Origin of the sequence: Rhodococcus sp. DMU2021 (assembly GCF_019641445.1) — a bacterium.
Classification (GTDB): Bacteria; Actinomycetota; Actinomycetes; order Mycobacteriales; family Mycobacteriaceae; genus Rhodococcus; species Rhodococcus pyridinivorans.
Genome location: NZ_JAIFKB010000013.1, coordinates 115,343 through 157,663, shown reverse-complemented (window position 1 = coordinate 157,663; position 42,321 = coordinate 115,343). Strand labels below are relative to the sequence as shown.

Annotated in this window: 41 protein-coding genes and 1 tRNA gene (1 of these 42 running past the window's edge); 9 read left to right on the top strand and 33 right to left on the bottom strand. The window is 67.8% G+C overall.

The features are described 5' to 3' along the window. Window positions 1–460 precede the first annotated feature (460 nt). Window positions 461–1,741 carry a UDP-N-acetylglucosamine 1-carboxyvinyltransferase gene (gene murA, locus K3M35_RS18195; RefSeq protein ID WP_019288974.1) on the bottom strand — a complete coding sequence of 427 codons (1,281 nt, stop codon included), beginning with the start codon at window positions 1,739–1,741 and terminating at the stop codon, window positions 461–463. Between the two features lie 58 nt (window positions 1,742–1,799). On the opposite strand from murA, the gene K3M35_RS18190 reads away from it, so the two are divergent. Further along, entirely contained in the window at window positions 1,800–2,372 is a 573-nt protein-coding gene (locus tag K3M35_RS18190) for a cob(I)yrinic acid a,c-diamide adenosyltransferase (RefSeq protein ID WP_064062109.1), read from the top strand. 10 nt (window positions 2,373–2,382) lie between these two features. On the opposite strand, the gene K3M35_RS18185 is transcribed toward K3M35_RS18190, so the two are convergent. The 13 genes from K3M35_RS18185 to prmC all read right to left on the bottom strand — a co-directional run bounded on the left by K3M35_RS18185 (window position 2,383) and on the right by prmC (window position 13,621). Next, window positions 2,383–2,781 carry a DUF2550 domain-containing protein gene (locus K3M35_RS18185; RefSeq protein ID WP_371683106.1) on the bottom strand — a complete coding sequence of 133 codons (399 nt, stop codon included), beginning with the start codon at window positions 2,779–2,781 and terminating at the stop codon, window positions 2,383–2,385. Between the two features lie 75 nt (window positions 2,782–2,856). Next, window positions 2,857–3,225 (bottom strand): F0F1 ATP synthase subunit epsilon, encoded by a 369-nt coding sequence (locus K3M35_RS18180; RefSeq protein WP_006552597.1) that lies wholly within the window; start codon window positions 3,223–3,225, stop codon window positions 2,857–2,859. Window positions 3,226–3,231: 6 nt separating this feature from the next. Further along, window positions 3,232–4,680 (bottom strand): F0F1 ATP synthase subunit beta, encoded by a 1,449-nt coding sequence (atpD, locus tag K3M35_RS18175; protein ID WP_016692470.1) that lies wholly within the window; start codon window positions 4,678–4,680, stop codon window positions 3,232–3,234. A 6-nt stretch (window positions 4,681–4,686) separates the two neighbouring features. Then, the gene (locus K3M35_RS18170) at window positions 4,687–5,670 is read right to left on the bottom strand and encodes a F0F1 ATP synthase subunit gamma (RefSeq protein WP_006552595.1); all 984 of its coding nucleotides are present in this window, start codon (window positions 5,668–5,670) and stop codon (window positions 4,687–4,689) included. A gap of 48 nt (window positions 5,671–5,718) precedes the next feature. Continuing rightward, on the bottom strand, window positions 5,719–7,362 hold the full coding sequence (gene atpA, locus K3M35_RS18165) for a F0F1 ATP synthase subunit alpha (protein ID WP_006552594.1): 1,644 nt from the start codon (window positions 7,360–7,362) through the stop codon (window positions 5,719–5,721). A gap of 60 nt (window positions 7,363–7,422) precedes the next feature. Next, window positions 7,423–8,238, bottom strand: coding sequence for a F0F1 ATP synthase subunit delta (locus K3M35_RS18160; RefSeq protein ID WP_024103705.1), 816 nt, complete (start codon window positions 8,236–8,238; stop codon window positions 7,423–7,425). Between the two features lie 5 nt (window positions 8,239–8,243). Further along, on the bottom strand, window positions 8,244–8,807 hold the full coding sequence (locus tag K3M35_RS18155) for a F0F1 ATP synthase subunit B (protein WP_006552592.1): 564 nt from the start codon (window positions 8,805–8,807) through the stop codon (window positions 8,244–8,246). A gap of 13 nt (window positions 8,808–8,820) precedes the next feature. Next, window positions 8,821–9,069 (bottom strand): ATP synthase F0 subunit C, encoded by a 249-nt coding sequence (locus K3M35_RS18150; protein WP_006552591.1) that lies wholly within the window; start codon window positions 9,067–9,069, stop codon window positions 8,821–8,823. 90 nt (window positions 9,070–9,159) lie between these two features. Then, entirely contained in the window at window positions 9,160–9,858 is a 699-nt protein-coding gene (gene atpB / locus K3M35_RS18145) for a F0F1 ATP synthase subunit A (RefSeq protein WP_006552590.1), read from the bottom strand. A gap of 409 nt (window positions 9,859–10,267) precedes the next feature. After that, the gene (locus K3M35_RS18140; RefSeq protein ID WP_006552589.1) at window positions 10,268–10,747 is read right to left on the bottom strand and encodes a hypothetical protein; all 480 of its coding nucleotides are present in this window, start codon (window positions 10,745–10,747) and stop codon (window positions 10,268–10,270) included. 11 nt (window positions 10,748–10,758) lie between these two features. Further along, entirely contained in the window at window positions 10,759–11,964 is a 1,206-nt protein-coding gene (locus K3M35_RS18135) for an MraY family glycosyltransferase (RefSeq protein WP_006552588.1), read from the bottom strand. A 19-nt stretch (window positions 11,965–11,983) separates the two neighbouring features. Continuing rightward, window positions 11,984–12,646 (bottom strand): L-threonylcarbamoyladenylate synthase, encoded by a 663-nt coding sequence (locus K3M35_RS18130; RefSeq protein ID WP_024103704.1) that lies wholly within the window; start codon window positions 12,644–12,646, stop codon window positions 11,984–11,986. A 51-nt stretch (window positions 12,647–12,697) separates the two neighbouring features. Beyond that, window positions 12,698–13,621 (bottom strand): peptide chain release factor N(5)-glutamine methyltransferase, encoded by a 924-nt coding sequence (gene prmC, locus K3M35_RS18125; protein ID WP_006552586.1) that lies wholly within the window; start codon window positions 13,619–13,621, stop codon window positions 12,698–12,700. Between the two features lie 184 nt (window positions 13,622–13,805). Between prmC and K3M35_RS18120 the strand changes: the two genes are divergently transcribed. Next, entirely contained in the window at window positions 13,806–14,279 is a 474-nt protein-coding gene (locus K3M35_RS18120) for a hypothetical protein (RefSeq protein ID WP_006552585.1), read from the top strand. A gap of 27 nt (window positions 14,280–14,306) precedes the next feature. On the opposite strand, the gene prfA is transcribed toward K3M35_RS18120, so the two are convergent. From prfA to argS, 8 genes are all read right to left on the bottom strand, one after another. Continuing rightward, entirely contained in the window at window positions 14,307–15,386 is a 1,080-nt protein-coding gene (prfA, locus tag K3M35_RS18115) for a peptide chain release factor 1 (protein WP_006552584.1), read from the bottom strand. Between the two features lie 87 nt (window positions 15,387–15,473). Then, the gene (gene rpmE, locus K3M35_RS18110) at window positions 15,474–15,707 is read right to left on the bottom strand and encodes a 50S ribosomal protein L31 (RefSeq protein ID WP_006552583.1); all 234 of its coding nucleotides are present in this window, start codon (window positions 15,705–15,707) and stop codon (window positions 15,474–15,476) included. A gap of 122 nt (window positions 15,708–15,829) precedes the next feature. Next, on the bottom strand, window positions 15,830–17,854 hold the full coding sequence (rho, locus tag K3M35_RS18105; protein WP_220666839.1) for a transcription termination factor Rho: 2,025 nt from the start codon (window positions 17,852–17,854) through the stop codon (window positions 15,830–15,832). A 490-nt stretch (window positions 17,855–18,344) separates the two neighbouring features. After that, window positions 18,345–19,274: a homoserine kinase gene (thrB, locus tag K3M35_RS18100; protein WP_220666834.1), complete on the bottom strand. Its 930-nt coding sequence runs from the start codon at window positions 19,272–19,274 to the stop codon at window positions 18,345–18,347. Between the two features lie 37 nt (window positions 19,275–19,311). Continuing rightward, complete coding sequence (gene thrC, locus K3M35_RS18095; protein WP_006552580.1) at window positions 19,312–20,403, bottom strand: threonine synthase; 1,092 nt, start codon at window positions 20,401–20,403, stop codon at window positions 19,312–19,314. After that, entirely contained in the window at window positions 20,400–21,686 is a 1,287-nt protein-coding gene (locus K3M35_RS18090; RefSeq protein WP_016693794.1) for a homoserine dehydrogenase, read from the bottom strand. Before K3M35_RS18090 ends, thrC begins: the two co-directional genes overlap by 4 nt. 38 nt (window positions 21,687–21,724) lie before the next feature. Then, the gene (lysA, locus tag K3M35_RS18085) at window positions 21,725–23,146 is read right to left on the bottom strand and encodes a diaminopimelate decarboxylase (protein WP_024103697.1); all 1,422 of its coding nucleotides are present in this window, start codon (window positions 23,144–23,146) and stop codon (window positions 21,725–21,727) included. Next, on the bottom strand, window positions 23,143–24,795 hold the full coding sequence (gene argS / locus K3M35_RS18080) for an arginine--tRNA ligase (protein ID WP_006552577.1): 1,653 nt from the start codon (window positions 24,793–24,795) through the stop codon (window positions 23,143–23,145). Before argS ends, lysA begins: the two co-directional genes overlap by 4 nt. A 155-nt stretch (window positions 24,796–24,950) precedes the next feature. Here argS and K3M35_RS18075 point away from each other — a divergent pair, with 155 nt between their 5' ends. From K3M35_RS18075 to K3M35_RS18065, 3 genes are all read left to right on the top strand, one after another. Continuing rightward, complete coding sequence (locus K3M35_RS18075) at window positions 24,951–25,772, top strand: DUF3105 domain-containing protein (protein ID WP_138842516.1); 822 nt, start codon at window positions 24,951–24,953, stop codon at window positions 25,770–25,772. Between the two features lie 2 nt (window positions 25,773–25,774). Beyond that, window positions 25,775–26,488: a DUF305 domain-containing protein gene (locus tag K3M35_RS18070; protein WP_006552575.1), complete on the top strand. Its 714-nt coding sequence runs from the start codon at window positions 25,775–25,777 to the stop codon at window positions 26,486–26,488. A gap of 120 nt (window positions 26,489–26,608) precedes the next feature. Next, a tRNA-Arg gene (locus K3M35_RS18065) sits at window positions 26,609–26,684 on the top strand. 68 nt (window positions 26,685–26,752) lie between these two features. On the opposite strand, the gene K3M35_RS18060 is transcribed toward K3M35_RS18065, so the two are convergent. The 6 genes from K3M35_RS18060 to K3M35_RS18035 form a co-directional block, all read right to left on the bottom strand. Further along, entirely contained in the window at window positions 26,753–27,115 is a 363-nt protein-coding gene (locus tag K3M35_RS18060) for a nuclear transport factor 2 family protein (RefSeq protein WP_064061230.1), read from the bottom strand. Further along, window positions 27,112–28,110 carry an MBL fold metallo-hydrolase gene (locus K3M35_RS18055; protein WP_024103693.1) on the bottom strand — a complete coding sequence of 333 codons (999 nt, stop codon included), beginning with the start codon at window positions 28,108–28,110 and terminating at the stop codon, window positions 27,112–27,114. Before K3M35_RS18055 ends, K3M35_RS18060 begins: the two co-directional genes overlap by 4 nt. 52 nt (window positions 28,111–28,162) lie before the next feature. Then, window positions 28,163–29,290, bottom strand: a complete 1,128-nt coding sequence (locus K3M35_RS18050) for a 3'(2'),5'-bisphosphate nucleotidase CysQ (protein WP_094980664.1) — start codon at window positions 29,288–29,290, stop codon at window positions 28,163–28,165. After that, complete coding sequence (gene cysC, locus K3M35_RS18045; RefSeq protein WP_094980665.1) at window positions 29,287–31,122, bottom strand: adenylyl-sulfate kinase; 1,836 nt, start codon at window positions 31,120–31,122, stop codon at window positions 29,287–29,289. Before cysC ends, K3M35_RS18050 begins: the two co-directional genes overlap by 4 nt. Then, complete coding sequence (cysD, locus tag K3M35_RS18040) at window positions 31,122–32,054, bottom strand: sulfate adenylyltransferase subunit CysD (RefSeq protein ID WP_220666833.1); 933 nt, start codon at window positions 32,052–32,054, stop codon at window positions 31,122–31,124. Before cysD ends, cysC begins: the two co-directional genes overlap by 1 nt. 115 nt (window positions 32,055–32,169) lie before the next feature. Next, window positions 32,170–33,111, bottom strand: a complete 942-nt coding sequence (locus tag K3M35_RS18035; RefSeq protein ID WP_220666832.1) for an IclR family transcriptional regulator — start codon at window positions 33,109–33,111, stop codon at window positions 32,170–32,172. Between the two features lie 82 nt (window positions 33,112–33,193). Between K3M35_RS18035 and K3M35_RS18030 the strand changes: the two genes are divergently transcribed. From K3M35_RS18030 to K3M35_RS18015, 4 genes are all read left to right on the top strand, one after another. Then, window positions 33,194–34,360 carry a hypothetical protein gene (locus K3M35_RS18030; protein ID WP_220666831.1) on the top strand — a complete coding sequence of 389 codons (1,167 nt, stop codon included), beginning with the start codon at window positions 33,194–33,196 and terminating at the stop codon, window positions 34,358–34,360. After that, on the top strand, window positions 34,357–35,148 hold the full coding sequence (locus K3M35_RS18025; protein ID WP_006552566.1) for an SDR family oxidoreductase: 792 nt from the start codon (window positions 34,357–34,359) through the stop codon (window positions 35,146–35,148). Before K3M35_RS18030 ends, K3M35_RS18025 begins: the two co-directional genes overlap by 4 nt. A gap of 12 nt (window positions 35,149–35,160) precedes the next feature. Further along, complete coding sequence (locus tag K3M35_RS18020; protein WP_220666830.1) at window positions 35,161–36,309, top strand: sulfotransferase; 1,149 nt, start codon at window positions 35,161–35,163, stop codon at window positions 36,307–36,309. A 72-nt stretch (window positions 36,310–36,381) separates the two neighbouring features. Beyond that, entirely contained in the window at window positions 36,382–36,909 is a 528-nt protein-coding gene (locus K3M35_RS18015; protein ID WP_006552564.1) for a MarR family winged helix-turn-helix transcriptional regulator, read from the top strand. A gap of 76 nt (window positions 36,910–36,985) precedes the next feature. Here K3M35_RS18015 and K3M35_RS18010 read toward each other — a convergent pair whose 3' ends face one another. The 5 genes in view from K3M35_RS18010 to K3M35_RS17990 are tightly spaced (at most 11 nt apart) and all read right to left on the bottom strand, a layout consistent with a single transcriptional unit that may run on beyond the window. After that, window positions 36,986–37,762 carry an enoyl-CoA hydratase gene (locus tag K3M35_RS18010; RefSeq protein ID WP_006552563.1) on the bottom strand — a complete coding sequence of 259 codons (777 nt, stop codon included), beginning with the start codon at window positions 37,760–37,762 and terminating at the stop codon, window positions 36,986–36,988. Next, a complete protein-coding gene (gene mmsB / locus K3M35_RS18005) occupies window positions 37,759–38,667 on the bottom strand; it encodes a 3-hydroxyisobutyrate dehydrogenase (RefSeq protein WP_006552562.1) in 909 nt (302 codons plus the stop codon). Before mmsB ends, K3M35_RS18010 begins: the two co-directional genes overlap by 4 nt. Next, window positions 38,664–39,728, bottom strand: coding sequence for an enoyl-CoA hydratase/isomerase family protein (locus tag K3M35_RS18000; RefSeq protein WP_024103686.1), 1,065 nt, complete (start codon window positions 39,726–39,728; stop codon window positions 38,664–38,666). The genes mmsB and K3M35_RS18000 overlap by 4 nt, the downstream gene beginning before the upstream one ends. Then, a complete protein-coding gene (locus tag K3M35_RS17995; RefSeq protein WP_064061220.1) occupies window positions 39,725–40,879 on the bottom strand; it encodes an acyl-CoA dehydrogenase family protein in 1,155 nt (384 codons plus the stop codon). The genes K3M35_RS18000 and K3M35_RS17995 overlap by 4 nt, the downstream gene beginning before the upstream one ends. Window positions 40,880–40,890: 11 nt before the next feature. Continuing rightward, window positions 40,891–42,321: the 3' portion of a CoA-acylating methylmalonate-semialdehyde dehydrogenase gene (locus K3M35_RS17990; protein WP_220666829.1), read on the bottom strand. Its footprint extends 102 nt past the window's final position; 1,431 of the gene's 1,533 nt are visible here — the last part of the coding sequence; its start codon lies beyond the right edge, outside the window; it ends in the stop codon at window positions 40,891–40,893.

Genomic DNA, 42,321 nt, shown 5'->3' with positions numbered 1-42,321 from the left:
AGACGGAAGAATGCGATGTCCAGCAACAACCACCCACAAAAGTGAAGTGGCCGCACCAAATATTATTTGGCACTGACATTCATCGGCACACTGTTGAGTTCTCAAAGAACACGCACACACCATCGCTCCCGAACCTTCCGGTTCGTTCACTCCGGGGTGATTGTCCATCAGGAGGTCTCTTCGACCTCCGGGGCCACCGACCTTACCAGAAGAATCGCGGGCTCGTAACCAAGTTCAGGCGCCTTCGTCCAACCTCGTTGTCCCGTTCCTCTCGGCCCGGGTCGGTGTCCGTGTCGCTCTGACCTGGAATAAGTTACGCGAGGATCAACTCCCTGCCAAATCGCCTGGTCAGAGGTGGTAGTCCTCGAGAAAAGCCCAGGTGAATGTCTCCGAGAGGCGCCGACCGGACCGAAATCGCTTCCGGTGACGCCGGACACAGGGCCCGAACAGGGTTTCCTCCCTAGTGAGACAGGAGTCGGCCTTCCTCGACACCCACCCGCTCGATGGTTCCGCCGAGCTCCTGGAGGATCTCGACGAACCGCGGATAACCACGGTCGATGTGGTAGACGTCGTGCACTTCCGTGACCCCGTCCGCACACAGGCCGGCGAGCACCAGACCTGCGCCCGCACGAATGTCCGATGCCCACACGGGAGCACTCGACAACTGCTCCACTCCCCGCACGACCGCGTGGTGGCCGTCGGTGCGGGCGTCCGCTCCGAGACGCACCATCTCCTCGACGAACCGGAACCGTGCTTCGAAGACGTTCTCGGTGATCATCGACGTCCCGTCGGCGATGGCCGCGAGACCGATGGCCATGGGCTGCAGGTCGGTGGGGAATCCCGGATACGGCAGCGTCGCGAAGTTGACGGCACGGGGCCGCTCCTTCTGCACGACGTGGAATCCGTCTGCCAACGGCATGACTTCGGCGCCGGCACTGCGCAACTTGTCCAGCACCAACGCGAGATGCTTCGGATTGACGCCACGGACGGCGATATCGCCCCGCGTCATCACAGCTGCGATCCCCCACGTCGCCGCAACGATCCGGTCGCCGATGCACCGGTGCTCGGTGGGACGGAGGGACGAGACTCCCGAGACCCGCAGCGTCGTACTGCCCGCACCGGTGATCCGTGCCCCCATGCGGACGAGCATGTTGCACAGGTCGACGATCTCGGGTTCGCGGGCCGCGTTGTCGATTGTCGTGTCCCCCTTGGCGAGGACCGCGGCCATGAGGATGTTCTCTGTCGCTCCCACCGAAGGGAACGCCAGACGGATGGTGGCACCGTGCAGATCGTCCGCTTCCGCGACGACGCATCCGTGCTCGATCGACGAATGGGCGCCGAGCAGTCGCAGACCCGCCTGGTGCATGTCGAGCGGACGGGAGCCGATGGCGTCGCCGCCGGGCAGCGCCACGATCGCCTTGCGGCAGCGTGCAACCAGCGGGCCGAGTACGCAGACCGACGCCCGGAACTGCCGCACTGCCGCGAAGTCTGCGCGGTACTCGGGTTCGGCAGGCGTCGTGATGCGTACGGCGTCGCCTTCGAGTTCGACCTCGCAGCCGAGTCCACGCAGGACGTCGGCCATCAGGGGCACGTCGAGGATGTCGGGGCAGTTGGTGATCGTGGTGGTGCCCTCGGCGAGCAGCGCCGCAGCCATCAACTTGAGGACGCTGTTCTTGGCACCCCCGACGACGACGTCGCCGGAAAGGCGGTTCCCACCTGTGACAAGAAAGCGTTCACTCACAACGACACAGCGTAACGGGCGTGTCCGCGGGAAGAGCAGAGCCGGTACCGTGACGCGCATGGCAGTCCACCTGACACGGATCTATACGCGCACCGGAGACGACGGAACAACGGGGCTCAGCGACTTCTCGCGCGTCTCGAAGAACGATCCTCGTCTGGTCGCCTACGCCGATTGCGACGAGACCAACGCGGCGATCGGTGTGGCCCTCGCACTGGGAGCGCTCCCGGAACGGCTCATCCCGGTACTCCGACAGATTCAGAACGATCTCTTCGATGCCGGCGCGGATCTGTCGACGCCCGTGGTCGAGAACCCGAAGTACCCGCCGCTGCGGATCACCCAGCAGTACATCGACCGGCTCGAGGGCTGGTGCGACGAATTCAACGAGGAGCTGGAACCGCTCAACTCGTTCATTCTTCCGGGCGGCACGCCGGGGGCGGCTCTGTTGCACACCGCCAGGACGGTGGCACGACGTGCGGAACGGTCGGCGTGGGCGGCGGTGGACGCGGCTCCCGACGACACGAACGTCCTGCCCGCGAAGTACCTGAACCGGCTCTCGGATCTGCTGTTCATCCTGGGCCGGATCGCGAACCCGGACGGCGACGTGCTGTGGAAGCCGGGAGCGGGCGCGTGAGGAAGTCCCTCTAGAGGGGGCGGCGGCGCTGCGACCGGCCGTCGGGCCTGGATTCGACCCAGGACATGAAGGCCATCAAAGCGCCGCTGTCGAGCGCGATCTCGTACGAGTCGTCGCGGTCGATCACATCGAGGATCACGATGTCCTCGGTCATGATGTCGAATTCACTGCCTTCCGGCTTCCGTCGCGAACGCACATCGATGCCCTGACGGGTCAGTCGTACGTCGGGTCCGGGCCGAAGGCTCGAAAGCTTGTAGAACGCGAGTGTCTCGTCGCCGTACCGAACGATTCCGTGCCTCCAGCCGGAACCCTCGTTCTGAGGCATCACTCGCAGAATGGCGGCGGTACCCCCGCCGCGCAGGGCAAAGAGGCGGTACAACAAAGCCGCGACGGAGACCGCGAGCAGCACCACAAGGATACTGAGAATCAGAAATCCAGGTGACACTGCTCGTCGGCTCCGTCGCGGCTTCTCGTTGTTCGACGATCAGGCTCGTTCGACAGCCCGCAGGCGGCCGCGGGCCGCTGCGATCTCCGACTCGTCACGATCTGCATCGTTCAGAGTCGACTTGGCTGCCTCGACGTCGATGTCCTCCACGCGGTCGGCGGCTTCGGCGAGCACCGTCACCGTCGTCGCGGTCACCGAGAGGAATCCGCCATGGACGGCCATGACGATCCGCTCACCGTCCGCGGTCCTGACGGACACGACGCCACCCTCGACGAGCTGGCCGAGCACGGGCTCGTGACCGGGCATGATGCCGATCTCGCCCTCGGTGGTCTGGGCGGTGACGAGAGTCGCCGATCCGGACCACACACGCTCCTCGACGGCAACGATGTCCACGCTCATCTCAGCCACGGTGGCCTACTTTCCGGCGATCTTCTTGGCTGCAGCCTCGACGTCGTCGAGTCCACCGCAGCTGTTGAACGCCTGCTCGGGCAGGTGGTCGAACTCGCCCTTGCACACGCGGTCGAAGGCCTCGATGGTGTCGGCGAGCGGCACGACCGAACCCGGCTGACCCGTGAACTTCTCGGCGACGATGAAGTTCTGGCCGAGGAACTTCTGGAGACGACGGGCACGGGCGACCGTGACCTTGTCTTCTTCGGAGAGCTCGTCCATACCGAGGATGGCGATGATGTCCTGCAGTTCCTTGTACTTCTGCAGGATGCGCTTGACCTCGTTGGCCACCCGGAAGTGGTCGGCACCGACGATGCCCGGCTCGAGGATTCGCGAGGTCGACGTCAGCGGGTCCACAGCGGGGTAGATACCCATCTGCGAGATCGGACGCGAGAGCTCGGTGGTCGCATCGAGGTGAGCGAACGTCGTGGCCGGCGCGGGGTCGGTGTAGTCGTCGGCGGGCACGTAGATCGCCTGCAGCGAGGTGATCGAGCGGCCACGCGTCGAGGTGATGCGCTCCTGGAGCTCACCCATCTCGTCCGCGAGCGTGGGCTGGTAACCCACGGCCGACGGCATACGGCCGAGGAGGGTCGAAACCTCCGAGCCGGCCTGCGTGAAGCGGAAGATGTTGTCGATGAACAGGAGCACGTCCTGTCCCTGGACGTCGCGGAAGTACTCCGCCATCGTCAGGGCCGACAGGGCGACGCGCATACGCGTGCCCGGCGGCTCGTCCATCTGGCCGAAGACGAGGGCGGTGTCCTGGAGGACGCCCATCTCTTCCATCTCGAGGTGGAGGTCGGTGCCCTCACGGGTGCGCTCACCGACGCCGGCGAACACCGACGTACCGGAGAACTCACGCGCGATACGGGTGATCATCTCCTGGATCAGAACGGTCTTGCCGACACCGGCACCACCGAACAGACCGATCTTGCCGCCCTTCACGTACGGGGTCAGCAGGTCGATGACCTTGATGCCGGTCTCGAGGATCTCGGTCTTGCCCTCGAGTTGGTCGAAGGCCGGGGGCTTGCGGTGGATGCCCCACTGCTCGCCGTCGCGTCCGGTGCCCGGCGCGTCGAGGCAGTCGCCCAGCGCGTTGAACACGTGGCCCTTGACGACGTCGCCGACGGGAACCGAGATCGGCTTGCCGGTGTCGCTGACGGGGGCGCCACGCACCAGGCCGTCGGTGGGCTGCATCGAGATCGTGCGGACCAGGTTGTCACCCAGGTGCTGCGCGACTTCGAGGGTCAGGGTCTTCGCCACGGACGGCAGAGTGACCTCTGCGTGCAGGGCGTTGAACAGCTCGGGCACGGCGCCACGCGGGAATTCCACGTCGACGACGGCGCCGATGACGCGGACGACGCGCCCGGCAAGGGCCGACGCCGCACCGGCGTTGTTGTCGGTTACTGCTGCGGTCATTGTGGTTCAGTCACTTCCTGCACTCGAGGCGAGCGCACCGGCACCGCCGACGATCTCGCTGATTTCCTGGGTGATCTGGGCCTGCCGGGCCTGGTTCGCCTGACGGCTGAGGGTGTTCACCAATTCCGTGGCATTGTCCGTCGCGGCCTTCATGGCGGTACGACGGGCTGCCGACTCGGAGGCCGCCGCGTCCAGCAGCGACGCGTAGATGCGCGTGCTGATGTACTTCGGCAGGAGAGCCTCGAGCAGAACTCCGGCCTCCGGCTCGAAGTTGTACACGGCCTGCGGTCCCTCGTTGTCCGTGGCGCGGCGTCCGTCGGTGAGCATGTCCTCGCCGAGGTCGATCTCGTCCTCGGTGATGCTCACTTCGAGCGGAGCCATTCTGCGAACCTGGGGGGTCTGGGTCAGCATCGACACGAAGCGGGTGTAGACGATGTGCAGTTCGTCGACGCCCTCGATGGTGCCCTCGCCGTTCGGTGCGGGCACCTCGGTGCCCGAACCCGCCATGAACAGCTCGACCAGGTGACGGCTCGCCTTCGCGGCGTCCGTGTAACGGGGGTCCTGCGAGAAGCCCGTCCAGGCAGCGGCCACTTCACGCTCACGGAACGTGTAGTAGCCGAGGCCCTTACCGCCCATCACGTACAGCACAGGCTCCTTGCCCTCGCTGAGGAGCAGCTGACGCAGCTCCTCGGCTTCCTTGAGGACGTTGGAGTTGTAACCGCCGGCCATACCGCGGTCGCTGGTCACGACCAGCACTGCGGCACGCTTGGGGTTCTCGCGCTCGTTGAGCAGGGGGTGATCCAACGAGGCCGACGCACTCGCCAGCTCGGAGAGCACCTTGGTGATCTCCTCGGCGTACGGCTTGGACGCTGCCACTCGGGCCTGGGCCTTCGTGATACGCGACGTCGCGATCAGTTCCTGCGCCTTGGTGATCTTCTTGGTCGAGTTGACCGACTTGATCCGCGAGCGCAGTTCGCGCAAGTTCGCCATTCGTCGATCACACTCCCTTCACTGGACGCTGGGTCATGGACTCCCCGCTCACTTGCGAACGGTGGTGCGCTTGACGGAGACCTGCTCCTGCTGGATCTCGTCGGCACCGAGGGCCTCGGCCTCTGCCTCGTTCACGACACGGCTGCCGTCGGAGGCGATGAAGCCCTCCTTGAACTTGGCGGTCGCGGCGCGGAGGGCCTCGATCGACTCGTCGGACAGGGCCTTGCCACCGGCGATCTGCTCGTAGACGCCTGCGGCGTTGCGGTGCAGATCCTCGAGGAGCTCGGTCTCGAAGCGACGCACGTCCTCGACCGGAACCGAGTCGAAGACACCTTCGCCGGCGAGGTAGATCGACACGATCTGGTCCTCGACTGCGATGGGCGCGTACTGGTCCTGCTTGAGGAGCTCGACGAGACGCTGACCGCGCTCGAGCTGAGCCTTCGACGCGGCGTCGAGGTCGGAGGCGAAGGCGGCGAAGCCTTCGAGCTCACGGAACTGCGCGAGCTCGAGACGCAGCGAACCGGAGACCTTCTTCATGCCCTTGGTCTGGGCGGCGCCACCGACTCGGGAAACCGAGATACCGACGTTGATGGCGGGGCGGACACCCTTGTTGAACAGGTCGGACTCGAGGAAGACCTGGCCGTCGGTGATGGAGATGACGTTGGTCGGGATGTAGGCCGACACGTCGTTCGCCTTGGTCTCGATGATCGGCAGGGCCGTCAGCGAGCCGCCACCGAGCTCGTCGGAGAGCTTGGCGGAGCGCTCCAGCAGACGCGAGTGCAGGTAGAAGACGTCGCCGGGGTATGCCTCGCGGCCCGGCGGACGACGCAGCAGCAGCGAGATGGCGCGGTAGGCCTCGGCCTGCTTGGTCAGGTCGTCGAACACGATGAGGACGTGCTTGCCCTGGTACATCCAGTGCTGGCCGAGGGCCGAACCGGTGTAGGGGGCGAGCCACTTGAAGCCGGCGGAGTCGGAGGCCGGAGCCGCGACGATGGTGGTGTACTCCATCGCGCCGTTCTCCTCGAGTGCCTGCTTGACACCCGCGATGGTCGAGCCCTTCTGGCCGATCGCGACGTAGATGCAGCGGACCTGCTGTTTCGGGTCGCCGGTCTCCCAGTTCGCCTTCTGATTCAGGATCGCGTCGATGCAGACGGCGGTCTTGCCCGTCTTGCGGTCGCCGATCACGAGCTGACGCTGGCCACGGCCGATCGGGGTCATCGCGTCGATGGCCTTGATGCCGGTCTGCAGCGGCTCCTCGACCGGCTGGCGCTCCAGCACGGTCGCGGCCTGCAGCTCGAGGGCGCGGGTCTCATCGGCTTCGATGTCGCCGAGGCCGTCGATCGGCTGACCGAGCGGGTTCACGACTCGACCGAGGAAGTTGTCGCTCACCGGCACCGACAGAACGTCGCCGGTCCGCTTGACTTCCTGGCCTTCCTCGATGGTCTGGAAGTCGCCCAGGATAACGGCACCGATCTCGGTGGCCTCGAGGTTGAGGGCCACGCCGAGGACGCCACCGGGGAACTCCAGCAGCTCGTTGGCCATCGCCGACGGCAGACCGCTGATGTGCGCGATGCCGTCACTGGTGTCGACGACCACGCCGACCTCCTCGCGGGAGGCCTCCGGGGAGTAGCTCGCGGTGTAATTGTCAATCGCGCTACGGATCTCGTCGGAGGAGATCGTCAGCTCCGCCATGTTCTTCCTGCTCTCGGTATCTGGTCTTCGAAAAGATCTATGTGTGTGTTCGGTAGTGGACTACGTGAGGCTCTTGCGCACTGCAGCGAGTCGACCCGCGGCACTACCGTCGATGACCTCGTCGCCCACCCGGACGACCAATCCACTGAGAAGCTCGGGATCGACCTCGACGTGAACCGTCACAGGCTTCCCGTAGATGCGGGTCAGGGTCGCGGTGAGCCGCTCCTCCTGCTTCGCATCGAGCGGTGCCGCGCTGCGGACGTGCGCGACGGCACGGTCCCGCTGGGCCGCGGCGAGCGCCGACAACTCGTCGAACGTCTCGGCCGGCGACTTGCTCAGCCGACCGACCGCGTGGACCGCCAGCGCCTCGGTGACTGCGGTGACCTTGCCGTACAGCAGGCGCGTCAGCAGATCACGCTTGGCCGAAGCCGGGGTGCTGCGATCCGAGAGCGTCTGCTCGAGCTCCGGGTCGCCTGCCACGATGCGACCGAGGCGGAACAGTTCGTCCTCGACGGTGTCGAGCTGGTCCTGGTCCGCTGCGGCCTTCAGCAGTGCCTCACGGCCGAGCTGGACGAGCGAGTCGGTCAGGTCGGACTGTGCCGACCAGTCCTGTCCCGCTGCGGCCTTGACGGTCGCGAGGGTCTGGGCCGAAACCTTGCCGCCGAAGACCTGCTCGGCCAGCCGCTCGCGAACGGCAGCCGGGGCCGAGGCGTCGGCCAGCGCGGTCCGGAGGGCGCGCTGGCTGTCGAGCGCCTCGACCACCGAGAAGAGTTCGGAACCGGCCTGAGCCGCAGCGGCAGTCGCGGCACCCGAGCCCAGGGCGGACTGCAACGCGGAACGCGTATGAGCGAGTGCCTCACGGCTTGCTGCGTACATGGTGCTCACTTTCCGGATGCAGAGTCAGCGCTGAGGGAGTCGAGTTCGTCGAGGAACCGATCGATCGAGCCGGCACGCTTCACGTCGTCCGCGAGCGCTTCGCCGAGGATCTTCTCGGCGAGATCCACGGAGCTGCGTCCGAGATCGCTACGCAGCTCGGCCACGATCTGCTGGCGCTGGGCCTGCAGCTGGTTGTGACCGGCGGCGACGATACGGTCGCTCTCCTCTTGGGCCTGCGCCTTCATGTCGGCGATGATCTGCTGGCCCTGTGCACGGGCCTCTTCACGGATCTGCGCCGCCTCGGTGCGAGCCTCGGCGAGCTGGCTACGGTACTGCTCGAGCGCGGCCGCAGCCTCCGCCTGAGCTTCCTCTGCCTTCTTGATGCCGCCTTCGATCAGCTCCGAACGCTCGTCGAGCACCTTCTGGAACATCGGAAGCACGAACTTCCAGAAGACGAATCCGACGAGGATCAGGGCGACCAGCGACCAGACGATGTCGTATGTCGCGGGGAGAAGGGGATTGGGAGTCTCCCCTTCCTCTGCCGCGAGGATCAGGATGCTGTCAGCCATTGTGATCGTCGGATCAGAAGATGAAGCCGGCGACGATGCCGATCAGCGCGAGGGCCTCGGTGAAGGCGATACCGAGGAACATCGTGGTGCGCAGCTGGCCGGCCATCTCGGGCTGACGAGCCATGCCCTCGATCGCCTTGCCGACGACGATGCCGATGCCGATGCCGGGGCCGATGGCGGCGAGGCCGTAGCCGATGGCGCCTGCACCCGAGATCGTGGTCTCCTGGGCGAGGACGTCTGCTGCCTGAAGCGCAACGCTCATTGGTGTTCCATTCCCTTTCTTGTGGCTCGGCCCCGGGAGTCGGCAACCGAGTCAGTCTTTGTGTAGATGTGGGTCGTGCCGTTCGTCGAGCTAGTGCTCTTCGGCGTGCAGGGCCAGGTCGATGTACACCGCGGTGAGCAGCGCGAAGATGTAGGCCTGCAGGACGATCACCAGGAGCTCAAAGAAGGTGAACGCGATTCCGCCGATGAGAGAACCGATGCCGAACACCTTCATGAAGCCGTCGGAATCGAAGAAGAAGAACTGCGTGGCACTGAAGAACAGCACGAGCATGATGTGACCGGCCAGCATGTTGGCCATGAGACGAATGGTCAGCGTGAACGGCCGCAGAATGAACGTCGAGACGAACTCGATCGGGATCACCAGCACGTGGAGAGCGGGCGGCAGGTTCGGGATGACGATGCTGCTCTTGACGTAGCGGAAGAATCCGTACTTCTTGATGCCCACATAGTTGAAGACGATGTAGGCGAGTGCCGCGAGCACGATCGGCATACCGATTCGTGCGTTGGACGAGATGTTGAGGAACGGGATGACCGATGTCAGGTTCAGACCGACCACCAGGAAGAAGATGGTGACGATCACCGGGAGGAACCGGCGTCCCTGTTCCTTACCGAGGATGTCCTCGGCGATGTGGATCCGGACGAAGTCGAGCATGATCTCGGCGACGTTCTGCACGCCCCGCGGCACGATCTTCGGACTCCGCAACGCGAAGAAGAAGAACAGCGCGACGATCAGGGCGACGGCGACGCGGATGAGCATCAACCGGTCCATCTCGAAGGGGGTTCCTTCGAACAGGACTGCCGGTGGGAAAAAATCAGCTAGTGACGGCGCGTGGAATTCTCCGGCTGCCAAGGTGGTGACGCTCAGCGCTCTCTCCCGTAGTCGGCCGCAGGCATGCCGTCTGCGGTTCGATCGGACATTGACGATCCAGAAGTCGACCAGGTCGGCTCGCGTATTCGCCAGTGGTCCGAACCGCGTGAACGGTCCCGCTTCCTGCCGGTGTCGGCGACTCTCGTCGACTCGGCGGCCATTTGAACACGACCGCCTACGAAGTCACAACTGCGCACCCTCTTCGAACCCGATGCGGGCAGCGTCACTCTCGTAGAACTCACCCTACCAACTGCTCTACGACAGTGCGTAGGTGGGTTCCTACGTGGGGGGTTATGGACAAGCGGTGCTACTACCGATCGTCGTTGTCGGATCCGGACGACGCCTGGGGATCGACGTACAGGGCACGTTGCGAGAGCACCCCGTAGGTCTCGGCTCCCAGAACGATGACCAGGGCGAACACGATGGTGAGGACGAGCGCGTTGCGGTTGTAGAAGTCGAGCGAGTCGAGCGAGCCCATCACGACGATGGCGAGGATCAGCTTCAGCAGCCAGGTGCCGAGAAGTACGGCTCCGGCGGTCATCGCCGGCATCTTCGACGTCAGGAGAACGCCGAGTGCGGTGAAGAGGATGAACCCTCCGCCGACGGCCGCTCCGATGAGTGCACCCCACAGACCGGGCATCCCGGCGACGAGCACCGAGATCACCGACGCCACGACGGCGAGCGCGAGAAGACCGAGGGCGCCGTACCGCACGGCCGCGCGCATCGGCGCGATCGGGTCGGGCAGCGAGGGCAGGCCGTGGTCGGGTTCGGGATGATCCGGGTTCGTCACGATATCCGAGCCTAACCGACCTCTCGGGAGTGCTCCGGCGGCGTCTCCCCCGACTCGTCGTGCCGCCGCAGCGACGGCACAGCGGTCACGACGAGGGCGAACACGAGACCGCCCGCGAGGATCAACACCACCGCCCGCCGGTCGAGCAGCGAGGAACCGACAGCCCCGAAGGCCAGGATTCCGACCCACAGGTAGAGCAGCAGCACCACGCGACGGTGCGAGTGCCCGATCTGCAGCAGGCGGTGGTGGAGGTGCATCTTGTCGGGGCTGAAGGGGCTGACGCCGGCCCGGGTGCGCCGCACGATCGCGAGGAGCAGGTCGAGGATCGGGATGAACATCACGGCACCGACCAGGATCAGCGGCGAGAGCAGACCGAGCAGGTCGCGCGAACCGTAGGCGCTGAGCGGGATGAGGCCCGAGGCGCTTGTGGAGATTGCGGCGAGCATGAGACCGATGAGCATGGACCCGGAGTCGCCCATGAAGATCTTGGCGGGCTGGAAGTTGTGCGGCAGGAAGCCGAGGCAGGCGCCGGCGAGGGCCGCGGCCATGAGGGCCGGCGGGTAGGCGGAGACGTCGCCGCCCTGATCGAGCAGCAGACCCACGGAGAACGCGCAGATCGCGAGTGCGGCGATGAGACCCAGTCCGGCCGCGAGTCCGTCGAGCCCGTCGACGAAGTTCATCGCGTTGATCGTCACCGCGGCGACGGCGACGGTGATGAGACCGCCCTGGAGCTGGTCGAGTACGAGTGTCGAGGCACTGAACGGGTCGTAGATGACGATCCAGCTCACGCCCATGATCACGAGCACGCCGGCCGCGGTGACCTGGCCGACGAACTTGGTGAGCGCGTCGAGTCCCCACCGGTCGTCGACGATGCCGACGACGACGATGATCGAGGCCGCGGCGAGCGCCGCCCCCATATCCGGGGTGAATTCGAAACCCCTTGTCAGGGCAGGCAATTGCTGAGCGAAGACGATTCCCGCGACGAGGCCGATGTACATGCCGACCCCACCCATCCGCGGGGTCGGGGTCACGTGCACGTCGCGGTCGCGGGGAACGGCGACCGCTCCGAACTTCAGCGCCAGGATCCGCACCACACCGGTCGCGAGGAAGGTCACCACCGCGGCGGTGAGCAGGACGAGGAGAAGCTCCCGGATGGGAACGCCGGCGCCGCGCCCGGCCTGGGCGAGCAGTACGGCGGTGGTGTCGGCTGCAGTCACGTGCTCCGTTCCTCCGCCGCTACTCCCCGCCGGACCGAAGGCGCTCGGGATCGTCGCCGAGCACCTCCGCGAGTGCTTCGGCCGTCACCGCACCCTCGCGCAGGATGCGTGGGCGGTCGCCCGTGAGGTCGACGATCGTCGATGCGACCCCGTGCTCTGCCGGGCCACCGTCGAGATAGACACTCGCCGATGCTCCGAGTTGCTCGCGCGCCTCGGTGACGTTCGTGGCGGGGGGCCGACCGGAGACGTTGGCGCTGGAGACCGCGAGCGGACCGACCTCGCGCAGCAGTTCCAGGATGACGGGGTGCAGCGGCATGCGGAGCATGACGGTGCCGCGGGTGTCGCCGAGATCCCAGGCCAGGGACGGTGCCTGGTGCACCACGAGGCTGAGTCCGCCCGGCCAGAACGCGCGGATCAACTCCCGCGCCTCGGGACGCACCGAGGCGACGAGACCGTCGATGGTCGTCCAGGAGCCGACGAGGACCGGCACCGGCATGTCGCGGCCGCGCCCCTTCGCGCGCAGGAGCGCCGTTACGGCGTCGGAGTCGAAGGCGTCGGCAGCGATGCCGTACACCGTGTCGGTGGGTACGACGACGAGTCGTCCGGCCTTGAGTGCGCCGCGCGCCGCGTTGAGTCCGGCGGCGCGCGAAGCTTCGTTGTTGCAGTCGTACACGGTGCTCACGCGCTCATCCTTCCACTTCGGCCGCAATCGGCACCGGACGGGTCCTGCCCGTCAGCCGTCCGCCGCAGACCGTACCGACTTCATGCGGTCGGCCTCCACCGCCGTGGGAACACGGTGCGCGGTCACGAAGCGGGCCTTCCCGGCGAGGTCGGGGTGCCGCACGACGTCGCCGAACACCCGACGCTGCTCGAACAGTTCGGCGACCAGCAGGCTGTGCGTGTCGTCGTGCTCGACCGCTGCCGCTCCCCCGATCCGCAGCCACCGCGCAATGTTGGAAACCATGGGCCGGATGACGGACAGTCCGTCCGCTCCCCCGAAGAGCGCCGAGTGCGGATCGTGTTCGACCACCTCGGGTTCGAGGTCGGCTCCTTCCGGGATGTAGGGCGGGTTGGCGACCACCAGGTCGACACTGCCTTCGAGGTTGGTGAGCAGCATGCGGTCGGTGACATCGCCCTGGTACAGCCGGATCGGGGTGTCCCCTTCCTCCGCGCGGGTCTCGGCGTTCCGACGCGCCCAGGCGAGAGCCTTCGCTTCGAGTTCGACGGCGTGGACCTCGGCGTCGGGACGCGCATGCGCGATCGCCAGCGCCAGCGCGCCGGATCCGGTGCACAGGTCGAGGACGACCGGGTTGCGGCTGCCGTGGCGTTCGAGGAAGGCCAGCGCCCAGCCGAGCAGCAGTTCCGTCTCGGGTCGCGGGACGAACACCCCCGGCCCCACTGCCAGGTCGATCTCCCCCATCGGCGAGGTGCCGGTGATGTACTGCAGAGGAATCCGCTTCGCCCGCTGTTCGACCATCGAGCGGTAGGCGTCGATGGTCGTCGCCTCGACGAGCGGGACCAGACCGAGTCGCCCGCGCTCGATGCCGAGCAGGTGCGCTGCGAGAAGTTCGGCGTCGACCCGGGGACTCGGGACTCCGGCTTCCTCGAGGACCGATGCCGCTTCGATGATGGCCAGGCGCAGAGGTTGACGGCTCACGCCTTACAGCGTGCCACGACCTCGTACCTGCACTACGCCGAGGTAGCCCTCGCATTGCACGCAGAACACCCGGACCGGACATCGAGGGTGTTTCCGACAACGTGATTGACGGCACGGCGGGATGGGCACCCGAACGAGGACCGATACCTTCCGGTCGGTTTCATCGACAGAAAGGGATTGCTCCATGAAGACGCGGACTGTGCGTGGAATCACCGTCCTTGCCGCTGCGGGTGCGACCGCCTTCGCGGCCCCTGCTCTCGCGAGTGCCGAGCCCATCGACTTCCAGCCGATCCCCATCGGATGCCCGGCGGGTATCGGCGTGGTCGACACGGAGACCGCTCTCGCCGAGGAGGACGCGGAGCCCGGCCAGATCGAGTACGAGATCGAGCAGGAGGGCAGCGGAGGAGGCCAGATCAGCTGGGTGAACCTGAGGACGCTGCAGCTGGGCGGTGGTGTCCTTCCGGACGCAATCGACGAGGAGGAACCTGCCGTCGCTCTCCAGACCGGTGACGGACTCGTCGTCAGCGCAGTCTGGGGTGCCCATCAGAACGCCGGCGGCGAGGGCTGCTTCCTGCTGCCGGGCGTCGATCTCACGAACGTTCCACCGGCGGCGGTCGAGGACGGCGAGGCCGGTCAGGGCGACGACACTCCTGCCTGATCCCCTGGCGACGAGCCCGGTTCGCGGTTACTCCGCCGCGAGCCGGGCCTCTCTGTCTGCGGCGCCCAGGGCGTCGAGCAGTGCGTCGAGTTCGCCGTCGAGCACCGCGTCGAGGTTGTGGGACTTGAAGCCGATGCGGTGATCGGTGATCCGGTTCTCCGGGAAGTTATAGGTGCGGATGCGCTCCGACCGGTCGACGGTCCGGACCTGGCTGGCGCGACCCGCTGACGCCTCGGCCTCGGCAGCTTCTTCGGCCGCTGCCTGCAGGCGCGCCGCGAGGACCTGCATCGCGCGGGCCTTGTTCTGCAGCTGCGAGCGTTCGTTCTGGCAGGTCACCACGATGCCGGTGGGAAGGTGCGTGATGCGCACGGCAGAGTCGGTGGTGTTGACACCCTGACCACCCTTGCCGGACGACCGGTAGACGTCGATGCGCAGGTCGCTCTCGTCGATCTGCACCTGCTCGACCTCGTCGGGCTCGGGGTAGACGAAGACGCCGGCCGCGGAGGTGTGCACGCGTCCCTGCGACTCGGTGACGGGCACACGCTGGACGCGGTGCACGCCGCCCTCGAACTTCAGGCGGGACCACACGCCGTCGCGCACGTCGGTCCGCGACTTGATCGACAGCGTGACGTCCTTGTAGCCGCCGAGATCGGAGTAGGTGGCACCGAGGACCTCGACGCGCCAACCGGCACGTTCGGCGTAGCGCGTGTACATCCGGGTGAGATCGCCGGCGAACAGGGCGGATTCCTCGCCGCCCTCACCGGACTTGACCTCGAGGACCACGTCGTCGCTGTCGTGCGGGTCGCGCGGGGCGAGCAGGTCGGTGAGCGAGCGGTCGAGCTCGGCGACCTGCGCCTCGAGGTCGTCGACCTCGGATGCGAAAGTCGCGTCGTCGGCGGCGAGTTCGCGCGCCGCCTCGAGGTCCTCGCGGGCCTGCTTCAGAGCGTTGTAGGTCGACATCACGGGGGCGAGTTCGGCGAACCGCTTGCCCACCCGACGCGCTGCCGCAGGATCGTCGTGCAGCGACGGGTCGGACAGCTGCTGCTCCAGACCCGCGTGTTCGGCCAGGATGTCGTCGATGGCCGACGGCTTGGTCTGCCCCGCCATGAGTGTGCTCCGCTCTGATTTCGGTCTTGCAATGAAAAAGCCGACGCCCGGCCTGCACGAGGGCAGTACCGGGCGTCGGCGTGACAGCTAGCTGTCGGAAGCGGCCTTCTTCGGCGCACGCTTGCCGTAGCGAGCCTCGAAACGCGCGACGCGTCCACCGGTATCGAGGATCTTCTGCTTGCCGGTGTAGAACGGGTGGCAGTTGGAGCAGACTTCGACGTTGATACGTCCCGACTCCTTGGTGCTGCGCGTCTCGAACGTGTTACCGCAACCGCAGACGACGGTCGTCGTCACGTAGTTGGGGTGGATTCCTGCCTTCATGGTGTCCCTTTCATGGCCGCCGGGTCGCCTTCGCGGGTCGAAGACGTGAACCGGAGCCGGACTGAGCCTGCCGATTATGCCAAACGTAGGGCCCCGGGAGGAAATTCCCCGGGGCGCCGACGTCAGTCGTCGAGTGCCCCCGGTGCGGTCTTCGCCACATTCATGAGGAACTCGATGTTCGTCTTGGACTTCTTGAGCCGGTCGATGAGCAGATCGATCGCCTGGTGCGAATCGAGGCCCGAAAGCACGCGGCGGAGCTTGTGCACCACGGCGAACTCGTCGGGGCTCATGAGCAGCTCGTCCTTGCGGGTACCGGACGGGTTGACGTCGACCGCCGGGAACACGCGCCGCTCGGCGATCTTCCGGTCGAGCTTGAGCTCGGCGTTACCCGTGCCCTTGAACTCCTCGAAGATCACTGTGTCGCCGGTGGAACCGGTCTCGACCATCGCGGTGGCGATGATCGTGAGCGATCCGCCGTTCTCGATGTTGCGGGCGGCACCGAGGAAACGCTTCGGCGGGTACAGCGCGGTCGAGTCGACACCACCGGAGAGGATGCGCCCGGATGCCGGCGACGAGTTGTTGTACGCGCGGCCGAGACGGGTGATGGAGTCGAGGAGCACCACGACGTCCTGGCCCATCTCCACGAGACGCTTCGCACGCTCGATGGCGAGCTCGGCGACCGAGGTGTGATCCGACGGCGGCCGGTCGAAGGTCGAGGCGATGACCTCACCCTTCACCGAACGCTGCATGTCGGTGACCTCTTCGGGACGCTCGTCGACGAGCACGACCATCAGGTAGCACTCGGGGTTGTTGACGGCGATCGCGTTCGCGATGTCCTGGAGGACGGTGGTCTTACCGGCCTTCGGCGGCGACACGATGAGTGCACGTTGACCCTTACCGATCGGCATGACCAGGTCGATCACGCGCGTGGTGAGGATGTTCGGCTGGGTCTCGAGGCGCAGTCGCTGGTTGGGGTACAGCGGCGTGAGCTTGTTGAACTCGGGGCGGCGCTTGGCCGAGTCGACCTCGCGGCCGTTGACGGTGTCGAGACGAACCAGCGGGTTGAACTTCTGACGCTGGTTGCCTTGCTCGCCCTCACGGGGGACCCGCACGGCGCCGGTGATGGCGTCGCCGCGGCGCAGGCCGTTCTTGCGCACCATGTTCATCGACACGTACACGTCGTTCGGGCCGGCGAGGTAGCCGGAGGTGCGGACGAACGCGTAGTTGTCGAGGACGTCGAGGATGCCGGCGACCGGCTGCAGGACGTCGTCCTCGCGGATCTCGGGCTCGCGCGAGTCCGAACCGCTGTCGCCGCGGTCGCGTCCACGACGACGCTCACGGAAGCGACGACCCCGGCGACCGCGGCCACCTTCCTCGTCGTCTCCCCCACGGTTGTCCTGGCCCTGGCGCGGACCCTGGTTACCGCCGTCGCGATCGCCGGCGTCCTGGTTGCGGTCGCCCTGGTTGCGGTCACCCTGGTTGCGGTCACCCTGGTTGCGGTCACCCTGGTTACGGTCGCGGCGCGAGGAGCCGTCGCCGGAGTTATGGTCCTGGCCACGCTCGCGGTGCGAGTCGCGATCCTGGACCTTGTCGCGCTGCGAGTCGCGATCCTGGCGACCGTCCTCGGACGCGTCGGCACCCTCGGTCTGCTGGTTCTGGTCGGCGTTGTCGCCACCGCGGCGTCCGCGACGGCCACGGCCGCGGCGGTTACCGTCGGATTCGTTGTCGCCACTGGGGGTCTGGCCGCCCTGCAGCTTCTCCTGCGAGCCTTCTTCACCGTGCTTCACGTCGGCCTTCTGCTCGGCCTGTTCGGCGTCGGCCTTCTGCTCGGCCGGTGCGGCGTCGGCCTTCTGCTCGGGCGCGGCGGTCTCGTCGGTGGCGGCACGGCCACGGCGACCGCGGGTGCCACGCGAGGGTGCTCCCTCGGGCTTGTCGGCAGTCTCGGGCTTCCCCGCCGTCTCGGTCTTCGCTGCCGCGTCGGTCTTCTCGGGGGCAGCGGTCTTCTCGGCTGCAGGCTGCTCGGCAGGTGCGGCGGCGCCGCCTCCCTGCTTCTCCTTGATCGCAGCGATGAGATCACCCTTGCGCATCCCGGAGGTGCCCTTGATTCCGAGCTCGGCGGCAAGAGTCCGCAACTCGGCAAGCACCATGCCCGAAAGGCCTGCTCCGCGGCGACCGCGCGTGGTCGTCCGGCTACCGGCCTCGGGAATGTCGAGAGCAGGTGTAGTGATCAGGTCCGTATCTGTCACGGAGATCCTTCCTTCCCTCGCTCGCTCATGCGCAGCAGAGGGGTCGTCCCGCAGATCAGTTCGTCCACTGAGCTGGGATTTGCCGTACGAGTTCAGGGAAAACGAACGGTCGGCACGTCCGCCACCACACCGAAATCCGGTAGGTGCGCTCTGTCCCCCTCCCGGATCCGGGAGCAGGTGAGGATCGATCCAGGCTCGACGCCCCGATGGAGCTGGAGTGATTACCCTGGAGAATCCGGCGACTGATACGCACGACGTGCGGACACCCCACAGAATAGCGACGATCTGTACGTAGAGCAAGAATCGCCGTGCCGGATGGGACGTGTGTGTTGCACCACCCGTCGACCTCCATCCGGCACCATCCGTCGGTCCCCCAGCACTGCGCGTCTACTCAGTCGACCTGGACGCCCTCGGCGATCTCGAGTTCGAGCACCGCCAGTTCGTCGGCCTCGGCGGTGGCCCGCAGTTCGTCGGGCAGCGCGGAGGTCGTGAGCGCGAGCATGGTCGGCCCGGCACCCGAGACGACGGCGGGGATGCCCGCCTCGCGCAGTGCGGCCACCCATTTGGTGGTGAGCGGGAGTGCGGGTGCCCGCTGGGCCTGGTGGAGCAGATCCTGCGTTGCCGGCATCAGCAGCTCGGGCCGCTCGGTGAGCGCGACGACCGCGAGAGCCGCTCGGCTGACGTTGAACGCCGCGTCCCGATGTGGGACGAGTTCGGGCAGCAGGCCCCGGGTGTGGGCCGTCGACGAACGGACCGACGGGACGAAGGCGTACGCCTTGATGTCCGGGTGCACACGCAGGCTCACCGCGCGGTAGGTCCGCTGTTCGGAGTCGACTTCGACCTCGGTCCACGACACCACTGCCCCACCGAGGACGCTCGCGGAGGCGTTATCGGGATGGCCCTCGAACTCGGAGGCGAGCTGCACGAGCTGCTCGTCGTCGAGGACGCGCTCGGGAGCGATCTTGCGGACGAGCCCGTTGGCCGCTGCCAGCCCTCCCACCGCCGCCGAGGCGGACGATCCCAGGCCACGCGAGTGCGGGATGACGTTGTGGCACACGACGTCCAGTCCGTCCGCCCACACACCGGCGGCCTCGAGTCCCCGCTCGACGGCACGGACCACGAGATGGGAGGGTCCCCACGGAACCTCCTGGGCGCCTTCCCCCTCCACCTTCACGTCGAGCCCGGAAGCCGTTGTCGTGACGGTGATCTCGTCGTACAGACCGAGGGCGAGACCCAGACAATCGAAGCCGGGACCGAGATTCGCGCTCGAAGCGGGAACCCGTGCCGTCACCGAAAGCCCCACGGGCAACGTCTGCGTCATGTCCTGATTCCCAACGGAGGAAGGCGTGGCGGTCAACTCAGGCCAACTCGAGCGCGGAGGCGACCGCGACCGGGTCGACCGGGATGGGCTCGACCACGGGCACGTCGCGCAGGGCCGTATCGGGGTCCTTGAGACCGTTGCCGGTCACGGTGCACACGACCTTCAGGCCGCGCTCGAGCCAGCCTTCCTTGCTCGCGGCGAGCAGACCTGCGATGGAGGCGGCCGAGGCCGGCTCGACGAAGATCGACTCGGACTTCGCGAGCAGCCGGTACGCCTCGAGGATCTCCTCGTCGGTCGCCGCACGGAATGCGCCGTTCGACTCCTCCTTGGCGGCCACCGCGCCGTTCCACGATGCGGGAGCGCCGATGCGGATGGCGGTCGCGATGGTCTCGGGATCCTTCACCGGATGGCCGAGGACGAGCGGCGCGGCACCAGCGGCCTGGACGCCGAGCATGCGCGGGCGGCGCGTGCTGAGGCCGTCGGCGGCGTACTCGCTGTAGCCCTTCCAGTAGGCGGTGATGTTGCCGGCATTGCCGACGGGCAGCACATGCACGTCGGGGGCGTCGCCGAGCGCGTCGACGATCTCGAAGGCGGCAGTCTTCTGGCCCTCGATACGCACCGGGTTCACGGAGTTGACCAGACCGATGGTGGAGAACTCCGCGGTGGTCTTGCGTGCCAGTTCCAGACAGTCGTCGAAGTTACCCTCGACCTGCACTATCTTCGCGCCGTGCATGACGGCCTGGGCGAGCTTGCCCATCGCGATCTTGCCCTGCGGGACGAGAACCGCGCAGCCGATGCCGGCGCGCGCGGCGTAGGCGGCGGCCGAGGCCGAGGTGTTGCCGGTGGACGCGCACAGCACCGCCTGCTTGCCGGTCGCGAGGGCCTCGGTGACCGCCATGGTCATACCGCGGTCCTTGAACGAGCCGGTGGGGTTGAGACCCTCGACCTTGACATGCACCTCGCAGCCGGTGATCTCCGACAGGCGCGGAGCCGGGAGCAGCGGCGTGCCACCCTCGCGCAGCGTGACCGTCTTCCAGTCGTCACCGATCGGCAGGCGCGAACGGTACGCCTCGATCAGGCCCGGCCACGGCGTGTGTACGGGGGTGGTGTTCTTCTCGGCCGCGCTCATTCGGCGGATCCCTCCAGTCTCAGGACGCTGGTCACAGCGATCACGGATTCGAGTTTGTCGAGCGCTGCGACGGTATCCGCCAGCGCACGGTCGGTGGCTTGATGGGTGAGTACCACCAGACGGGCAGCGTCGCCCGCGCCTTCCTGGCGGACCGCTGCGATGCTCACGCCCCGCGTGGCGAACTCGGCGGCGACCGCGGAGAGCACGCCGGCCCGGTCGGCGACCTTCAGATTGACGTAGTAGCGGGTGAGGATGTCACTCATGGGCGCGATTTCCAGCTGCGCGTACTTCGATTCACGCGGACCACGACCGCCCTGCACCCGATTGCGGGCGGCCATCACGAGGTCGCCCATCACGGCGGAGGCGGTGGGGGCGCCACCGGCACCCTGGCCGTAGAACATGAGCCGACCCGAGGACTCCGCTTCGACGACGACGGCGTTGAACGCGCCGTTGACCGAGGCCAGCGGGTGCTCGCGGGGCACGAGGGCCGGGTAGACCCGGGCAGACACGCGGTCCTTGCCGTCTGCGGACGGGACGCGCTCGCACAGCGCGAGCAGCTTGATCGTGCAGTTGAGCGCGCGCGCCGAGGTGAGGTCGGCGGCGGTGATCGAGGAGATGCCCTCGCGGTAGACGTCGGCGGCCGTCACGCGGGTGTGGAAGGCGATCGACGCGAGGATCGCCGCCTTCGAGGCGGCGTCGAAGCCTTCGACGTCGGCGGTGGGATCGGCCTCGGCGTATCCGAGGCGGCCCGCCTCGGCGAGCGTCTCGCCGTAGTCGGCGCCCGTCTCGTCCATGGCCGAGAGGATGTAGTTCGTGGTGCCGTTGACGATGCCGACGACCCGGTTGACCTTGTCGCCCGCGAGCGACTGGGTAAGCGGGCGGATCACCGGGATCGCGCCGGCCACGGACGCCTCGAAGTACAGGTCGACGTTGCGGGCCTCGGCCACCTCGGCCAGTTCGCCGGTGTAGGCGGCGAGCAGTGCCTTGTTGGCGGTGACGACGGACTTGCCGGCGTCGAGCGCCGTGCGCACGAGCTTGCGGGGCAGTTCGATGCCACCGATGAGCTCGACGACGATGTCGACGTCGTCGCGGCGGATCAGCGCCTCGGCGTTCGTCGTGACCAGTTCCGCGGGAAGACCCCGGTCGCGGGCGGCGTCGCGCACGGCGACGCCCCTCAGCTCGAGGGGGGCACCGATGCGCGCCTCGAGATCCGCGGCGTCCTCGCGGATGATCCGCGCGACCTCGGCACCGACGGTGCCATGTCCGAGAACCGCCACACCCACCGGACGCCGGCCCGAAGCATCGGTCGCCGTTACACTGGTCACTCCGAAACCTCCAAGTTGAGCAGATCTTCGAGGGTCTCGCGGCGCAGCAGAACGCGCGAGACGCCGTCCTTGACCGCCACGACGGCGGGGCGAGGAAGCAGGTTGTACCTGCTCGACATCGAGTAGCAGTATGCACCCGTCGCCGCGACCGCCAGTAAATCACCGGCTGCGACGTCTGCGGGCATCCAAGCGTCGCGGATGACGATGTCGCCGCTCTCGCAGTGCTTGCCGACGACGCGCGAGACCACCGGCTCGGCGTCGCTCACGCGGGAGACGAGGCGCGACTCGTACTCCGCCTGGTACAGCGATGTGCGGATGTTGTCGCTCATGCCGCCGTCGACGCTGATGTAGCGGCGGACGTGCCCGGAACCGACCTCGACGTCCTTGAGGGTTCCCACCTCGTAGAGCGTCACTGTGCCCGGTCCGGCGATGGCGCGGCCCGGTTCGACCGCGAGGGTCGGGGCCGGCAGCCCGGCGAGCGCGGACTCGGTGCGGACGATGTCGCCCAGTTTCGCCGCGAGGTCGGCGACCGGCGGCGGGTCGTCGCTCGGCACGTACGAGATGCCCAGACCACCGCCGAGATCGACGATGTTCATCTGCGAGGTCTTGTCGACACCGAACTCGGCGACGATGTCGCGCAGCAGGCCGATGACGCGGTGGGCGGCCAGTTCGAAGCCGTCGACATCGAAGATCTGCGAGCCGATGTGGCTGTGCAGGCCGACGAGGCGGAGATTGTCGGCCGCGAAGACGCGGCGCACGGCCTGCATGGCGTTGCCACCGGCGAGCGAGAGCCCGAACTTCTGGTCCTCGTGCGCGGTGGAGATGAACTCGTGGGTGTGGGCCTCGACGCCCACGGTCACGCGGATGAGCACGTCCTGGACGACACCGGCCTCACCGGCGACCGCGTCGAGCCGGTCGATTTCGGCGAGCGAGTCGAGCACGATGTGCCCGACCCCGGCGGTCACGGCGGCCTGCAGTTCGCGGACGGACTTGTTGTTGCCGTGCATCGCGATCTTCCCGGCGGGGAATCCGGCGTGCAGGGCCACGGCGAGCTCACCGCCGGACGCGACGTCGAGCGAGAGCCCTTCCTGATGAACCCACCGTGCGATCTCGCTGCACAGGAACGCCTTCGACGCGTAGTGCACCTTCGCCGACGGGCCGAAGGCCTCGGCGATCTCCCGGCAGCGGGAGCGGAAGTCGTCTTCGTCGACGACGAACAGCGGGGTGCCGTACTTCTCGGCGAGCTCGGTCACCGGGATACCGGCGATGCGCATGACGCCGTCCTCGCCGCGCGCGGCATTGCGGGGCCACACGTGCGGGGCCAGCGCGTTGAGCGCCGCGGTGTCGGCCGGGCGCTCGGGCAGGTTGGGGGCGTGCGGGATCTGGGCGTGACGCGGTCCCGCGGGGTGCGCGTTCACATCCGCTCCGGGGCGGTGACGCCGAGCAGGCCGAGGCCGTTGGCGAGGACCTGGCGTGCGGCCGCGCACAACGCGAGTCGCGCGGTGTGCAGCGGTCCGGCCTCCTCGTCGCCCTGCGGCAGGATCCGGCAGGCGTCGTAGAAGCGGTGGTAGGTGCCCGCGAGTTCCTCGAGATAGCGGGCGACGCGGTGCGGTTCGCGCAGTTCGGCCGCCTTTGCCAGCACCCGGGGGTACTCGCCGAGGGTGCGGATGAGGTCGCCCTCGCGCTCGTGGGTGAGTAGCGAGAAGTCGGCGCCCTCGGCGGTCAGGCCGAGATCGGCGGCGTTGCGCGCGATCGACGACAGTCGTGCGTGGGCGTACTGGACGTAGTAGACCGGGTTCTCGTTCGTGGTGCTCGCCCACAGCTCGAGGTCGATGTCGATGCTCTGGTCCACCGAGGAACGCACGAGCGAGTAGCGGGCGGCGTCGACGCCGATCGCCTCGACGAGGTCGTCGAGGGTGATCACGGTGCCGGCCCGCTTGCTCATCCTCACGGCCTCGCCGCCACGGACGAGGTTGACCATCTGGCCGATCATCACCTCGACGGTGTCGGGGTCGTCGCCGAACGCCGCCGCGGCGGCCTTCAGACGCGCGATGTAGCCGTGGTGGTCGGCACCGAGCATGTAGATGCACAGGTCGAAGCCGCGCGAGCGCTTGTCCTGGAAGTAGGCGATGTCGCCGGCGATGTAGGCGGCGTTGCCGTCGGACTTGATGACGACACGGTCCTTGTCGTCGCCGTAATCGGTGCTCTTGAGCCACCACGCGCCGTCGTCGAAGTACAGATTGCCCGACGCCTTCAGGGTCTCGACGGCCTTCTCGACGGCTCCGCTCTCGAAGAGGGAGTTCTCGTGGAAGTACACGTCGAAGTCGACGCCGAACTCGTGGAGGGTGCGCTTGATGTGCGCGAACATCAGGTCCACGCCGATCGAGCGGAACGTCTCGTGCCGCTCGTCCTCGGGGAGCTCGAGGGCGTCGGGGCGCTGCTCGAGCACGGAGGAGGCGATGTCGACGATGTACGCGCCGGCGTAGCCGTCCTCGGGGGCGGGCTGTCCGAGTGCGGAGGCGATGAGCGACCGGGTGAAGCGGTCGATCTGCGCGCCGTGGTCGTTGAAGTAGTACTCGCGGGTGACCTCGCCACCCTGGGCGGTGAGGATGCGTCCGAGCGCGTCGCCGACCGCGGCCCAGCGGGTGCCACCGAGGTGGATCGGGCCGGTGGGGTTGGCGGAGACGAACTCGAGGTTGATCCTCGTGTTCGCGAGGTCGCTGCCGGTGCCGTAGGCGGCGCCCTCGGCGAGCACCTTCGCCACGATCGCTCCCTGGGCGTCGGCGGCGAGCCGGATGTTGAGGAAGCCGGGGCCCGCGACCTCGGCGGAGTCGATGCCGTCGGCGGCGGTCAAGGCTTCGGCGAGCCAGGTGGCGAGTTCGCGGGGATTGACGCCGACCTTCTTCGCAACCTGCATCGCGACGTTGGTCGCGTAGTCGCCGTGCTCCGGATTGCGCGGGCGCTCGACGGTGAGAGTCTCGGGAAGAACGGACGCGTCGAGACCACGGTCGGTGAGGACACCGGCGGCGGTTCCGCGGAGCAGCTGAGCAAGGTCGGAGGGAGTCACAGGTGTCCATCCTATTGGCTGGTCGATCGCGGCGCCGACGCTCCCCCTACCGGCAGGTCCGGGCACCGCGCGAGAGCACGCCCGTAGAGTTGTGGGTGTTTGTGCGCCCGATGGGCGCGCGTCCGCCTGTCCACCCGTCGAAAGAGCACACAGCGATGCCCAGCGGTTCGGTTAGTGGCGGCTCCGGTAACAAGAAGACCGGAGCCAAGTCGTCGAAGGCCATTCAGGCCGCCAAGAAGAAGAGCGGCGGCGCTCCCGGGGTCTCCGCGCAGCGCCAGATCCCGTGGTTGACGATCGGCGGCGTGGCCCTGGTCGTCGTGCTGGTCGCCGTGATCGCTGTGAGCCTCATCCCGAAGTATCAGAACCAGCAGGAGATGTCGGCGTGGACGCCGTCGGAGTCCAACCAGGACCCGTCGGACGACATCGAGGGCGTGCTGAAGATGGAGTACCCGGCCGGTGTGCACGTCGCGCCGGGCCAGCGCGTCGCGTACGACCAGTCGCCGCCGTTCGGTGGCCCTCACGACTCCGTCTGGGCGACCTGCACCGGAACGGTCTACGAGCAGCCTGTGCGGAACGAGAACATGGTGCATTCGCTCGAGCACGGCGCCGTGTGGGTGGCATACAACCCCGATCTGCTCGACGACGCCGCGGTCGACACGCTCCGCGCGAAGGTCGACGGCCGCACCTACATGGTGATGTCACCGTATCCGGGACTCGAGGCTCCCGTCTCACTGCAGTCGTGGGGTCACCGGCTCGAGGTCGACAGCGTCGACGACGAGCGCATCGACCAGTTCATCAGCGCGCTGCGCCTGAACCAGTACACCTACCCCGAGGTGGGTGCGAGCTGCTCGACGATCCCCGGTTCGTTCGATCCGGCGAACCCGCCGGCCTTCGACGCCTCCGAGCCCGGCCCCGACGCGGTGCCGATGAACGCGGAGACCGCGGGCGACATGCAGCAGGCACCGGCCGGGAGCTGACGATGAGCGAGACCTCCTCGGACATCTCCACCCCCGAGCGCGGTGGGCACAACCGGCTGCTGCTGGTGCTGCTCACCGTCGCTGCGGTCACCGTCGGTTTCCTCGCGGGGTTCCTGTCCCGGATCCCCTTCGAGGACTCCGCGCAGGCGGCGCCGGAGGCCGGCTCGGTGGACGTCGGATTCGCGCAGGACATGATCGTGCACCACGACCAGGGCGTCGAGATGGCCGCCGTGGTGGTCTCCAACTCGGAGGACGATCGGATCCGCAACATCGCGTACGACATCCTCACCACCCAGCAGAACCAGATCGGTCAGATGCAGGGCTGGTTGTCACTGTGGGGACAGCCGGCGCTGCCGACGGGCGAGTACATGGAGTGGATGACCGAGACGGAGACGGGTCACGGACACGGTGATCACGGTGCGACCGCCGAGTCCGAGGATTCGGACGGCTCGCACCTGATGCCGGGGATGGCGACCTCCGAGGATCTCGCGAATCTCCGGGCCGCTCGCGGTCCCGAACTGGACGTGCTCTTCCTTCAGCTGATGCTGCGCCACCACGAGGGTGGTCTGCCGATGATGGAGTACGGCGAGCAGTACGCGAGCACCTCGGCAGTGCGCAATCTGGCGGGCACGATGGTCGCGACGCAGCAGGGTGAGTCGGATCTGATGAGGTCGCTGCTCGCCGAGCGCGGCGCCGAACCGCTGCCCCTCAACTGAGTCTTCGCGCGGGCGAACCGCAACTTCGGGCCGAAAACCGGCTCTGACCTGGCGATGTGGAGTTGAGCGTTCGATGCGCTAGGCTAACTCCCGCACCTCCGGTCATCCGGTGGTCCGGATGCCCTCGTAGCTCAGGGGATAGAGCGCTTGCCTCCGGAGCAAGAAGTCGCAGGTTCGAATCCTGCCGAGGGCACCACGAAGGCTCCGCTTCTCATGAAGCGGGGCCTTCAGGTGTTCCAGGGCCTTCGGTGTCCCAGAGGCCGGTCAGTTTCCGGTGGTGAAGGGTGTGGGATCGAAGTAGTCGCGGCAGGCCGCGATCCTACCGTGGACGATCTCGAAGACGCCTGTGACGGGCAGCTCGATCGTCCGGCCGTTCATCGTGAACACATCGGTGCGTTCGTTGAGCACGACGTTGCCGGAGACCGCCTGGTGGTGGATGCGGTAGTCGATGGCCCCGAAGGACGTCACGAAGCCCACGATGTACTTCTCGATCGCCGCGCGGCCGCGGATCGGTTCCATCGGGATGTTGTGGAAGACCGCATCCTCGGCGAAGAAGGCCGCGAGCTCGGCAGGATCGGGATCGGCCCAGCGACGGCAGAACTCGGTGACCAGCTCGTCGGGGCTCATCGGGTCTGCACGCGCGCGAAGCGGGCGGGTTCCGTACCGGGCACGCGACGGACCCGTCCCCGCTCGATGAGCTGCCGGACGTGCGCCGAGCCCTCTGCGAGCGCCATCCGCTTGCCGTGCAAGGGAGTCTCGTCCCACGGCCGGTACCAGCGCATGCGGGCGGTGGCCTCCCACAGCGTGAGTTCCTCGTCGCCGAACGCGTCGTAGAGATCGTCGAGGCGCTGGTCGTGATGGGCGATCAATTCGCCGACGCGGTGCGGCAGGTCGTCGATCTGCTGCCGGTGCGCGGGCAGTGCGCGTCGCACGGGCAGGCCGGCGACCGCGCGCAGCGAGTCGAGGTACTCCCCCAGCGCGTCGCGTTGCGGCAGAGGGAAATCGAACTCGCCGACGTGCGGGGTCGTGGTCGCGAGGACGTGGTCGCCGCTGAACAGCACGCCGTGTTCCTCGAGCAGGAAACACGCGTGGCCGGCGGTGTGGCCGGGGGTCAGCACGGTGCGCAGGGATCGTCCCGTCAGCGGGATCGTCTCGTCGGCACCGAGTTTGCGGTCGGGCAGCGCGTCGGGACGGCCGACCGCCGGTACGAGGGTGGCCAGCGACTCCTCGATCGCGTCCTCGGGTGCCCCTGCGCGGCGCAGCAGTTCGGCTTCCTGGGGACGGCGATCGTCGTCGGAGAGCATGACCTCGAGGTGGGCGAAGTCGGCCTCGTTCATCGCGACCCAGCACCCGGAGGCCTCCCGGATGCGTCCGGTGAGCCCGACGTGGTCGGGATGGAAGTGGGTGACCACCACGCCCTCGACGTCGGTGACCGACAGGCCCGCGGTGGCCAGGCCGTCCTGCAGCGCCGCCCACGACCGGTCGTCGTTCCAGCCGACGTCGACGAGAACGACGCCACGCGGGGATTCCATCACGTAGACCTGGGTGTCGCCGACCGGCAGGTCCGCCACCGGGACGGGAACGACGTGGATGCCGTCCCCGATATCACGCGCTTCGGCCATGGTGATGCCTCTCGATCATGGTGACTTTCGCTCGAAAGCTACAACAATGAATTCAACTATTACCCTGCGCGGGCTCGATGATCGCCACGATCGATCGGATCTCCCCCGCCGGGATGTCGAAGTGCTCGGTCACCGCGACCGACGTCTCGGCGCCCGGACCTGCTGCGATGTCCAGGACGAACCGCGCGACGACACTGTGGTGCCATTCGCGGAACTGCAGGTCGCGGACGCGGCGGATGGGCCGGTATTCCGGGCCGTTCTCGAGGCGGTCGCGGATCTCGATGCCGCTGTCGCCGGTGCGTTCCCCGTTCTCGACCCGCCAGGCGTCCTCGGCGAGCCGGACGTGGGACGCGTCGTGGCTGACCAGGGATCGGATGTATGCGCGTGCCATCGCGGCGCGGGGGCTGTCGGTCGGCCCGGTGGCGTGCGCGGCCAGCGCGGCCATCACCTCCGGTGCCCAGTCCGCGCGGCAGATCACGAGGTCGGGCAGATACGGGTGCGGCCGGTTGTATTCGAGTTCGCTGCCGTCGATCCGCGCGCAGTGCAGACCCGCAGCGCGCGCGACCGCGACCGGCGCCGCCGAATCCCACTCCCACTGACCTCCGGCGTGGATGTAGGCGTCGGCCTCCCCGCGGACCACCGCCATGGCCTTGGCACCGGCCGACCCCATCCGGATCAGATCGGCACCGAGATCGCGGGCCAGATCGAAGACGAAGGCGGGCGGCCTGCTCCCGCTGATGACGATGCGGGGGCGACGGCGGGCCGGCCGCGGCGCCGGGACCGGATCTGCGGTGCTGTGGACGACGCCGATCGCCGGTTGCGCGACCGCGGCGGCGGTGAGCCCTCGTCCTGCCTCCCAGAGCGCGATGTGGACCGCCCAGTCGACATGGTCGGGCATCCCGTACTCCTTCGACCCGTCGAGCGGGTCGATGATCCAGACGCGGTCGGCGCCGACCCGGGCCGGATCGTCCGCGGATTCCTCCGAGAGCACCGCGTCGCCGGGCCGCGCGGTCGCCAGCCGTTCGAGGATGTAGGTGTTGGCGGCGTGGTCGCCGCGCCGGCCCAGCTCGCGCCCGGTAAGGGCATCCGATTCGATGGCGCGGACCGTGAGCAGCAGTTCACCTGCGCCGGAAGCCGTCTCGGCCGCGAGCCGAGCGTCGTCGCTGTTGTCGTGCGTCATGGCCTCAACAATTCCACGACGAGGCCCGCCTGCACGGCAGGCGTGCCGTCGTGGGGGCGCACGACCAGCTCGGGATCGGACGGTGGTTCGTAGGGATCATCGACGCCGGTGAAACCGGTGATCTCACCGGCACGTGCCCGCGCGTACATGCCCTTCGGGTCGCGGGCCTCGCAGTCGGCGAGCGGCGTATCGACGAAGACCTCGACGAACCGGATCCCGGACTCCTCGTGCTGCCGGCGGATGCGGTCGCGGTCCTGACGGTAGGGACTGATGAGCGCGCAGATCGCGACGAGTCCGGCGTCGGCCATCAGCTGTGCGACCGCACCGACGCGGCGGACGTTCTCCGCGCGGTCCTCCGGACCGAAGCCGAGGTCGGCGTTGAGGCCGTGCCGGAGGTTGTCGCCGTCGAGGCGGTAGGCGGGGATGCCCTCGGCGAGCAGTCGTCGTTCGAGTTCGACGGCGAGGGTGGACTTGCCGGAGGCGGACAGCCCGGTGAGCCATACCGTCGCCCCGGCCCTCCCCCGTTCGGGCCGTGAGACCGCCGCCGAGTGCCAGACCACCGCCGTGTCGGCGAGTGTCGGGCCGGTGATCGTTCCGGCCGCGACGGTGTTGCCGGTGCGTTCGTCGACGAGCACGAAGCTTCCGGTAGTGCGGTTGCGCCGGTAGGGGTCGAACAGCAGCGGCTGTTGCGTCCACAATTGCACGCGGCCGATCTCGTTGAGACCGAGCGTCGTCGCGGCCTCGTCGCGGTGCAGGCTGTTGACGTCGAGGCGGTAGTCCAGCCGCGCGACCCGCGCGATGGTCGAGCGCGTGGTGTGCAGCAGGGCGTAGCGGGCGTCCGGATCGAGGGCGGAGCGTTCGTCGAACCAGCATACCATGGCGTCGATCTCGTGGCCGACGAGCGGACGATTGTTGGGGCGGCACAGCATGTCGCCGCGTCCGACGTCGAGGTCGTCCTCGAGTTCGACGCACACCGCCGCACCGGCGAAGGCGTGCTCGAGTTCCGTCCCGCCCGGCCCCCACAACGTTCGCACCCGCGTTCCGAAACCGGAAGGGAGAACGACCACCTCATCGCCGGGCGCGAATCCGCCGGCGGCGACCGTCCCGGCGTAGCCGCGGAAGTCGCGGTGTTCACCCTCGCCCGGCCGGATGACGTACTGCACGGGCAGTCGGGCATCGATGAGGTTGGTGTCCGACGCGATGTGGACCTGTTCGAGATGGTGCAGCAGCGAAGTCCCCTCGTACCACGGCATGTTCGCGGTGCGGGAGACGACGTTGTCGCCGTGCAGGGCGGAGACGGGAACGAAGGCGAGGTCGGGCATGTCGAGCTTCGCCGCGAGGTTCCGGAACTCGTCGCAGATCTCGTCGAACCGGCTCTGCGACCAGTCCACCAGGTCCATCTTGTTGATGCACAGCACCACGTGCCGCACCCCGAGCAGCGACGCGAGAAAGGCGTGCCGGCGGGTCTGCTCGACGATGCCGTTGCGGGCGTCGACGAGGACGAGTGCCAGGTCTGCGGTGGACGCCCCGGTGACCATGTTGCGCGTGTACTGCTCGTGACCGGGAGTGTCGGCGATGACGAATGTTCTGTGCGCCGTGGCGAAATAGCGATAGGCGACGTCGATCGTGATGCCCTGTTCGCGTTCGGCGCGCAGGCCGTCGGTGAGCAGCGCGAGATCGGCGCGGTCGGCGCCGCGGTCGAGGCTCGTGCGGGTCACCGCCTCGAGTTGGTCCTCGAAGACGGCCTTCGAGTCGAACAGCAATCGTCCGATGAGCGTGGACTTGCCGTCGTCGACGCTGCCGGCGGTGGCGATGCGCAGCAGGTAGAACATCAGAAATAGCCTTCCCTCTTGCGGTCTTCCATTCCGGCGTCGGAGATCCGGTCGTCCGCCCGCGTGGCGCCGCGTTCGGTGACCCTGCTGGCGGAGACCTCGGTGACCACCTCGTCCGCGGTGGTGGCGGCGGATTCGACGCAGCCGGTGCACGTCGCGTCACCGACGGTGCGGAACCGGACGAGACTCTCGCGCGGAGTCTCCCCGGGGAGGAGGGTAAGAAAACGGTTGTGCGCGAGCAGCATTCCGTCGCGCTCGATCACCGGTCGCCGGTGGGCGTAGTACAGGGACGGCAGGTCGACGCCCTCGTCGCGGATGTAGCGCCAGATGTCGAGTTCGGTCCAGTTGGACAGCGGGAAGACCCGCATGTGTTCGCCGCGGCGGTGCCGGCCGTTGTACAGCTGCCACAGTTCGGGTCGCTGCGCCTTCGGGTCCCACTGCCCGAACTCGTCGCGCAGGCTGAAGATGCGTTCCTTCGCGCGGGCCTTCTCCTCGTCGCGACGAGCACCCCCGAAGACGGCGTCGAATCCCTCTTCCCGCAACGCGCGCAGGAGGGTTCCGGTCTGGAGCCGGTTGCGGGTCGCGTGCGGTCCGTCGTCCTCGACGGCACGCCCGGCATCGATGTCGTCCTGCACCGAGGCGACGATCGACCGGATCCCCAGGCGCTCGACGGTGCGGTCGCGGAAGTCGATCACCTCGTCGAAGTTGTGCCCGGTGTCGATGTGCAGGACGGGGAACGGCAGCGGCGCCGGCCAGAACGCCTTGGCCGCGAGGTGGAGCATCACCGCGGAGTCCTTACCACCCGAGAACAGCAGGACGGGACGGGAGAAGGTCGCGGCGACCTCGCGGAAGATGTGCACGGACTCGGCTTCGAGCGCACCGAGCAGCGAAAGTTCGTAGGTCGGTGGTCGTTGCGGTGGCACCGTGGTCACTCGCGCCCCTCTCACCCGGCTCGGTACACATGTGTACCGATGCGGTCGAAGATTACTCCGCAACAGTAGAACGAGTTTCAATTCCAGGTCAACGGGTGGTCTCCGCAGCCCTCCGTCAGCGCAGTGGCCGGTGTCCGCCGAGATCTGCGGTGATCGCATCCGCGACCGCCACGAGCGCCGCGCCGTACCGTTCGATCCCGGCGGCGTCCACCTCCCGCTCGAGGTGCAGCGTGAGCACGAGCGACTGGTGGCCGTCGGGATCGTAGGCCGGGGCGGCCACGAGGTTGACCGCCCGCTTCTCCCCCTCGGCGAAGGCGTCGGGCAGCAGCACGCGCTCGCCGGGGCTGGCCACGAGTTCCGCCAGCATCTCCCTCATCTCGGGCGCGAGGTCGTGCGAGACCACTCCCGCCATGAGCGCGTACAGGCGACGGCCGCCGGGAGTGAGGGACTCCGCCAGATAACCTGTCCGGCGACATTCGGTGACGATCCGCCACAGCTCGTCGCGGTCGACGGTCACGGGCAGGGTCGGCTCTCGCCGCAGCCACTGTTCGATGCGCTCGTCGGTGTCCCACAGCACGTACATCAGCCCCACCGGGGGCGCGAAGGGGTACACCTCCCCCACGCGTGCCGCCGCGGCCGTGCCGTGGCCACCGATGACGTCGAGCACCGCGATCCGGTCGCCGACGACCGCCGACGCAGAGCACATCACGGCGAACTCCTCGGAGAGGGCGGCGAGATGCCGGTGGGCGACCGGCCCGGACGCGAAGCCGCGCTGGGCTGCGCGTCCCGCGACGATCAGTGCCGGCCCGAGACCGTAGGTCTTGTCGACGGGGTCGCGGATCAGATAACCCGCGTCGGCGAGCACGGTGAGGATGCCCAAGCAGGTGGGCTTGCTCAGATCGAGTTCGCGCGCCAGTTCCGACAGTCCGAACCGGACGTCGGGTCGCGCGACGAGGTGGTCGAGGACCTGCACGACGCGTTCCGTGGGCGGCGACCGGCGGGCGGCTCCCGCCCCGGCGGTCGGCTTCCCGAGTGTCTCGGTCTCGCGACGAGCCATTGACCCTCCCTGGAACACGTTCTACTCTCGGCGCAACGGAAGACTACCGCAACGGTACATATTTGGACCACAGGAGATCGTAGTGCTCACCGATCCGCTCACCGCGGCGATAGCCGAGGCCGAGAAGCTCGTCGCCACAGCCCCGCACATCCGCACCGAACAGGACCTCGTCGAGGGATACGGATATCTGGCGGGCGGGATCTCGGCGTGCGTCCACGCCACCTTCGCGTACAGCCGATCCCATCCGGTCTTCGTCACCGGCACCGGCCCCTACGCGAAGATGGGCCTCGACAATCCCGACACCCTGTACTGGGGCGCATCGATCCGCGACGACGCCGAGTACGTCGTCGCCGGGCGCCGCGGCACGACCTGCGATCTCAGTTTCCAGGTGCTGGCCGGCAACTACACCGACGCCGAGGTGCCCGGCAACGTCACGGCCTTCGACGACCGCGCGTTGACCATCGCCGACGACGGCACCTTCCAGGTGCGGTTCGGACCCGGCCCACGAGACCCGGAACGTAACTACTTCCCGCTCGTGCCCGGCTCGTCGCAGCTCGTGGTCCGCGAGGTCTACAGCGACTGGACGCAGCGCCGCGGCATGCTGAGCATCCACCGGCTCGACAGTCTCGGCACCCCGGCACCCGAACCCACCCACCAGGACGCGGTCACCCGTTACGAACGCGCCGGTCGCGCACTGGTCTCGCGGGTGAAGACCTGGCTGCAGTTCCCCGAGTGGTTCTACCTGAAGCTGCCGGTGAACACGGTCACCGAGCCGCGCCGCACCCCAGGTGGTCTCGACACGCAGTACTCATCCGTCGGGCACTACGAACTCGGCGACGACGAGGCGATGGTCCTGACCCTCCCGGCGAGCGACGCGCCCTATCTGGGCTTCCAGATCGGCAGCCTCTGGTACATCTCCCTGGACTACATCCACCACCAGACCTCCCTGAACAACAGTCAGGCGCAGGTCGATCCCGACGGGATGGTCCGGATCGTGGTCTCGGCCCGCGATCCGGGGCTGACCAATTGGGTCGAGACCCTCGGCCGCAGCCGCGGGATCCTGCAGTTCCGCTGGCAGCGCCTCGATCGCGAACTCACCGCAGCCGACGGCCCGACCGCCGAGGTGGTGCCGTTCGACGGGCTCTCCGAGGTCTTGCCCTTCCACGATTCGAACCGCATCACTCCCGAGGCCTGGGCGCAGCGCATCGCGGACCGTCAGCGGGGCGTCGCCGATCGGATGCTCGCATGAGCGCGGCAGCGGGACTGCTCCGCGACCGCGTCGTCGTGATCTCCGGTGTCGGCCCGGGACTGGGGCGCACCCTCGCGCTGCGGTGCGCCGAACAAGGCGCCGACGTGGTGCTCGCCGCCCGGACCCGGGAGCGGCTCGAGAAGGTTGCAGCGGAAGTCGAGAGCACGGGCCGCCGGGCCCTGGTCGTGCCCACCGACATCACCGACGACGAGTCCGCCGCCGCCCTTGTCGAGTCTGCGGTCTCGGAGTTCGGTGGTGTCGACGTGCTCGTCAACAACGCGTTCTCCGTTCCGTCGATGAAACTGTTGGCGCGCACTGACTTCCAGCAGATCCGGGACAGCGTGGAGCTCACCGTCCTCGGCGCGCTGCGGCTCACGCAGTTGTTCACCCCCGCCCTCGCCGAGTCGGTCGGCGCGGTGGTCAACATCAATTCGATGGTGCTGCGGCACTCCCAGGAACGTTACGGCAGTTACAAACTCGCGAAGTCGGCGTTGCTGGCGATGTCGCAGTCCCTGGCGACGGAACTCGGACCGCAGGGAATCCGGGTGAACTCCGTTGCACCGGGGTACATCTGGGGGCCGATCCTGCAGGGGTACTTCGAACACCAGGCGGGAAAGTACGGCACCACCGTCGAACAGATCTACGAGCACACCGCCGCCACCTCCGATCTGAAACGTCTCCCGACAACCGAGGAAATCGCGGATGCGGTGATCTTCCTGGCCTCGCCGATGGCGTCGGCGATCACCGGCCAGTGCCTCGACGTCAACTGCGGCGAATACCACCACTGAACGGGAAAGCACATGAGCGAACGCACCACCGTCGGCACCGTCGAGGATCTGCACGCTTCCGCGACCCGCCTGACGGGCCTGACCGATTTCGGCGACGACGACTACCGTGACGGGCTCGAGGTCCTGCTCGAGTCGTATGCGCGGGACGAGAAGCTCACCCCGCTCGGCAGCAAGATGTCACGGGTCTTCCTGCGCGGCGCCCTCGTGGCGCGGTTGCTGTCGGAATCTGCCTGGTCTGCCCATCCCGAGCACGCGGACGTCCCGGTCACCCGGCCGATCTTCGTCACCGGCCTGCCCCGTACCGGCACGACGGCACTGCACCGCCTACTCGCCGCGGATCCCGCCCATCAGGGGCTCGAGATGTGGCTGACCGAGATGCCGCAACCGCGACCTCCTCGCGAGACCTGGGCGGAGAATCCCGTCTTCGCCGGGATCGAGGCCGGATTCGCACAGCACCACGTCGAGCATCCCGAATTCATGGGTGTGCACTACATGTCGGCCGCCGAGGTCGAGGAATGCTGGCAGTTGCTGCGCCAGTCGTTCCGCTCGATCTCCTACGAGTGCCTGGCCCACCTGCCCACCTATTCGCAGTGGCTCGCGGAGCAGGACTGGACCGCGGCCTATGCCCGGCACCGGAGGAATCTGCAGCTCATCGGACTGCCGGACGCCGACAAGCGGTGGGTGCTCAAGAATCCCAGTCATCTGTTCGCACTGGACGAACTGCTCACGGTGTATCCGGACGCGCTCGTCGTCGTCACCCATCGAGATCCGCGCACCGTGATCCCGTCGGTGTGCAGCCTCGCGGCGCAGGCCACAGAGGGATGGTCCGACGCGTTCGCCGGTGAGACGATCGGGCGCAGCCAGCTCGACCTCTGGGCACGGGGTTTCGATCATTTCACCGAGGTGCGCCGCCGGCACGATCCCGCCCGTTTCGTCGACGTGGACTACCGGGATTTCGTCGCCGATCCGCTCGGCACCGTCGGCGGCCTGTACGACCGGTTCGGTCTGCCGTTCACCGCGGAGGCCGAACGCGCGATGGCCGACCTGCACGAAGAAAGCCGCAGCGGGGCAAGGAAACCCGCGCACCGGTACACGCTCGAGGAGTTCGGGCTGAGTGTGGGCGAGGTCGACGAACGTTTCCGCGACTACGCGTACCGCTGAACCCGGCAGGAAAGGCACCGGAAACCGGTGTGCCCTGGCTACCTGCGCGTTCGTCCGTGGGATGATGGAGGCATGCCCGCACCACTCCCCCTCGACCCCATCGCCGAAGCCCACCGCCAGTGGACCGCCCACGGCTGGGGCGAAGTCGCGGACGGCATGGCCGCGGTCACCTCGGTGATGCGGGCACAGCAGATCATGATGGCGCGGGTCGAGGAGGTGCTCAAGCCCTTCGGCCTGACCTTCGCCCGCTACGAACTGCTCACGCTGCTGCATTTCACCAGGTCGGGAGCATTGCCGATGGCGAAGGCCAGCGCGCGCCTGCAGGTGCACCCCACCAGCGTCACCAATGCCGTCGACCGGCTCGAGAAGGCCGGACTGGTCCGGCGTACCCCGCATCCGAGCGATCGGCGGGCCACACTCATCGAACTCACCGACGAGGGACGGGCATTGGCGATCCAGGCGACGGAGAAGCTCAACACGGAGGTCTTCGCCCGGCCCGGCATTCCGGAGGAGCACATCGACACACTGCTGCGCATCATCGCGACGATGCGGCACGACGCCGGCGACTTCGACACCGGCGGTGCGCCTTCCAAGTGGTGAGGCGCGAGAGATTGCCGAGAAACGAGGAGGGCCGCCCCGTTCGGGGCGGCCCTTCGTCGTGTACGGGTGGTGCGGATCAGGCGTGCTTGAACTCCGGCGCGCGCTTCTCGACGAAGGCCGCCATGCCTTCCTTCTGGTCGGCGGTGGCGAACGTCGAATGGAACACGCGGCGCTCGAACTTCACGCCCTCGGCCAGCGTCGTCTCGAAGGACCGGTTGACGGCCTCCTTCGCCATGATCGCAACCGGCAGCGACATCGACGCGATGGTCGTCGCCGTCTCGAGCGCCACGTCGAACAGTTCGGCGGCGGGAACGATGCGCGAGACGAGTCCGGCGCGCTCGGCCTCCTCGGCGTCCATGTTGCGGCCGGTCAGACACATGTCCATGGCCTTGGCCTTGCCCACGGCGCGGGTGAGACGCTGCGATCCGCCGATGCCCGGGATGACGCCGAGCTTGATCTCGGGCTGACCGAACTTGGCGGTGTCGGACGCGATGATGAAGTCGCACAGCATCGCCAGCTCGCAACCGCCACCGAGCGCGTAGCCCGACACCGCAGCGACGATCGGCTTGCGGACGGACGAGAGCCGATCCCACTGCGAGAACAGGTCTTCCGCGTAGACCTCGGCGAAGGTCTTCGGAGCCATCTCCTTGATGTCGGCGCCGGCGGCGAACGCCTTCTCCGAGCCGGTGAGCAGGATCGCACCGATCTCGTCGTCCGCGTCGAGTTCCTCGACGGCGGCGACGACCTCACGCATCAACTGGCTGTTGAGGGCGTTGAGCGCCTTCGGCCGATTGAGGGTGACGATGCCGACGCGGCCTTTGCGGTCGAGCAGGATGGTCTCGAAATCGGTCACTGGCTGTCCTTCACGGTCGAGCGGTCTCGGATGTCGGTGATGATGGCGGAGAAGTCGAGTCCTCCACCACCCTCGGTGTTGAAACGATGGTAGAGCTCGGCTGCACGCAGTCCGAGTTCGGCCTCGACACCGTTGGCGCGCACCGCGTTCGCGGCCAGTCCGAGATCCTTGTCCATGAGCGCGGCCGCGAAGCCCGGCGTGTAGTCGTTGTTCGCGGGGGTGGTCGGGACGGGGCCCGGCACCGGGCAGTTGCTCGTCAACGCCCAGCACTGACCGGACGCGTTGGACGCGACGTCGAACAGTGCCTGGTTGTCGAGGCCCAGCTTCTCACCGAGGACGAATGCCTCGCTGATGGCGATCATCGAGATGCCCAGGATCATGTTGTTGCAGATCTTCGCGGCCTGGCCGTTGCCCGACCCGCCGCAGTGGACGATCTTACGTCCCATGGCCTCGAGCAGGGGCTTCGCGGTGGCGAAGTCGTCCTCGCCGCCGCCGACCATGAACGCGAGGGTGCCTGCGGCGGCACCGGCGACACCGCCGGAGACCGGGGCGTCGACGGCACGGTGACCGGCCTTGCGTGCCTTCTCCGCCGCCGCGCGGGCATCGGCGACGTCGATGGTCGAGCTGTCGACGAACAACGTGTTCGCCTCGGCCGCAGGCAGGATCTCGTCGTACAGGTCGAGGACGAGCTTGCCGTTGGGCAGCATGGTGATCACGACCTGGGCGCCGCGCACCGCGTCGGTCGCGGTCTCGGCGACGGTGATGCCGTTCTTCGTGGCCTCTTCCTGCGCAGCGGGAACCGGGTCGTAACCGTTGACTGTGTACCCGGCGCGGACGAGGTTCGCGGCCATCGGCCCACCCATGTGTCCGAGGCCGAGGAAGGCGACGGTGGGAAGTTCACTCATCGGTCGTTCTCCTTGGGAGCGGCGAGCCCGAGTTCGAGATCGCCGAGCGGCTGGAAGTAGGCGTCGACGTCGGCCTCGGTGACATCGGCGAGGGTCGCCGGCGACCACTGCGGGTTGCGGTCCTTGTCGACGACCTGTGCGCGGATGCCCTCGACGAGGTCGTGCGACTTCAGCGAGGCGGTCGAGACCCGGAACTCCTCGTTCAGCACCTCTTCGAGGCTGCCGAGCTGCCGGGCGTGACGCAGCGAGCGGAGGGTCACCTTCAGCGCGACAGGCGATTTCGCGAGCACCTGGCCGGCGGTCTCCCGTGCCTCCGGAACATCGGAAGCCCGAAGGCGTTCGACGATCTCCTCGACGGTGTCGGCGGAGTACGCCGCGTCGATCCATTCGCGCTGCCCGAGCAGCGCCGATTCCGGTGCGGGCTGCGAGTATTCGGCGAGCGCGTCCTCGAGCGGGCCGGATTCGAGTGCGGCGACGAACTTGTCGAGCGAATCGGACGGCAGGTAGTGGTCGGCGAAGCCCAGGGTGACGGCGTCGCCGGCCTTCATCCGTCCGGTGGTCAGCGCGATGTGCGTGCCGATCTCGCCGGGGGTGCGCGAGAGCAGGTAGGTGCCGCCGACGTCGGGAACGAATCCGATTCCGGTCTCGGGCATCGCGATGCTCGAGCGTTCGGTGACGATCCGGACGTTGCCGTGCGCCGAGATCCCGACGCCGCCGCCCATGACGATGCCGTCCATGATCGCGATGTACGGCTTCGGGTAACGACCGATGGCGGCGTTGAGGATGTACTCGTCGCGCCAGAAGTCCTGCGATCCCGTGCCGCCGTCCTTGGCGTCGTGGTAGATCGAGACGATGTCGCCGCCGGCGCACAGGCCGCGCTCACCGGCACCGCGCACCAGCACGGCACGCACCGAATCGTCGTTCTCCCACGCGCTCAGGGCCTTCGACATCTCGAGGACCATGGCGTGGTTGAGGGCGTTGATGGCCTTGGGCCGGTTGAGCGTGATACGGCCGATGCCGTCCTTCACGTCGATGAGGATCTCGGGTTCCTGCCCGGTCATGCCACTCCGTTCTGCGCTGCAGCCACCACGCTCCGCGCGACGACCACCCGCATGATCTCGTTGGTTCCTTCCAGGATCTGATGCACGCGCAGGTCGCGGACGATCTTCTCGATCCCGTACTCGGCAAGGTAACCGTAGCCGCCGTGCAACTGCAGCGCCTCGTTCGCGACCTCGAAACCGGTGTCGGTGGCGAAGCGCTTGGCCATCGCGCACAGCTCCACGACGTCGTCGGCGCCACGGTCGAGAGCGTCGGCGGCACGCCACAGCATCGTGCGTGCGGCCTCGAGTTCGATCCGCATGTCGGCGAGGCGGAACTGCAGCGCCTGCGAGTCGAGCAGCCGCTCGCCGAATGCCTTGCGCTCGGCGAGGTAGGCGACCGCCCGGTCGAGGGCGGTCTGGCCGCCGCCCACCGAGCACGCGGCGATGTTGATGCGGCCGCCGTTGAGGCCGTGCATGGCGATCCGGAAGCCGCCGCCCTCGGTGCCGAGGAGGTTCTCGGCGGGCACGCGGGCGCCGTCGAGGATGACCTGGCGGGTGGGCTGCGCGTTCCAGCCCATCTTCTTCTCGTTGGCGCCGAAGGACAGCCCGGCGGTGTCCTTCGGGACGATGAACGCCGAAATACCGCGGGCGCCGGTATCGCCGGTGCGGGCCATGACCACGTAGACGTCGGACGTGCCGGCCCCGGAGATGAACTGCTTGACTCCGGTGAGCACGTACTCGTCGCCGTCACGAACGGCCTTGGTGCTCAGGGCCGCCGCATCGGATCCGGCGCCCGGCTCGGTGAGGCAGTAGCTCGCGAGGTGCTCCATCGTGCAGAGCTTCGGGATCCACTGCTTGCGCTGGTCGTCGTTGCCGAACTTGTCGATCATCCACGTGACCATGTTGTGGATGGAGATGTAGGCGGCGATGGACGGGCAACCCTTCGCGAGCTCCTCGAAGATGCGGACGGAGTCGAGGCGTCGCAGCCCCGATCCGCCCACGTCCTCGCGGACGTAGATCCCGCCCATGCCCAGTTCGGCGGCCTTGCGCAGCACGTCCACGGGGAAGTGCTTGCTCTGGTCCCATTCGACCGCGTTCGGGGCCAGATATTCGGTGGCGAAGTCCCGGGCGGTGTCGCGGATCGCCCGGTCGTCGTCGGTGAGAACGAACATCGATGGACCGCCTAGTTCATCGTCGGGATGACGAAGTGGTCGGTGTCGGCCACGTGCGCACCCTCGATGCCGCCTTCCTTGACACCGGACGGCCAGCGCTGCGTGACCGTCTTGGTCTTGGTGTAGAAGCGGAAGGCGTCGGGGCCGTGCTGGTTGAGGTCGCCGAAGCCGGAGGCCTTCCAGCCGCCGAAGGTGTAGTACGCGATCGGGACGGGGATCGGGACGTTGATGCCGACCATGCCGACCTCGACGCGGGCCGCGAAGTCGCGGGCGGTGTCGCCGTCGCGGGTGAAGATCGCGACGCCGTTGCCGTACTCGTGCTCGGTGGGCAGGCGCAGGGCGTCCTCGTAGTCGCGCGCACGCACCACGGTGAGCACGGGACCGAAGATCTCCTCCTTGTAGATGGACATCTCGGGGGTGACCTTGTCGAACAGGGTGGCGCCCGAGAAGAAGCCGTTCTCGTGGCCCTCGAGGACGAAGTCGCGGCCGTCGACGACCAGCTCGGCGCCTTCTTCGACGCCCTGGGCGATGTAGCCGTGCACGCGGTCGCGGGCGGCGGCGGTCACGAGCGGACCGAAGTCGGCCTTCTCGTCGAAGCTGGTGCCGATACGCAGTTCGGCGATGCGCTCGGTGAGCTTGGCGACGAGACGATCCGCGGTCTCCTCGCCCACGGGGACGGCGACGGACAGCGCCATGCAGCGCTCACCGGCCGAGCCGTAGGCGGCGCCGACGAGTGCGTCCGCGACCTGGTCGAGGTCGGCGTCGGGCATGACGATCGCGTGGTTCTTCGCACCACCGAAGCACTGTGCGCGCTTGCCGTTCTTCGCGGCCGTCTCGTAGATGTACTGCGCGATGGGAGTCGAGCCGACGAAGCCGATCGCCTTGATGCGCGGGTCGTCGAGCAGGTAGTCGACGGCGCTCTTGTCGCCGTTGACGACGTTGAACACACCGGCGGGCAGGCCGGCCTCGAGGAACAGCTCGGCCAGACGGAGCGGCACCGAGGGGTCGCGCTCGGAAGGCTTGAGCACGAACGCGTTTCCGGCGGCGAGCGCCGGGCCGGCCTTCCACAGCGGGATCATGGCCGGGAAGTTGAACGGGGTGATCCCGGCGACGACGCCGAGGGGCTGACGCATCGAGTACACGTCGATTCCGCCGCCTGCGGACTCGGTGTACTCACCCTTGAGGAGGTGCGGGGCGCCGATCGCGACCTCGATCACCTCGAGGCCGCGCTGGATGTCGCCCTTCGCGTCGGGGACGGTCTTGCCGTGCTCGCTCGACAGCAGGTGGGCGAGCTCGTCCATGTTCTCCTGCACGAGGTACACGAACTTCATGAGGACGCGCACGCGCTTCTGCGGATTCCAGGACGCCCACACCTTCTGCGCCTCGGCGGCGTTGGCGATGACGGCGTCGACCTCGGAGTCGGCCGCGAGCGGCACGCGGGC

Coding starts and splice junctions, on each gene's coding strand:
- K3M35_RS18190 (WP_064062109.1), top strand. CDS start 1,800: ATGGCAGTCCACCTGACACGGATCTATACGCGCACCGGAGACGACGGA.
- atpD (WP_016692470.1), bottom strand. CDS start 4,680: ATGACCGCAGCAGTAACCGACAACAACGCCGGTGCGGCGTCGGCCCTT.
- K3M35_RS18170 (WP_006552595.1), bottom strand. CDS start 5,670: ATGGCGAACTTGCGCGAACTGCGCTCGCGGATCAAGTCGGTCAACTCG.
- atpA (WP_006552594.1), bottom strand. CDS start 7,362: ATGGCGGAGCTGACGATCTCCTCCGACGAGATCCGTAGCGCGATTGAC.
- K3M35_RS18160 (WP_024103705.1), bottom strand. CDS start 8,238: ATGTACGCAGCAAGCCGTGAGGCACTCGCTCATACGCGTTCCGCGTTG.
- K3M35_RS18155 (WP_006552592.1), bottom strand. CDS start 8,807: ATGGCTGACAGCATCCTGATCCTCGCGGCAGAGGAAGGGGAGACTCCC.
- K3M35_RS18150 (WP_006552591.1), bottom strand. CDS start 9,069: ATGAGCGTTGCGCTTCAGGCAGCAGACGTCCTCGCCCAGGAGACCACG.
- atpB (WP_006552590.1), bottom strand. CDS start 9,858: ATGGACCGGTTGATGCTCATCCGCGTCGCCGTCGCCCTGATCGTCGCG.
- K3M35_RS18120 (WP_006552585.1), top strand. CDS start 13,806: ATGAAGACGCGGACTGTGCGTGGAATCACCGTCCTTGCCGCTGCGGGT.
- prfA (WP_006552584.1), bottom strand. CDS start 15,386: ATGGCGGGGCAGACCAAGCCGTCGGCCATCGACGACATCCTGGCCGAA.
- rpmE (WP_006552583.1), bottom strand. CDS start 15,707: ATGAAGGCAGGAATCCACCCCAACTACGTGACGACGACCGTCGTCTGC.
- rho (WP_220666839.1), bottom strand. CDS start 17,854: ATGGTGCTTGCCGAGTTGCGGACTCTTGCCGCCGAGCTCGGAATCAAG.
- thrB (WP_220666834.1), bottom strand. CDS start 19,274: ATGACGCAGACGTTGCCCGTGGGGCTTTCGGTGACGGCACGGGTTCCC.
- thrC (WP_006552580.1), bottom strand. CDS start 20,403: ATGAGCGCGGCCGAGAAGAACACCACCCCCGTACACACGCCGTGGCCG.
- K3M35_RS18075 (WP_138842516.1), top strand. CDS start 24,951: ATGCCCAGCGGTTCGGTTAGTGGCGGCTCCGGTAACAAGAAGACCGGA.
- K3M35_RS18070 (WP_006552575.1), top strand. CDS start 25,775: ATGAGCGAGACCTCCTCGGACATCTCCACCCCCGAGCGCGGTGGGCAC.
- K3M35_RS18060 (WP_064061230.1), bottom strand. CDS start 27,115: ATGAGCCCCGACGAGCTGGTCACCGAGTTCTGCCGTCGCTGGGCCGAT.
- K3M35_RS18055 (WP_024103693.1), bottom strand. CDS start 28,110: ATGGCCGAAGCGCGTGATATCGGGGACGGCATCCACGTCGTTCCCGTC.
- K3M35_RS18050 (WP_094980664.1), bottom strand. CDS start 29,290: ATGACGCACGACAACAGCGACGACGCTCGGCTCGCGGCCGAGACGGCT.
- cysC (WP_094980665.1), bottom strand. CDS start 31,122: ATGTTCTACCTGCTGCGCATCGCCACCGCCGGCAGCGTCGACGACGGC.
- K3M35_RS18035 (WP_220666832.1), bottom strand. CDS start 33,111: ATGGCTCGTCGCGAGACCGAGACACTCGGGAAGCCGACCGCCGGGGCG.
- K3M35_RS18025 (WP_006552566.1), top strand. CDS start 34,357: ATGAGCGCGGCAGCGGGACTGCTCCGCGACCGCGTCGTCGTGATCTCC.
- K3M35_RS18020 (WP_220666830.1), top strand. CDS start 35,161: ATGAGCGAACGCACCACCGTCGGCACCGTCGAGGATCTGCACGCTTCC.
- K3M35_RS18015 (WP_006552564.1), top strand. CDS start 36,382: ATGCCCGCACCACTCCCCCTCGACCCCATCGCCGAAGCCCACCGCCAG.
- mmsB (WP_006552562.1), bottom strand. CDS start 38,667: ATGAGTGAACTTCCCACCGTCGCCTTCCTCGGCCTCGGACACATGGGT.
- K3M35_RS18000 (WP_024103686.1), bottom strand. CDS start 39,728: ATGACCGGGCAGGAACCCGAGATCCTCATCGACGTGAAGGACGGCATC.
- K3M35_RS17995 (WP_064061220.1), bottom strand. CDS start 40,879: ATGTTCGTTCTCACCGACGACGACCGGGCGATCCGCGACACCGCCCGG.